The 42,759-nt window shown below is 73.0% G+C and carries 37 protein-coding genes and 4 tRNA genes; 24 read left to right on the top strand and 17 right to left on the bottom strand.

Annotation, left to right across the window (positions count from 1 at the left end):
- Positions 1-18: 18 nt before the first annotated feature.
- Positions 19-1,023 (bottom strand): DNA-3-methyladenine glycosylase family protein, encoded by a 1,005-nt coding sequence (locus tag LWC33_RS28445; protein WP_233307762.1) that lies wholly within the window; start codon positions 1,021-1,023, stop codon positions 19-21.
- Positions 1,024-1,180: 157 nt separating this feature from the next.
- On the opposite strand from LWC33_RS28445, the gene LWC33_RS28440 reads away from it, so the two are divergent.
- The 4 genes from LWC33_RS28440 (at position 1,181) to LWC33_RS36640 (ending at position 7,095) form a co-directional block, all read left to right on the top strand.
- Positions 1,181-2,896, top strand: coding sequence for an N-acyl-D-amino-acid deacylase family protein (locus LWC33_RS28440; protein WP_305080899.1), 1,716 nt, complete (start codon positions 1,181-1,183; stop codon positions 2,894-2,896).
- 109 nt (positions 2,897-3,005) lie between these two features.
- Positions 3,006-4,304, top strand: a complete 1,299-nt coding sequence (locus tag LWC33_RS28435; protein ID WP_233307761.1) for a sensor histidine kinase — start codon at positions 3,006-3,008, stop codon at positions 4,302-4,304.
- Positions 4,301-4,942 carry a response regulator transcription factor gene (locus LWC33_RS28430; RefSeq protein ID WP_233307760.1) on the top strand — a complete coding sequence of 214 codons (642 nt, stop codon included), beginning with the start codon at positions 4,301-4,303 and terminating at the stop codon, positions 4,940-4,942. Before LWC33_RS28435 ends, LWC33_RS28430 begins: the two co-directional genes overlap by 4 nt.
- A gap of 107 nt (positions 4,943-5,049) precedes the next feature.
- Positions 5,050-7,095: a C40 family peptidase gene (locus tag LWC33_RS36640; protein WP_372476711.1), complete on the top strand. Its 2,046-nt coding sequence runs from the start codon at positions 5,050-5,052 to the stop codon at positions 7,093-7,095.
- A 166-nt stretch (positions 7,096-7,261) separates the two neighbouring features.
- On the opposite strand, the gene LWC33_RS28420 is transcribed toward LWC33_RS36640, so the two are convergent.
- Complete coding sequence (locus LWC33_RS28420) at positions 7,262-9,055, bottom strand: NHL domain-containing thioredoxin family protein (RefSeq protein WP_233307767.1); 1,794 nt, start codon at positions 9,053-9,055, stop codon at positions 7,262-7,264.
- A gap of 52 nt (positions 9,056-9,107) precedes the next feature.
- Here LWC33_RS28420 and LWC33_RS28415 point away from each other — a divergent pair, with 52 nt between their 5' ends.
- Positions 9,108-9,914: an Fpg/Nei family DNA glycosylase gene (locus LWC33_RS28415; RefSeq protein WP_233307759.1), complete on the top strand. Its 807-nt coding sequence runs from the start codon at positions 9,108-9,110 to the stop codon at positions 9,912-9,914.
- Positions 9,915-9,922: 8 nt separating this feature from the next.
- Here the strand turns inward: LWC33_RS28415 and LWC33_RS28410 are convergent, their stop codons facing one another.
- Together LWC33_RS28410 and pgi are read right to left on the bottom strand one after the other, a co-directional pair.
- Positions 9,923-10,579 carry a phosphatase PAP2 family protein gene (locus tag LWC33_RS28410; protein ID WP_233307758.1) on the bottom strand — a complete coding sequence of 219 codons (657 nt, stop codon included), beginning with the start codon at positions 10,577-10,579 and terminating at the stop codon, positions 9,923-9,925.
- A 69-nt stretch (positions 10,580-10,648) separates the two neighbouring features.
- A complete protein-coding gene (pgi, locus tag LWC33_RS28405) occupies positions 10,649-12,313 on the bottom strand; it encodes a glucose-6-phosphate isomerase (protein ID WP_372476710.1) in 1,665 nt (554 codons plus the stop codon).
- 240 nt (positions 12,314-12,553) lie between these two features.
- On the opposite strand from pgi, the gene LWC33_RS28400 reads away from it, so the two are divergent.
- The 6 genes from LWC33_RS28400 to LWC33_RS28375 all read left to right on the top strand — a co-directional run bounded on the left by LWC33_RS28400 (position 12,554) and on the right by LWC33_RS28375 (position 17,477).
- On the top strand, positions 12,554-12,985 hold the full coding sequence (locus tag LWC33_RS28400) for a hypothetical protein (RefSeq protein ID WP_233307757.1): 432 nt from the start codon (positions 12,554-12,556) through the stop codon (positions 12,983-12,985).
- A 297-nt stretch (positions 12,986-13,282) separates the two neighbouring features.
- Positions 13,283-14,161, top strand: coding sequence for a DoxX family protein (locus LWC33_RS28395; RefSeq protein ID WP_233307756.1), 879 nt, complete (start codon positions 13,283-13,285; stop codon positions 14,159-14,161).
- A 239-nt stretch (positions 14,162-14,400) separates the two neighbouring features.
- Positions 14,401-15,258, top strand: a complete 858-nt coding sequence (locus LWC33_RS28390; protein ID WP_233307755.1) for a HipA family kinase — start codon at positions 14,401-14,403, stop codon at positions 15,256-15,258.
- Positions 15,255-15,692, top strand: coding sequence for a DUF3037 domain-containing protein (locus LWC33_RS28385; RefSeq protein WP_233307754.1), 438 nt, complete (start codon positions 15,255-15,257; stop codon positions 15,690-15,692). The genes LWC33_RS28390 and LWC33_RS28385 overlap by 4 nt, the downstream gene beginning before the upstream one ends.
- A 62-nt stretch (positions 15,693-15,754) precedes the next feature.
- On the top strand, positions 15,755-16,828 hold the full coding sequence (locus tag LWC33_RS28380; RefSeq protein ID WP_233307753.1) for a phosphotransferase family protein: 1,074 nt from the start codon (positions 15,755-15,757) through the stop codon (positions 16,826-16,828).
- 22 nt (positions 16,829-16,850) lie between these two features.
- Complete coding sequence (locus tag LWC33_RS28375; protein ID WP_233307752.1) at positions 16,851-17,477, top strand: LysE family translocator; 627 nt, start codon at positions 16,851-16,853, stop codon at positions 17,475-17,477.
- A 56-nt stretch (positions 17,478-17,533) separates the two neighbouring features.
- On the opposite strand, the gene gad is transcribed toward LWC33_RS28375, so the two are convergent.
- The 5 genes from gad to LWC33_RS28350 form a co-directional block, all read right to left on the bottom strand.
- Entirely contained in the window at positions 17,534-18,937 is a 1,404-nt protein-coding gene (gad, locus tag LWC33_RS28370) for a glutamate decarboxylase (RefSeq protein ID WP_233307751.1), read from the bottom strand.
- A 10-nt stretch (positions 18,938-18,947) separates the two neighbouring features.
- Entirely contained in the window at positions 18,948-19,748 is an 801-nt protein-coding gene (locus tag LWC33_RS28365; protein ID WP_233307750.1) for a polysaccharide deacetylase family protein, read from the bottom strand.
- Positions 19,749-19,878: 130 nt separating this feature from the next.
- Positions 19,879-21,432 carry a hypothetical protein gene (locus LWC33_RS28360; protein ID WP_233307749.1) on the bottom strand — a complete coding sequence of 518 codons (1,554 nt, stop codon included), beginning with the start codon at positions 21,430-21,432 and terminating at the stop codon, positions 19,879-19,881.
- Positions 21,433-21,670: 238 nt separating this feature from the next.
- Positions 21,671-22,069 carry a PPOX class F420-dependent oxidoreductase gene (locus LWC33_RS28355; protein WP_233307748.1) on the bottom strand — a complete coding sequence of 133 codons (399 nt, stop codon included), beginning with the start codon at positions 22,067-22,069 and terminating at the stop codon, positions 21,671-21,673.
- A complete protein-coding gene (locus LWC33_RS28350) occupies positions 22,066-23,388 on the bottom strand; it encodes a cytochrome P450 (protein ID WP_233307747.1) in 1,323 nt (440 codons plus the stop codon). Before LWC33_RS28350 ends, LWC33_RS28355 begins: the two co-directional genes overlap by 4 nt.
- Before the next feature lie 131 nt (positions 23,389-23,519).
- Between LWC33_RS28350 and LWC33_RS28345 the strand changes: the two genes are divergently transcribed.
- On the top strand, positions 23,520-24,392 hold the full coding sequence (locus tag LWC33_RS28345) for a metallophosphoesterase family protein (RefSeq protein WP_372476712.1): 873 nt from the start codon (positions 23,520-23,522) through the stop codon (positions 24,390-24,392).
- Positions 24,393-24,523: 131 nt separating this feature from the next.
- Here LWC33_RS28345 and LWC33_RS28340 read toward each other — a convergent pair whose 3' ends face one another.
- Positions 24,524-24,772: a type B 50S ribosomal protein L31 gene (locus LWC33_RS28340; RefSeq protein ID WP_233307745.1), complete on the bottom strand. Its 249-nt coding sequence runs from the start codon at positions 24,770-24,772 to the stop codon at positions 24,524-24,526.
- Positions 24,773-24,839: 67 nt separating this feature from the next.
- On the opposite strand from LWC33_RS28340, the gene LWC33_RS28335 reads away from it, so the two are divergent.
- From LWC33_RS28335 to LWC33_RS28320, 4 genes are all read left to right on the top strand, one after another.
- A complete protein-coding gene (locus LWC33_RS28335; RefSeq protein WP_233307744.1) occupies positions 24,840-25,049 on the top strand; it encodes a hypothetical protein in 210 nt (69 codons plus the stop codon).
- Positions 25,050-25,153: 104 nt separating this feature from the next.
- Positions 25,154-27,298 carry an ArnT family glycosyltransferase gene (locus tag LWC33_RS28330; protein ID WP_372476709.1) on the top strand — a complete coding sequence of 715 codons (2,145 nt, stop codon included), beginning with the start codon at positions 25,154-25,156 and terminating at the stop codon, positions 27,296-27,298.
- Positions 27,299-27,472: 174 nt separating this feature from the next.
- A complete protein-coding gene (locus tag LWC33_RS28325; RefSeq protein ID WP_233307743.1) occupies positions 27,473-28,993 on the top strand; it encodes a GDSL-type esterase/lipase family protein in 1,521 nt (506 codons plus the stop codon).
- Positions 28,994-29,051: 58 nt separating this feature from the next.
- Entirely contained in the window at positions 29,052-30,209 is a 1,158-nt protein-coding gene (locus tag LWC33_RS28320; RefSeq protein ID WP_233307742.1) for a cysteine--tRNA ligase, read from the top strand.
- Positions 30,210-30,221: 12 nt separating this feature from the next.
- On the opposite strand, the gene LWC33_RS28315 is transcribed toward LWC33_RS28320, so the two are convergent.
- Positions 30,222-30,686 carry an OsmC family protein gene (locus LWC33_RS28315; RefSeq protein ID WP_233307741.1) on the bottom strand — a complete coding sequence of 155 codons (465 nt, stop codon included), beginning with the start codon at positions 30,684-30,686 and terminating at the stop codon, positions 30,222-30,224.
- Between the two features lie 307 nt (positions 30,687-30,993).
- Between LWC33_RS28315 and rox the strand changes: the two genes are divergently transcribed.
- Positions 30,994-32,421, top strand: coding sequence for a rifampin monooxygenase (gene rox / locus LWC33_RS28310; RefSeq protein WP_233307740.1), 1,428 nt, complete (start codon positions 30,994-30,996; stop codon positions 32,419-32,421).
- Positions 32,422-32,461: 40 nt separating this feature from the next.
- On the opposite strand, the gene LWC33_RS28305 is transcribed toward rox, so the two are convergent.
- The 4 genes from LWC33_RS28305 to LWC33_RS28290 form a co-directional block, all read right to left on the bottom strand.
- Positions 32,462-32,536 (bottom strand) — tRNA-Val (locus tag LWC33_RS28305).
- A gap of 1 nt (position 32,537) precedes the next feature.
- A tRNA-Cys gene (locus LWC33_RS28300) sits at positions 32,538-32,609 on the bottom strand.
- Between the two features lie 70 nt (positions 32,610-32,679).
- A tRNA-Gly gene (locus tag LWC33_RS28295) sits at positions 32,680-32,752 on the bottom strand.
- Between the two features lie 168 nt (positions 32,753-32,920).
- Positions 32,921-33,361 carry an SsgA family sporulation/cell division regulator gene (locus LWC33_RS28290; protein WP_037040856.1) on the bottom strand — a complete coding sequence of 147 codons (441 nt, stop codon included), beginning with the start codon at positions 33,359-33,361 and terminating at the stop codon, positions 32,921-32,923.
- Between the two features lie 259 nt (positions 33,362-33,620).
- On the opposite strand from LWC33_RS28290, the gene LWC33_RS28285 reads away from it, so the two are divergent.
- From LWC33_RS28285 to LWC33_RS28260, 6 genes are all read left to right on the top strand, one after another.
- A complete protein-coding gene (locus LWC33_RS28285; protein ID WP_308191022.1) occupies positions 33,621-34,286 on the top strand; it encodes an RNA polymerase sigma factor in 666 nt (221 codons plus the stop codon).
- A gap of 44 nt (positions 34,287-34,330) precedes the next feature.
- Complete coding sequence (locus LWC33_RS28280) at positions 34,331-35,167, top strand: anti-sigma factor (protein WP_233307739.1); 837 nt, start codon at positions 34,331-34,333, stop codon at positions 35,165-35,167.
- Entirely contained in the window at positions 35,077-35,628 is a 552-nt protein-coding gene (locus LWC33_RS28275) for a TIGR02611 family protein (protein WP_233307763.1), read from the top strand. The genes LWC33_RS28280 and LWC33_RS28275 overlap by 91 nt, the downstream gene beginning before the upstream one ends.
- A 23-nt stretch (positions 35,629-35,651) precedes the next feature.
- A tRNA-Val gene (locus tag LWC33_RS28270) sits at positions 35,652-35,723 on the top strand.
- Positions 35,724-36,479: 756 nt separating this feature from the next.
- A complete protein-coding gene (locus LWC33_RS28265) occupies positions 36,480-37,373 on the top strand; it encodes a DUF732 domain-containing protein (RefSeq protein WP_233307738.1) in 894 nt (297 codons plus the stop codon).
- A 2,255-nt stretch (positions 37,374-39,628) separates the two neighbouring features.
- Positions 39,629-39,895, top strand: a complete 267-nt coding sequence (locus LWC33_RS28260) for a hypothetical protein (RefSeq protein WP_233307737.1) — start codon at positions 39,629-39,631, stop codon at positions 39,893-39,895.
- A 170-nt stretch (positions 39,896-40,065) separates the two neighbouring features.
- On the opposite strand, the gene LWC33_RS28255 is transcribed toward LWC33_RS28260, so the two are convergent.
- Positions 40,066-40,248, bottom strand: coding sequence for a hypothetical protein (locus LWC33_RS28255; protein ID WP_233307736.1), 183 nt, complete (start codon positions 40,246-40,248; stop codon positions 40,066-40,068).
- A 783-nt stretch (positions 40,249-41,031) separates the two neighbouring features.
- Here LWC33_RS28255 and LWC33_RS28250 point away from each other — a divergent pair.
- Positions 41,032-41,478 (top strand): hypothetical protein, encoded by a 447-nt coding sequence (locus LWC33_RS28250; RefSeq protein WP_233307735.1) that lies wholly within the window; start codon positions 41,032-41,034, stop codon positions 41,476-41,478.
- Between the two features lie 61 nt (positions 41,479-41,539).
- Here LWC33_RS28250 and LWC33_RS28245 read toward each other — a convergent pair whose 3' ends face one another.
- Positions 41,540-42,664 carry a type II restriction enzyme NmeDI-related protein gene (locus tag LWC33_RS28245; protein ID WP_233307734.1) on the bottom strand — a complete coding sequence of 375 codons (1,125 nt, stop codon included), beginning with the start codon at positions 42,662-42,664 and terminating at the stop codon, positions 41,540-41,542.
- Between the last annotated feature and the right edge of the window lie 95 nt (positions 42,665-42,759).

Genomic DNA, 42,759 nt, shown 5'->3' with positions numbered 1-42,759 from the left:
GGGGGACGCCCCACCCCCTCACCCGATCAACGCCATCGGTTCGGTCCGCGGGCGCCGCGCCTTGGGCACCCGGGCCGGAAGGACCGGCTCGGGCACCACCGCCATCTCGGGCAGCCGGCGGCCGGCGGCGCGGATCAGCACCGCGGTCCAGGTGCGGAACGGGCGCCAGGCCTCGGCGATCCGGGCCAGGTCCTCGGCGCCGGCCGGACCACCGAGCCCGTAGGCCGCGCCGACCAGGGCGGCGAGCCGGGGTTCGTCCGCGACCAGCGCGTCCTGCACCCCGGAGGCCCGCAGGTGGATCAGGCCGGCCGCGAAGGCACCGAGTCCCGGTACGGTGCGCAGCCGCGCCCGGACCTCGTCCGGATCGCCCTCGCGCAGCGCCACGGGATCGAGCAGGCCCTCCTCGGCGACCCGCGCCACCGCGCGCAGCCGCTCCTGTTTCAGCTCGGGCAGGCCGGGCAGGCGGTCGGCGGCCAGCAACTGCGCGGGCGTGGGGACCGCCGCCATCTCCTGGCCGTCCACCTCCAGCACCCGACCGAACCCGCGGGCGAGCCGCTCCCGCGCCGCGAGGGACTGGCGACGTCCCCACCGCTGGGAGAGCACGCACCACACCGCGGCCTCGTAGGGCGAGGCGAACAGCACCGGCCGCAGGCCCGGCGCGGCCGCCATGACGCGGCCGACCACCGGGTCCCGCGCACCGACCTCGGCGAACGCGGCACCGTCGCCGTCGAGCGACAGCATCCGGGCCACCTGGTCCCGCACGGGATCCAGCGGTTCCCCCGGATCCAGCCCGCCGACGACGCCGTGCACGCCCCCGGCGTCCTGGGTGAGGGCCACGCCGACCTGGCCGCGCAGGTCGTCCCGGCAGAAGGCCAGCCGCAGCACGCCGCCGGCGAAGGCGCCGCCGCCCGGCCAGTCCCCGGCGGGCTCGGCGCCCTGGCCGAAGGCGCCGGCCTCGACCAGGGAGAACGCGCCGCGGGGTCGGATCGTGAAGGTCCGTTCGGACACCGTCGAAGTGGTCATGGCCGCAGCATGCCCGCGACCACCGACAGTTCCGGGCGCCCGCGGCGACGGTCCACGGGCCCCGTTGCTCCGGTCGGTGATGATGCATCTGCATGACTTCCGTTCCGGGGGCGGCGTGGGCTATCCAGGGAGGACCGACCGCGACGGAGGGGGCGGCATGACGGAGTTCGACCTGGTGGTCCGGGGTGGATCCGTGCTCGACGGGAACGGGGGTCCGGCCCGCACGGCGGACGTCGGGATCGTCGGTGACCGGATCGCCGAGGTGGGCCGGATCGCCGGCACCGGCCGCCGCGAGATCGACGCGGACGGCGCGGTCGTCGCGCCCGGGTTCGTCGACATCCACACCCACTACGACGGGCAGGCGACCTGGGAGTCGCGCTTGCAGCCGTCGTCCTGGCACGGGGTGACCACGGTCGTCGCGGGCAACTGCGGCGTCGGGTTCGCGCCGGCCCTCCCCGAGCACCGGGACCGGCTGATCGACCTGATGGAGGGCGTCGAGGACATCCCCGGCATCGCCCTGCACGAGGGCCTGCCGTGGACCTGGCTGACCTTCCCCGAGTACCTCGACGTGCTCGGGACCCGCCCGTACGACGTCGACCTCGCCACCCAGGTCCCGCACGCGGCCCTGCGGGTGCACGCGATGGGCGAGCGAGCCGCCGCGCACGAGGAGGCCACCCCGGACGAGGTGGCGCAGATGGCCAAGCTGGCCGCCGAGGCCGTCCGTGCCGGGGCACTGGGCTTCTCCACCTCGCGAACCCTCAACCACAAGAGCGTCAACGGCGAGCTCACGCCCTCCTACGGGCTGGGTGCGGCCGAGCTCGTCGCGATCGCGACGGCGGTGGGGGAGACCGGCACCGGCGTGTTGCAGCTGGTCAGTGACTTCCCCGAGCCCGAACAGGAGTTCGCGCTCATCCGCGAGATGGCCGCGGCCTCCGGTCGCCCGCTGTCCTTCTCGCTGCTGCAGTTCCCGCAGGACCCGAGCCGGCACCGGGCCATCCTGGAGATGGTCGACCGCGCCTGGGCGGACGGGCTGGAGATCCGGGCGCAGGTGGCGGCCCGCCCGGTCGGGCTGATCCTCGGGCTGGAGAACACCCTCAACCCGTTCATGATGAACCCGGTGTGGCAGAAGCTCGCCGGCCTCTCGGCCGCCGAGCAGGCGGCGCGGATGCGCGAGCCGCAGATGCGCGAGGCGATCCTCGCCGCGCAGACGCGGGAGAAGAACCGCAGCCGGCTCGGCGGCGGCGCCATCGCGGCCTTCCACCTGATGTACGAGCTGCAGGACCCGCCGAACTACGAGCCCTCGCCCGAGGACTCGCTGGTCAACCGGGCCGCGCGCGAGGGCCGCGAGCCCGTGGAGCTGGCGTACGACATCGTGGCCGGCGGCGGGATGATCTACCTGGTCGGCGCCAACTACGCGCACGGCAACCTGGACGACGTCCACGACATGCTCCGGCACCCGCACGCCCTGCCCGGGCTGTCCGACGGCGGCGCGCACGTCGGCACGATCTGCGACGGCAGCTTCCCGACGACGCTGGTCCAGCACTGGACCCGGGACCGGGCGGGGGAGAAGCTCGACCTCGCCTACGTGGTGCAGCGGCAGGCCCGGGACACCGCGCGGGCGGTCGGGCTGCTCGACCGCGGCGTGCTCGAGCCCGGGTACCGCGCCGACCTCAACGTGATCGACGTCGCCGGGATGCGCCTGCACCGGCCTGAGATGCGCCACGACCTGCCCGCCGGCGGGAGCCGGCTGCTGCAGCGCGTGGACGGGTACCGGCACACCGTCGTCGCTGGTCAGGAGACGTACACCGACGGCGTCGAGACCGACGCCCTGCCGGGCCGCCTGATCCGCGGAGCGCGGCCCGCACCCGGGTAGCCGTCCGCGCCGCACCGAAACCCGCTCGGCGCCGGGTGGGGCATTCCCTACTGTGCACCCGGGAGTGTGCCGGGTGGGGGGCGCTGCGCGGGTGGGCTTGGGTGGAGGCATGAGCGAGGAGGGGGTCCCGGCCGCCGTCGTCGTGCCCGGGCCCGCGGTGGGGTCGGTCGGGCGCGGCCTGCGCTACCTGGTGACGGGGCTGCCGCTGGGCGTGGTGGCGTTCGTCGTCGCCGTCGCCGGGTTCGCGGCCGGGATCAGCACGGTCGTCGTGTGGGTGGGGCTGCCGATCATGGCCGGCACCTTCGCGCTGTCCCGGCGGCTGGCCGACGTCGAGCGGCGGTCCACGGAGGCGGCCACCGGCCGGCTGCTGCCGCCGCACCACTACCGCCCGCGGCGCGGCCGTGGCGTGATCGGGATGCTGGGCCGGTTCGCGGATCCGCAGTGCTGGCGGGACCTGCTGCACGCCGTCGTCGCGTTCCCCGTGCGGCTGGCCTGCTCCGTGATCGGGGTCGCCTGGGTCGTGGCCGGCGTCGGGGGCTCCCTCTTCGTGCTGTGGGAGTGGTCGCTGCCGCGCGGCGACCGCACCGGGCTGATCGACGTGATCACCGGTGCCGCCTCCCGGGCGCTCGACGTCGCCTTCACCACCCTGATCGGCCTGGTCCTGCTGATCACCACGCCGTGGGTGGTCCGCGCGCTCGTGGCCGTGCGGGCGGGGCTGGCCCGGGGGCTGCTCACCAACCGGACCGCGGCGCTGCGCGCCCGCGCCGAGCAGCTCGCCGCGGGCCGCCGGGCCGCGGTGGCGGCCGAGGCCGCGACCCTGCGTCGGCTCGAGCGGGACATCCACGACGGTCCGCAACAGCGGCTCGTCCGGCTCACCATGGACCTCGAGGCGGCCGACCGCCGGCTCGACGACGACCCCGAGCGCGCCCGGCCGCTGATCGCCGAGGCCCTCACCCAGACCCGCGAGGCGCTGGCCGAGCTCCGGGCGCTCTCCCGCGGCATCGCCCCGCCGGTCCTGGCCGACCGCGGGCTCGCCGCCGCGCTGGCCGCCGCGGCGGCGCGGTCGACGGTGCCGGTGAGCGTGGAGGTCGAGCTGCCCGCGGGGGAGCGACCGGCCGCCGCGGTGGAGAACACGGCGTACTTCGTGGTCACCGAGGCGCTCACCAACGTCGCGAAGCATTCCGGGGCGACGCACGCGACCGTCGACGTCCGGCCGCACCGGGCCGACCTCGTCGTCCGGGTGACCGACGACGGCATCGGCGGCGCCCACCCGGCGAAGGGTCACGGACTGTCGGGGCTGTCGGAGAGACTGTCGGCCGTGGAGGGGCGGCTGGAGGTCGCGAGCCCCGAGGGCGGGCCGACGGTGATCACGGCGTGGATCCCGCTGGCCGGGTTGGAGGACGCGTGAGGGTGGTGCTGGCCGAGGACTCGTTGCTGCTGCGCGAGGGCCTCGTGCGGCTGCTCGACGAGGCGGGCGCCGAGGTGGTGGCGGCGGTCGGCGACGGGGATGCGCTGGTCACCGCGGTGATGGAGCACCGGCCGGCGGTCGCCGTCGTCGACGTGCGGATGCCGCCGACCTTCACCGACGAGGGCCTCCGTGCGGCGCTGGAGATCCGCCGCGAGTGGCCGGACACCGCGATCCTGGTGCTGTCCCAGTACGTCGAGGAGTCCTACGCGGCCGACCTGCTGGCGGCCGGCGGGGGAGTGGGGTACCTCCTCAAGGACCGGGTCTCCCGGCTCGCCGAGCTGTCCGACGCGCTGGAGCGGGTCGTGGCGCGCGGCACGGTGCTCGACCCGGAGGTCGTGTCCGCCCTGCTGACCCACCGGCGGCGCCGCGACCCGGTCGAGTCGCTCACGCCGCGTGAGCGAGAGGTCCTGGGTCTCATGGCGGAGGGGCGCACCAACACGGCGATCGGGCGGGACCTCGTGATCACGCAGGGCGCCGTCGAGAAGCACATCTCGTCGATCTTCACCAAGCTGGGGCTCGCGCCGTCGGGTGACGATCACCGGCGGGTCATGGCGGTTCTCGCCTGGCTGCGGGCCTGACGCCCGCGTGAGCGCCGGATCTCGCCCGTCCGTGTGATGGCGGACGCGGCGCGTGTCCGCCACGCTCTCGCCGGTTCAGTCGGGGCGACCGGTCGGGGGAAGAGTCGATGGCGCTGCGCGAGCGTGTGCCGGCAACGGGATCACGATCCGTCACGAAGCGGGCCGGCCGGCATCGGGCCGGGTCGCACCGGCCCGCGATCGTGGTGCCGCAGCAGCGCGGGACCTCCCACCGCTGGGCCACGGCCGAGGACGACGGTCGGGAGCGTCGCCGCGAGGTGCGGCGGGTCGTGCCGCCCGGTCACGATCGAGCGGTCGACGGGCCCGGTGCCGGCGTGGAGAGCCGCTCGGTGCGGGCGGAGGCGGCGCGCAGTGCGGCCGCCGGCCTCGCCGGGGCGCGGCTGGCCACGGCGCTGGTCGGCCGCGTCGTCGCCGACTGCCGCCGGGAGGCCGCCACCCGGATCGCCGACCGGATCGCCGACCGGATCGCCACCGCGCGCACCCCGCTGCCCCGGCCGGGTGTCGTCGACCGCGAGCCGGAGCCCGGTGCCACCCGGACCCTTCCCGTCCGGTACCGGGGCGTGCCTGCGCGGCGTCGGTCCCGGTTCGCCGCGGGGGTGTGGGTGCTGCTCGGGTTGCTGCTGGTCGTGGCGGTGGCCGTGCCGTCGGCCGTGCGGCAGGCCGGGCTGACGTCGGTGGCCGGCACCGCGGCCGAGCGCTTCCCCGGCGTGTTCCCGGAGAACACCCAGCCCGGCCCGGGAGGCGGCGGTCCCGTCGCCCCGGCTCCTGCGGAGTTCACGACCGCGCTGCCCGACGGGCGCGCGCAGGTCGCCCTCGCCGCCGCCCTCTCGCAGGTGGGCGTGCCCTACCAGTGGGGCGGCAACGGCCCTGCCGCGGGCGACCAGGGCTTCGACTGCTCGGGGCTGACCGTCTTCGCCTACGGCGCCGCCGGGATCACGCTGCCGCGCACCGCCCACAGCCAGTACGTCGCGGGCCCGCACGTCCCGGCCGATGCGCCGCTGCAGCCCGGTGACCTGGTCTTCTACGGCATCCCGTCCGCCGTGCACCACGTCGGCGTCTACCTGGGCGACGGCCGGATGGTGAACGCCCCGACCTACGGGAAGCCCGTCCGGACCTCGTACTACCGGTGGCGGGGCGACGACTACCTCGGCGCCACCCGTCCGGCCGCGCCCGGCCCGCGCACCAGCGGGATGCTGCAGGTCCTGCCCGAGCCCCGCGTCACCTCGCCGAACGACTGGCCGAGGACCTTCGACGCCCCGGCCGCGCCGGCCCCCGCCGCCGCGATCGCCCCCAGCGCGAGCCTGCCGCCGGAGTCGGTGACCGCGGCTGCCGCGATGGCCGCCTCGGCCGGTCCGCTCAGCGTGGTGGACGGGGCGTCGCCGAACGGGACCGCGCCGGAGTCCGGGGGCGCGGTGTTCGGCGATCCCGCGGCGGCTCCGGCGAGTGGCCAGGCCTCGGGCGGGCAGGCGTGGCGCCCCGCCGCTGCGACATGGCGGCTGCCGTCGGCAGACGCCGCCGACCCTGCGGCCGGTGCGCCTGCGCCGGCGGCCGATCCGGCGGGCCCGGCGGGTCCGATTGCCGACGCGCCCGCGCATCGGGCGGCGCCGACGGCCGCATCGGCGGGTTCGCCACCGGCCGCGGCCCCGGCGGGCTCGGCGCCGCCTGCGAGTCCGGCGAGTTCGGCGCCGCCTGCGAGTCCGGCGGATCGGACCGCGGTCGCCGCGGGGGATCACGGGAACGATGCCGCGTCGCCCGCCCCGGCCGACACCGCCCGGCCCGGCGCCGCCCCGGCCCCGACCGTCGGCACCCTGACCCTGCCGAGCGGCGAGCTCCCGCTGACCGCGGCGCGGCTCGACGACGCCGGCGTCCCCGTGGTGCCGGCCCCGGGTACCGCCGCGCTGCTCGACGAGGGCGGTGCCCAGCTCGTCGTGCTGCGCTCGGCCGACGACCTCCCGCTCGACCAGCAGCTCACGGTCGCCGTCACCGGCGCCGAGCCCCGCTCGCGCACCGTCGTCGAGGCGAGCCCGCTCTCGCGGGAGCAGCTGGCGGAGCACATCCGCACGCTCCCGCCGGGCGAGTTCCAGGTCGTCGCCGCTGCCCCCGACGGCACCTGGACGCTGGCCGAGCTGGAGTGAGACCCGGCCGTCGCCGGCGTGGGATCAGCACCAGGGTTGTCGAAGGCCCATTCGGCAGCACTGGTGCTGACTCGTCCGGGGTGATCGCCGTTCTGGTGCGGTGGCGGTCGTGTCCCCGACCCTTCCTGCACGCGGACGCCGATCACGAGCCCGCTGCCGCGTCGCCTCAGCCCCCGTCGACCGCCCGCAGATCGAGCACGAGCTCGGCGGGGCCCCCGCCCGCCACCACCCGGACCGGGACGCCCCAGTCCTGCTGGTACCGGTGGCAGGCGGCGAAGACGGCGTCGCCCTCGTCGCACGCCGCGGCGGTGACGCTCACCGACAGCACACCCTCGCCCGGTGCGAGTCGCAGCGGCCGGACCAGGCCGGGCGCGGTGCCGGCGCCCTCGATCAGCAGCGACGAGGGCGACGCAGCGACGGTCAGCACCGTCGGATCGCCGAAGCGCGTGTCGAGGTGCTGCCCGGTCGGCGGGGTGAAGTCGACCGTGAGCGTGACCGGCCCGGCCGCGAGATCGGTGCGCGGGCGGCGGACGGCGTGGGCGCCGGCGTCGACCAGCGCGCCGGCCGGGATCGGCAGCCGCACCAGCCGGTGCGCCGCCGACTCCACGACGACCAGCGTGTCCCCGTCGACGAGGACGTCGCCGGGCTCGGCCAGGCCCTGGGCCAGCGTGGTCACCTGCCCGCCGGCGATGCGCCGGACCGCGCCGTTGTAGGTGTCCGCCACCGCGACCGAGCCGTCGGGCAGCACCCCCACGCCCAGCGGGTGCTGCAGCAGCGCCTCGTCGGCGCGGCCGTCGCGGAACCCGAAGTCGAACAGCCCGAGCCCGACGGCGGTGCTGACCTGCGGCGTCGCGTCGAGATACAGGGCACGCACGGCGGAGGTCTCGGCGTCGGCGATCCACAGCACGTCGCCGGCGACGGCCAGGCCGGACGGCTGGGCGAAGAACGCGTCGGTCACCGGCCCGTCCCGCAGCCCCTCCGTCGTCGTGCCCGCGAGCACGGTGAGCTCCCCGGAGCGCGGCGCGAAGGTCCACAGCTGGTGCCAGCCGGCCATCGCGATCACGATCCGGCCACGCCACCACACCACGTCCCACGGCGTCGACAGCTCGGCGGCCGAGCCGCCCGGCTCCACCCGCTCCCGCAGCGGCGAGCCGGTGCCCGCGACCGTCGTGACATGGCCGTCGGCGAGCCGCAGCCCCCGCAGGGCGTGGTTCACCGAATCGGCGACGACGACGTCGTACCCCACCTCGGCCGCCACGTCGTCCGGGAGCACGGCCAGGCCCTGCGGCTCGGAGAACTCCGGCTCGGCGCCGTCGCGGAACCCTCGTACGCCCGTGCCGAACCGCCTGACCTCGGCGAACTCCGCGTCGACCTGCACCACCTGGTGGTGCGCGGTGTCGGAGACGAGGAAGCCGCCCCGGGAATCGGAGGCCGGCACGGCCACGACCTTCCCGGGGAACCGCAGCGCCGTCGCCGGCGGCGGGGGAGCGACGTACGGGCCGTCGCCCCGCCGCAGCGTCCCCTTCGCCGTGTGCTCCTCGACCAGCTCGCGGATCAGCACGGCCAGCCCGTGCGCGTGGCCCTCGCCCGCCATCTGTGCGACGACGTACCCCTCCGGGTCCACCATCGTGATCGTCGGCCAGGCGCGGGCCGCGTAGGCGTCCCACATCGCGAGGTCGGGGTCGTCGAGCACCGGGTGGTGCACGCCGTGCCGCTCGACGGCCCCGTCCAGTGCCGCCGGCTGCCTTTCGTGCGCGAACTTCGGCGAGTGCACCCCGACGACCACGAGGACGTCGGCGAACTCCTCCTCCAGCGGGCGCAGCTCGTCGAGCACGTGCAGGCAGTTGACGCAGCAGAAGGTCCAGAAGTCGAGCAGGACGATCTTGCCCCGCAGGTCGGGCGCCCGCCCGCCGGTGTTCAGCCATCGTCGTCCGCGCAGCTCCGGCGCCCGCACCCGCATCACGGTCCGGATCAACGCGCGGCACGGGCACCGCTGTTCCACACTGGGCGGCGTGCCGGAACTGCCCGAGGTGGAGACCGCGCGGAAGGTGCTCGAACACGCCCTGGACCGCGAGATCCGCAGCATCGACGACAACGACGAGTGGGTGTGCCGGCCCCATCCGCCGGGCGAGATCGCGAAGGCACTGGTCGGGGGCCGGCTGACGGCGGCGCACCGGCGCGGCAAGACGATGTGGTGCGAGACCGTCAACCGGGACGGCGAGGAGGGCCCGACGCTCGGGGTGCACCTCGGCATGGGCGGTCGCGTGATCGTCACCGACGAGTACGGCGACCGCGTCGGCGGCGGCCCCGAGCGGCCGGACCGCCAGCCCCGCAAGCCCGAGTGGGACCGCTTCACCATGAACTTCGCCGACGGCGGCCGGTTCCGGCTGTTCGACAAGCGCCGCCTCGGCCGGATCCGCCTGGAGCCCGACCTCTCCGGCCTCGGGCCCGACGCCGAGGAGATCTCGGCCGCCGACTTCCGCACGCGGATCGCGCGCAGCCGCTCCGCGGTCAAGGCGCGGCTGCTGGACCAGTCGGTGATCGCGGGCGTCGGGAACCTGCTGGCCGACGAGACCCTGTGGCGGGCGAAGATCAACCCGGCCACGCCCGCGGACGAGCTGGCGCGCACGGACCTCGACCGGTTGTACCGCAACCTCGAGAAGGCGCTGAAGGCTGCGATCGCGAACGGGGGCGTGCACACCGGTGAGGTCATCGAGCACCGCCACGTCGGCGGCCACTGCCCGCGCTGCGGCGCGGAGATGCGGCACGGGACCGTCGGCGGGCGCAGCACGTGGTGGTGCACGAGGGAGCAGCAGTAGCCGTTGCCCTATGCCGGGACCGCGGGCTCGGGATGGCGGGCGCGCCACCACAGCAGAACGCCGGTGCACACCGTGAGCCAGGCGGCACCGGTGGCCCAGCCGGCCACGACGTCGCTGAACCAGTGCACACCCAGGTAGATGCGGCTGTAGCCGATGCCGCCGATCCACGCCGCGGCGACCAGCAGGGCGCCGAGCCGCAGCGGCCCGGTGAGGTACGGCCAGGCCAGCACCACGAGCGCCCCGACGACCGTCATGGACATCGTCGCGTGCCCGGAGGGCAGCGACTCGTTCGCGGCCTGGACCAGGTGTACCGGCAGCGGCGGCCGCGGCCGATCGAGCGAGCGCTTGACCAGCGTGAACACGAGGCTTGCGCCCGCCATCGTGGCGATCAGCCACACGCCGTCGACCCGGCGGCCGCGGACGATCAGCACGACGCCCGTCACCACGGCGAGCACCGCCATCGCGGCGGTGCTGCCGAGGTTGGTGAACACGACCAGGATCGCGGTGACCCCGGCCGACCGGCTGTCGATCGCCCCGGCGAGGGCCGAGCGGTCCTCGACCGCCGGGCCGACGCCGGTGAACGCGGCCCAGATCAGCCCCGCCGCCACGGCGACGAGGACGACGGCGCAGGTCGCGGTGAGAACGAGGACACGGCGGCCGGGCACCTCACCACTCTGCCCACACCGGACCGTCCGCGCCCGCCGAGCGGCAGGATCCCGGGGCCGCTCGGCCGTTCAGCCGCGGCCGCGGAGCGTGCGGTAGCGGCGGATGAGGGCGGCGGTGGACGCGTCGAGCGCCGAGAAGTCCGGGTCCGCGCCGTACAGCGCGGGGCCGAACTGGCGTGCCATCACCTTGCCCAGCTCGACGCCCCACTGGTCGAAGCTGTCGATGCCCCAGATCGTGCCCTCGACGAAGGTCTGGTGCTCGTAGAAGGCGATGATCTGGCCCAGGGTGGACGGGGTCAGCTTCGGCGCGAGGACCGTCGACGTCGGCCGGTTGCCCGGCATGACCTTGTGCGGCACGACGTCGGCGGGGGTGCCCTCCGCCTCGATCTCCTCCTTCGTCCGGCCGAAGGCGAGCGCCGCGGTCTGCGCGAAGAGGTTGGACATGAACAGGTCGTGCATGTCCGCGCCCCCCTCGCCGGGTAGGTCGTGGTTCGGCTCGGCGAAGCCGATGAAGTCGGCCGGCACGAGCCGGGTGCCCTGGTGGAGCAGCTGGTAGAAGGCGTGCTGGCCGTTCGTGCCCGGCTCGCCCCAGAAGATCTCGCCGGTGGCGGTGGTGACCGGGGTGCCGTCGGCGCGGACCGACTTGCCGTTGCTCTCCATGGTGAGCTGCTGCAGGTAGGCGGGCAGCCGGTGCAGGTACTGGGAGTACGGCAGGACCGCGTGGGTCTCGACCCCGAAGAAGTCGTCGTACCAGACGTTGAGCAGCCCGCTGATCACCGGCAGGTTCTCGGTCAGCGGGGCGGTGCGGAAGTGCTCGTCCATCGCGTGCATGCCGGCGAGGAACTCCGAGAAGCCCTCCTGGCCGATCGCGACCATGAGCGAGAGCCCGATCGCGGAGTCGACGGAGTAGCGGCCGCCCACCCAGTCCCAGAAGCCGAACATGTTGGCCTCGTCGATGCCGAACTCGCGGACCTTCTCCGCGTTCGTCGACACGGCGACGAAGTGCAGCGGGATCGCCTTCTCGGCGGAGACGTCTCCCGGCAGGCCGTCGACCAGCCAGGTCCGGGCGTTGCGGGCGTTGGTCAGCGTCTCCAGCGTGGTGAAGGTCTTGGACGAGACGATGAACAGGGTGGTCGCCGGGTCGAGGTCGCGGGTGGTCTCGGCGAGGTCGGTCGGGTCGATGTTCGAGACGAACCGGCACTCGATGTCGCGGTCCGAGTAGTCCTTGAGCGCCTCGTAGGCCATGACCGGGCCGAGGTCCGAGCCGCCGATCCCGATGTTCACCACGGTGCGGATGGGCTCGCCGGTGGCCCCGGTCCACTCGCCGTCGCGGACCCGGGTGCTGAACTCGCCCATCCGGCGGAGCACGGCGTGCACGTCGGCGACGACGTCCTGGCCGTCGACGGTCAGCGAGGCGTCCGCGGGCAGGCGCAGCGCCGTGTGCAGCACCGCCCGGTCCTCGCTGGTGTTGATGTGCTCGCCGGAGAACATCGCGGCGATCCGGTCCGGCAGGCCGGCGGCCTCGGCCAGCGCGACCAGCTTCGGCAGCGTCTCGGCGGTGATCCGGTGCTTCGAGTAGTCGAGGACGAGGTCGGCGCCCTGGACGGTCATCGCCTCCGCCCGGCCGGGGTCGGCGTCGAACAGCTCGCGGAGGTGCGCCGGCTCGACGGCCGCGTGGTGCTCGGTCAGGGCCGCCCACTCCGCGGTCGCGGTGATGTCTCGGGGGATGTCCACGCCGGACATCATGCCCGCGACCGGCGTGCCTGACACGTTCCGCGGACGGCGGGGCGGCGGGCGGGTGTGGCTACCACGAAGCCGGGTGTGGTGGCGGCGTGCTGTCCGGCGCCGGGGCGCCCGCGATCTCCTGGGATCCGACAGAGACGACGCCCGACGACGCCGAACGACGCCGAACGACGCCGCACGGCGACAGCGCCGGAGACGGCGTCGGACCGAGCATCCCCGAAGGAGCACCCCGTGAGCGAGCAGCCCGCCCCCGCCACCGGCCACACCGGTTCCGCCGTCCTCGCCAGCCCCGCCTGGGTCATCGGCGGCCTGCGCAACCGGCCCGGGTACCTCGTGACCGCCGCTGGTCGGATCGCCTTCACCGACGGCGAGGAGACGCTGTTCGACGTCCCGCTCGCGGAGGTCTCCGGCGTCACCTACCCCTGGTACTGGTTCGGCGGTGGCTTCAAGGCCCGGATCGAGGGGAAGACCGTGAAGATCACCTTCGTGAAGCCGAACGGCATGCCGAGCCCCGACCCCTCGGCGCTCGAGCTCGGCCTCTCGGCACTCGGCGTCGCGGCCGCGTTCGGCGGCGTCGGGCACGTCGGCGACCTGGCCGGGCTCGCCTGGATCGCGCCCGGGCGCAAGGCCACCGCGCAGTGGCGGGAGGTGCTGCCGAGCTGACGCCGACGGGCCCGACCGGGCCCTCCCGTCCACGGGCGTTCCCCCGCTCGCCGACGCCGATCCACCCGGGTGGGTGCACGCGGCGTGCCGACCAGCGGGGGAGCAGCGGAGACGAACGGTCCGTAACCACGTGCGCCGGGTTTCGTTACACGGATGAGTGGTTCGCACGCGCTGTTCATCGCGTGCGGACGACGGACCACCGCAGAAACGGCTGTTCGGCCTACACCCCGCCGCACACCGGTCTAACTTCGTCACTCAGCGCGGCTTGCCGACGACCCGTAGTCAGGAGAGGTCCCGATGTTGACCCGTTCGCTCCCCGAACCCGCGAAGCACGTGCTCATCCTGGTCGCACGGCTGACCGTGTCGTTCATCATGCTGGCGCACGTCTGGCAGAGCTTCTTCCAGGCGGGGTTCGGGACGGCCACCGACCAGTTCACGAACTTCGGCATTCCGCTGGCCATCGTCGCGACGGCGTTCACCCTGGTCGTCGAGCTCATCGGCTCGATCCTCATCGCGGTCGGCATCTTCGTGCCCTGGGCCGCCGCGGGCATGGCGTTCGTGATGTACGGCGCCATCTGGTTCGTGCACGGGGCCAACGGCGTGTTCGTGAAGAACAACGGGTTCGAGCTCGTCGCCCTGATCGCCGGGATCGTGCTGGCCATCGCCGCGTTCGGCCCCGGCCGCTACAGCCTCGACCACCTGCTCTTCGACCGGAAGCGCCAGGAGGACGTGCCCGCGCCGGTCGACGTGAGCTCCGACCCCACCGGCGTGCCGATCGCCCCGGCCCCCGCCGCGTTCGCCGCCCGCCCCGCCGCGGGCCCGCGGTGGGACGCGCCGCACTGGGCGGACGAGCACCCGCAGGCCGCGCCCGCCCCGCGGTGGGACGCCGACGCGCCCGCCGAGCGCGCCCCGCAGCAGCAGGCGCGGCTCTCGGCCGCCCGCCCCTTCTCCCTGTGGGACGACGGCCAGGCCGGCCACGCCGCCGACGCCCCGGCGCCGCGCCGGATGCCCAGCGCGTACGCCAACTCGTCCGTCCAGCCCGGCGCCCGGCACGCGGTGCACCCCGCGGCGCCGGCGGTCGACTACGTCGACTACGCCGACTACGCCGACTACGCGGACCCGCACACCGGCCCGCAGGCCCACCTCGACGCCTCGCCGCGCGAGCAGCAGCACTGATCCGGCGCTGATCCGGCGCTGATCCGGACCGGCCCGGCAGCGCGGCCGGCGCTGCTCCGGAACCACTCCCCAGTACCGCGAGACCTCCCGACGAGGACCCCGCGGCCCGTTCCGCCCCGCCGCCCGCGACCGCGGCGGGACGGCCGGCCGCGGGGTCCTCGTCTCCGGCCGACCGCCCCCGGACCGCGAAACCCCTGGCGCCGCGCGGGATCATGGGCGGCGGAACGAGGAGGGATCGCGTGCTGCGCCACGTCACGGCGACCCGCTACGTCACGCCGTTGCGTGAGGGCGGGTCGCTGCCAGGCCTGATGGAGGCCGACGACCTCGGCACCTACGTCGTGAAGTACCACGGCGCGGGGCAGGGCCGGAAGGTCCTGGTCGCCGAGATCGTCGCCGGTGAGCTGGCCCGGGAGCTGGGCCTGCCGGTGCCCGAGCTGGTCACCGTGGACCTGGACCCCGAGCTCGGGCTCGCCGAGCCGGACCAGGAGGTGCAGGACCTGCTGCACCGTTCCGCCGGGCTCAACCTGGGCCTGGACTACCTGCCCGGCGCGCTGGACTTCGACCCGCTCGCCTTCGACCCGGGCCCGGAGTTCGCCGGCCGGGTGCTGTGGTTCGACGCGCTGGTCGGCAACGTCGACCGCTCCTGGCGCAACGCCAACATGCTGCTGTGGCACCGGGCCCCGTACCTGATCGACCACGGGGCCACGCTGACCTTCCACCACGGCTGGGCGCGGACGCTGGCGGACCCGGCCGCAGTCGCCACCCGCCCGTTCGACGCCGGCGACCACGTCCTGCTCGGCTCCTCGCCGGACCTCGACGCGGCCGACGCCGCCCTCGCGCCGCTGGTCACCGCGTCGGCGCTCGAGCGCGCCACCGCGGCGGTGCCGGACGAGTGGCTGACGGACGAGCCCGGGTTCGCGGATCCGGCCGAGGTGCGCGCCGCCTACGCCGAGATCCTCACCGCGCGCGTCGCGGCCCGGGAGGCCTGGCTGCCGGCCGTGCGGGCGGCCGCTGCGACCCGTCGTCCGCGCCCGATCACCCGCAGCGGCCGTCCGCCGGCGTGGCTCGCCGCCCGGCTGCCGAAGGTGGACCGATGAGCCGCGCGAACGGTCTCGAGGTCTACGAGTACGCGGTGCTGCAGGTCGTGCCGCGGCCCGAGCGCGGCGAGACGATGAACGCCGGCGTGCTCGTCTACTGCCGGGCGAAGGACTTCCTCGGCGGCCGGGTGCACCTGGACCGGGAGCGGCTGCGCGCACTCGACCCGCACGCCGACGCCGACGCGATCGCCGACGCCCTCGAGGTCGCCGCCGCTGTCTGCGCCGTGCCCACCCCGCCGCGGGCCGACCGGCGGACGGAGGGCGCGCTGGCCGCGTCGGGCCCCGGGGCGGGGGAGGACCTCGGCCGCCGCTTCCGCCGGCTCACCGCGCCGCGCAGCACGGTCGTGCGGCCCGGCCCCGTGCACAGCGGGCTCACCGCGGACCCGGCCGCCGAGCCGGACCGGCTGCTGGCCGCGCTGGTCCTTCCCGTATGACGCACGGGAGTGGCGATCGTCGCAATGGCGTTGATCGCCCGTCACGGGGCAAGGTGACGGGCATGAGCGGATCGACGCAGATCGCCACCGACCCCGTCCCCGCCGCGGCGCTCACCGAGTGGCTGCGCGCGGAGGTCCCCGAGATCGCGACCGGCCCGGAGCCCGTCGACGTCCGACGGATCTCCGGCGGGCACTCGAACCTGACCTACCGGGTCGTCGACGCCTCCGGCACCCCGTGGGCCCTGCGCCGTCCGCCCACCGGCGGGGTGCTCGCCACCGCGCACGACATGAGCCGGGAGTGGCGGTTCATCGCCGCGCTGGCCGAGACCCCCGTCCCGGTCCCGCGGGCCGTCGCGTTCTGCTCGGACCACGCCGTGATCGGCGCCGACTTCTACCTCATGGGCTTCGTCGACGGCGTCGTCCCCGGCGACGTCGAGGCCGGGGCCGCCATGCCCGTCGAGAGCCGCCGCGCCGCGGGGCTGGCGGTCGCCGACGTGCTCGCCGAGCTGCACGCGGTGGATCCCGACGCCGTCGGTCTGGGGGAGCTGCGCCGCCCCGGCAGCTACCTGGAGCGGCAGCTGCGCCGCTGGCACCGGCAGGCACACGACTCGGCCGTCGAGGACCTGTCGGTGGTCGACGAGGGGCACCGGCGGCTCGTGGAGCGCCGACCGGTCGACGAGGAGCTGACCATCGCGCACGGCGACTACCGGCCGGGGAACCTGTCCTTCGGCCCGGACGGGCGCATCGGTGCGATCTTCGACTGGGAGCTGGCGACGCTCGGCGAGCCGCTCGCCGACCTCGGCTACCTGCTGGCGTCCTGGGGGCGCCCGGGCGACACCGTCCGGGAGATCACCTCCGGCCCGACCACCCTCGACGGCTGGCCGGAGCGCGAGGAGATCCTGGCGCGCTACGCCGAGCGCTCCGGGCGCGGCGACCGGATCGCCGGGCAGGCGGACTACTTCGAGGCGTTCGCCCGGTGGCGCTCGGCGTGCATCGGCGCGGGCGTCTACACCCGTTACGCGGCCGGGCACATGGGCGACGCCGTGGAGGACGCCGACACGGCCCGGTCCCGGCTGGCGAACCTGCAGGAGCAGGCCACCGCGGCGGTGGAGATCCTGCGCCGCGCTCCTCGGTGACGGCGCAGGTTAGGGTCGCCCGGTGACCTGGGGTTCCTACGGCGCCTACCTGGGCATCGCCGTCCTGCTCGTGCTCGCCCCGGGGCCGGACACGCTGGTCCTGCTCCGCAACGCCCTGGCCGGTGGCCGCCGCGGCGGGCTGCTCGCGTGCGCGGGCATCCTCGCGGGCAACCTGCTGCAGGGCAGCGCAGCGGCGTTCGGGCTCGGCGTGCTCGTGGCGAGCTCTCGCCCGCTGTTCGAGACGCTGCGCTGGGCGGGCGTCGCGTACCTGCTGTTCCTCGCCGTGCAGGCGCTGCGCGGGGCGTGGCGCGGGGACTACGCGGCGCTCACCGAGTTCGTCGAGAAGCGCCGCGGGCAGGGTTTCCGCCGCTTCCGCGAGGGCTTCCTGTCCAACGTGACCAACCCGAAGGTGCTGGTCATGTACCTGTCCGTGCTGCCGCAGTTCCTGGTCCCGGGCGTCACGACCACGGCCGACGCGCTGCTGCTCGCCTACACCGTCGGCGTGCTGGGCGCGGTGTGGCTCCTCGCGCTGGTGTTCGTGGTGCACCGGGTGCGGGGGTGGTTGAGCCGGCGGCGGGTGCGCCGCACGATCGACGCGGTGACCGGGACGGCGCTCGTCGGGTTCGGCCTCGCCCTGGCCGCCGAGTAGCGCACCGCTGCCGAGGCCCGGGCCGCCGAGCAGGGCCCGGACCACCCCCTGGCGCCCTACCGGACCGGAGGCTTCTCCGTGCCGTGCGCGAAGGTCGCCGACTCCGGCCCGCGCTGCGGGGCGCCCTGCTTGCCCAGCTGCTCCAGGGCGCGGCGCAGGTCGTCGAGCAGCAGACTCGCCAGGTCGTGGCTGAAGCCGTTGCGCACCACGATCCGCAACGCCGCGATGTCCTCACGTTTCGCCGGGAACGTGTAGGCGGGCACCAGCCAGCCGCGCTCGCGCAGGGCCGCGGACACGTCGAACGCGGAGAAGGGCTGTCCCTCGGCCACGGTGAACGCGAACACCGGCAGCTGCGACCCGTCGGTGAGCAGGCGGAACGGGCCCAGCCCGGCGATCGCCGAGGACAGCGTGGTCGCGACGTCCCGGCAGGTCTGCTGCACGCGCGCGAACCCGGCCCGGCCCAGCCGCAGGAACTGGAAGTACTGCGCGATCACCTGGCCCCCGGGCCGGGAGAAGTTCAGCGCGAAGGTCGGCATGTCGCCGCCCAGGTAGTTGACCCGGAACACGAGGTCCTCGGGCAGCGCGTCCTCGTCGCGCCACAGCGCCCAGCCGACGCCCGGGTAGACCAGGCCGTACTTGTGCCCCGAGGTGTTGATCGACGCCACCCGCGGCTGCCGGAAGTCCCACGGCAGGTCGGGGTCGCAGAAGGGGGCGATCATCGCGCCGGAGGCGCCGTCGACGTGCACCGGGATGTCCAGCCCGGTGCGGGACTGCAGGTCGTCGAGCGCGGCGCAGACCTCCTCGACCGGCTCGTAGCTGCCGTCGAAGGTGGAGCCCAGCACCACGACCACGCCGATCGTGTTCTCGTCGCAGAGCGCCACGGCCTCGGCCGCTCCCAGGTGCAGCCGGTCGCCCTCCATCGGCACCAGCCGCGGCTCGACCTCGAAGTAGTTGGCGAACTTCTCCCAGCAGATCTGGACGTTGATCCCCATCACGATGTTGGGGCGCGCGACGTCCTTGCCCTCCGCCCGCCGGCGGGCCTGCCAGCGCCGCTTGAGCGCCAGGCCGCCGAGCATGCAGGCCTCGCTGGATCCCGTCGTCGAGCAGCCGACGGCCCGGGCGGGGTCCGGCGCGTTCCACAGGTCCGCGAGCATCCGCACGCAGCGCTGCTCGAGGTCGGCGGTCCGCGGGTACTCGTCCTTGTCGATCATGTTCTTGTCGAACGACTCGGACATCAGCCGCTGGGCGGCCTCCTCCTCCCACGTGGTGACGAACGTGGCCAGGTTGAGCCGTGCGTTGCCGTCGAGCATCAGCTCGTCGTGCACGATCTGGTACGCGACCTGGGGATCGAGCCCGGACTCCGGCAGCTCGTAGCGCGGCACGGTGATGGGCTCGGCACCGAAGACCGGATTCGCGACGACCGGCTTGTCGCCGCGCTCGGACCGCTGATGTGTGGGCATTCTCACGACCCTAGGGGAAGTCGGTGACATAGCCCTGGGACCGGAGCCACGGAAGCAGCCGGTCCAGGGCCTCCACCGTGCGGGCGCGGGTCCCGCCGCCGTCGTGCAGGAGGACGACGGCGCCGGGGTGCAGGTGTTTCTCGACGTTCACCACGATCTCGTCGGCCGAGGGCCGGGTCCAGTCCCGCGGGTCGATCGCCCAGCCCAACGGCTGCATCCCCTGCGCGACGGCGGAGTCGAGGATCTCCTTGTCCCAGTTGCCGCCGGGCGCCCGGAAGTAGGTGACCGGCGTGCCGGGGACGCGCGCGGCGACGTCGGCGATCTCCGCGGTGATCGTCCCGGCGTCCCGGGAGGCCAGGCCCTCGTCGTGGGTGTGCGAGTGGGAGCAGATCCGCATCCCGGCGTTCACGACCTTCGCCACCACCTCGGGATGCCGCTCCATCTGCGTCCCGACCATGCAGAAGGTCGCCTTGGCGCCGTGACGGATCAGCACGTCGAGGATCTGCGGGGTCCACTGCGGGTCCGGCCCGTCGTCGAAGGTGAGGGCGATCCGGCGGTCCTGCGGCCCCGCCACGGGCAGGTCGGTGAGCACCACCGGCCGGACGGTCGGCGCAGGGGGAGCGACGACGACCGGCGCCGGCTCGGGCGGCGACGCCGCCAGCTGCGAGCCCAGCGGTGCGACCAGGCCGAGCGCCAGGGCCCCGAGCAACGCCGGGACCCGGTCCGCCGCCCTGCCGCGGAACAGCCCCTCGGTCGTGCGGGGATCGGGGTGTGCGGGCCGCGTGAGGAGGCCCGGCCCGAAACGTCTCATCGGTGGCACGCCCATGGACGCCTCATCCGCCTCTCCAGGCTCGCCCGTCACGGCCGTTCGTACCCGAAGGAGCGACGGCAGGGCGGCGGACACGCCGGACGAGGGCCGGGAACGACCTCGTCGGCCCAGGTCAGGTCGGGGCGAGGTCGGGGTCCGGGTCGGTCCGGGGCCGGGGAACGCCGGTGCCGTCGGGGTCGGGGTCGTCCTCGTCGCCCGACCGGGACGTGTCGGCCCGGAGCGTGGCCAGGAGGCCGGTTCCCGCGTAGAGGGCGACCCAGACCTCCTTGCCCGGGCCGGGCTCCCTGTCCGTTGCTGCCGCGTAGGTCCACTCCGTCGGACCGCGGGTCAGCTCGATCTCGCGGAGCACCGGATCGATCACGACACCGGCGCGGTCGACGACGATCTCGAGCCGGGTCGCTCCTTCGGTCAGCCGGAACGGCACGGCGCGGCGATCGGGTCCCGCCGCGAGCCAGGCGTCCCGGCCGATCAGGACCTTGACCTCGATCCGCCTCGGCCCGTAGGCACACCGGAGCGCGCCCAGGACCGTCCCGGGTGCACCGCCCGCACCTCCCGACGACGTCGTCGGGAGTGTGGTGGGCGCGTCCGGAGGAAGCGTCGGGGGAGCGGTCCGGGGCGGAGGTTCCGACGGACGGCGGCGGGGGGCGCGGGTCACGGCGTCCGCGACCTCGCGCGCCGCGGCCCGGGTCGCGGTGACCACGTCGAAGACGTCCGGCGCCGTCGGCGCGCGGTGGTCCCGGAGGACGGCGGAGAACACGGGGAGGAAGCTCGCGATGTCGGTCGGCGTCCGCAGCTCGGCGGGCCGGGGCTGCGAGATCTCGTTGGTCATCGCGAGGACGGCCCCGTCCGTGGCGGTGATCTCCAGCTCGAGTGTCGTGAACGAGGCCTTCTTCGCGAACGAGAAGCCGGGGACCTCGGAGGCGGTCAGGTCCTTCGCGGGCCGCGTCGCCGTACGGATCGCCGAGATGTGCTCGAAGCGGATCTCGTGCGCGTCGACGTCCGACCTCCCGCCGGTGTCCAGGGCGAGCCGGAAGGTCAGCACGGCGATGTGCGTGCGCGTCACGCACAGCACCGCGCCCGAGTACGCGGTGAACCGCCGGATGCGATCGGCGAAGTCCGACCGGTGCCGTGCGTCGGGAGCCGGCCCGACGACCACGATCGGATCGTGCGGGCCTCGGCCTGCGCCGTCGGGTCCCTGCACCAGGTCGGAGCGGGAGAGGCCGAAGCGCCGGAGCGCCTCGTGGACCGCACGCCGGAGGTCGGCGTCGAGCGTGCGGTCGAGCAGTTCGCCGGACGACTTCTCGTCGGCATAGGCCCGCGCGAAGTGCCATGTCCGCCAGGACACGAACCCCATCGCCGCGAACAGGGCCGCGATGATGCCGTCTCCCGCCGCCCACGTCCAGGGCGCGGCGAGCAGGAGACACAGGGCGAGGACGGCGAACGCCCCGCCGAGGCGCATCTGCCGGACGGCGCGCATCCACTCCCAGAGCGGGGGCGAGGGCCTGAAGTAGCGGCGCACCCACTCCTTGCGGCGGTTATCACCCGGCGGACCGAGGTTCGGCGCGTTCGGGTCGGGCGCCGCCATCGGCGGCGGCGCCAAGGTGGTCATCACGCGGGCCCACCACGCCCGCGACCAGTCCACGACGACTCGCCAGAAGTTCCCCATCGTTCCCCCCGTGCCCGGCCTCCGTGCACCGGGCGTGGGAAGGACTCGCTCCACGGTGCGGGGACGTTGCGGGGGAGCGGGAATGATCACCCCGGTGGAGCAGACCCCAGCTCCAGGGGTGGCCCTGCGACGAACGGGTGTACGGACATCGCGCCGTCCGCCCTTGTGGAGGCAGCGCCGGGCGGCCCACGACGTCCGGTCGGGTGGTTCAGGCCGACGACCGGCGGACGGCCGGGGATCAGGAGCCGTCGACGGCGACCGCCAGTCCGACGGATCCGCGGTCGCCCCGGAAGAGCCGGCTGGATCCGACGGCGATCCGGCCCACCAGCCCGTACTTCCGGGCGACGGCGCGGCGGACCCGGCGGGTGCCCTCGCCGTCGAGCAGCTCGGCGGTACCGGGGACGGCCGGGCCGAGGGGCTTGCCGCGGCGGTCGCACTCGGCGACCTCGACGGCCCCGGAGCGCCGGATCCGCTTCACCTTGCCCGAGTTCGTGACGGTCCAGACGCCGAGCCGCCCGTCGTCCAGCGCGGCGGCCCAGACCGGGGTCGGGACCGGTGTGCCGTCCTTGCGGAACGTCGTGAGCAGCAGGTACTGCGCCTCGGCGAGGCGTTGTGCCGAGGGCGGGCCCGCGCTCACGCGGGCACGCTCGCCCGGTTCAGCTCCACCGGCACGCTCTCCCAGCCGCGCAGCAGCTTGGTGCGGCGGCGGACCGGGGTGCCGGCGGCGCGCATGTCCGGGAACCGGTCGACCAGCGCGCGCAGCGCGACCTCGCCCTCCATCCGGGCCAGGGCGGCGCCGAGGCAGAAGTGGATGCCCTGCGAGAAGGCGAGGTGCTTGTGGGCCTCCTCCCGCGTGACGTCGAAGCGGTGCGGGTCGGGGAACACCGCGGGGTCGCGGTTCGCCCCGCCGAGGTGCGTGATCACGAACGTGCCACGCTTCACCGGCACGCCGGCGACCTCCGTGTCCCGCACGGCGACCCGGCCGGTCCGCTGCACCGGCGACTCGAAGCGCAGCATCTCGTCGATCGCGGCCGGCCAGCGCTCCGGCTCGGCGTGCAGGAGCATCAGCTGGTCGGGGTGGTCGAGAAGCAGCGCCGCGCCGCTGCCGATGAGGTTCACGGTGGTCTCGAACCCCGCGGCGAGCAGCAGCATCGCGATGCTGGACAGCTCGTCCTCGGTGAGCGCGCCGTCCTCGTCGTGCGCGGTGACCAGCGCGGAGAGGATGTCCTCGCCCGGCTCGCGGCGGATCCGCTCGAAGTGGCCGAGCATCCAGGTGTGCAGGGCGTCGATGTCGCGCTCGGAGCGGCGGAAGTCGGCGTAGGAGAGCCCGGCGTCGAGCGACAGCGCGGCCCCCTCGCCCCACTCCAGGAACTGCCCGCGCATCGAGAGGGGCGCCCCGAGCATCTCCGCGATCACCGTGGCGGGCAGGAGCGCGGCGAAGTCCTTCACCAGGTCCGCGCGCTCACCCTTCGCGGCCATCGCGTCGAGCAGCTCGGCGGCGATCTCCTCGGCGCGCGAGCGCAGGGCGGCGACCTTCTTGGCGCTGAACGCCCTGGTCACGAGCTTGCGGTAGCGGGTGTGGTCCGGCGGGTCCGAGGCGAGCATCGAGGGCGGCTGGGCCGGGCCGAGCGCCCACGAGCCGCCGATCGCCAGTGCCGCCTTCACCACACCGGGCAGGTTCTCGGGCATCCGGCCGCCGACGCCGAAGTCCGTGCTCCGCAGCACCTGCGTGCAGACCTCGTGGTCGACGGTCGCGTGCAGCAGGCCGGTGTCCACGAGTTTCCCGCGCGAGCGCAGCTCGTCGTAGAACGGGTACGGGTTCGCGACGACCTCGGGATCCGTCATCAGCCGCGCGCCCAGCTCCCCGGCCCGCACCTGGCGGCGGACCATGCGTCGCATCATCCCGTGCCGGAGTCCCCATCGGACCACCCGGCGCAGGCCCCGTGTACCCGCCATGCCGACCTCCTCGACGTCCGGCCCCCAACTTACCGCCGGTAACTTGCGCTGCCCAGGGTCGTTGCTCAGGGGATCCTCAGCGCCGACGTCCGTTCCGTGAGCTCCGCGCGGTCCGCGGGCCCATCTGCTAGATCTGTGGGGTGTCCCGCCTGCTCGCCGTCAGCGACCTGCACGTCCGCTACCCCGAGAACCGGGCGGTCGTCGAGGGGCTGGCCGGGGATCCGGGGGACTGGCTCATCGTCGCCGGCGACGTCGCGGAGCAGGTCGGCGACACGGTCGCGACCCTCGCCGAGCTGGCCGCGCGGTTCGCGACGGTGATCTGGGTGCCCGGCAACCACGAGCTGTGGACGCGCACGAAGGATCCCGTCGACCTGCGCGGCGAGCACCGCTACCGGCATCTGGTCGAGCGGTGCCGGGAGCTCGGCGTGCTGACGCCCGAGGACCCGTTCCCGGTGTGGGAGGGCGCGGGCGGCCCGATCGTCGTCGCCCCGCTGTTCCTGCTCTACGACTACTCGTTCCTGCCCACGGGCACGACGACGAGCGAGGAGGGCCTGGCCGCGGCGTACGACGCCGGGGTCGTCTGCACGGACGAGCACCTGCTGTACCCCGAGCCGCACCCGTCGCGGGAGGCGTGGTGCGCCGCCCGGGTGGCCGAGACCCGCCGCCGGCTCGACGCCCTCGACCCGGACCTGCCGACGATCCTGGTCAACCACTGGCCGCTCACCCGTCGGCCCACCGAGATCCTGCGCTACCCGGAGTTCGCGCTGTGGTGCGGCACCACCGCCACGGCCGACTGGCACGTGCGCTACCGCGCGCAGGCCGTCGTCTACGGGCACCTGCACATCCCGCGCGTGATCTACGAGGACGGCGTCCGCTTCGTGGAGGCCTCGCTCGGCTACCCGCGCGAGTGGCGGCCGCGGGAGGCGCGCTTCGGCCATCCCGTCGACGTCCTGCCCCGCCAGGTCCTGCCCGTCCCGGTCGAGGACTTCGGGGTCCGCCGCTGAGCTTGATCTTCAACCTTGGCGCGCTGTCGTGGTCGGGTCGCTGCTGGTGTGCGGCGTGTCGACTGGGTATGGGTGCGGCCGAGAACGCGCACGGCACCCCCGCTCCCGCGGGGGTGCCGTGACGTGGGTGGTCAGCGCCGGCGACCGTAGCGCCGGTTGAACTTCTCGACCTGTCCCGCCGAGTCGAGGACCCGGGTCGCGCCCGTCCAGAACGGGTGCGAGTAGGCGCTCATGTCGACGCGCACCAGCGGGTAGGTCCGCCCGTCGCTCCACTCGATCGTCTCCCGCGAGGTGGCGGTCGAGCGGGTGAGGAACGCGTCGCCCGTGCTCCGGTCCTGGTACACGACGGGCTCGTACGTGGGGTGGATGTTCGGTCGCACGGTGTCCTCCTCGGCATGTCCTGCTACGTTCACTGACGATAACGGTTGTCGTTTGCAGGAGATTCCCATGGATCGCTCCGGGTTCGTCGCCGTCCGCTGCACCGCCTGCGCCGCCCACCCGGTGCTCGACGAGACGCTCCGCGAAGCCGTCCGGGGCAGTCCGGTGCACACCACCGCCGACCTCGCCGCCGTCGCGAACTGGCTGCGCGGCGGCCGACTCGATCCCCGGGTCCTGCCCGCGCACCTGATCGGCCTGCCCGCCGCGTCGGTCAACTGAGCATCGGGGAACGGATCACAGACGGCGCACAGGCGACGGACAGGGACGCGACAGAGCGCCGACCGATGCTCGTGGGGACAGATCGACGACCACGAGGAGACCCCGTGACCACCGCGACCCCGGTCCGCCCGCCGCGCGTGACCGACCCCGGGCGGCACCGCGCCGACCGGACCCGCGCGGCCGCTCCGCCCGGCGCCTCCGACCGGCTCCGCCGGCTGGTGCGCGGCCCGGAGGGCGATCCCCGCTGGTCCCGGCCCGCGCTGCTCGTCCTGCTGGCCGGCACCGCAGTGCTGTACCTGTGGAACCTGTCCGCCTCCGGCTGGGCCAACGACTTCTACGCGGCCGCGGTCCAGGCGGGAACGCAGTCGTGGAAGGCCTGGCTGTTCGGCTCGCTGGACTCGGGCAACGCGATCACGGTCGACAAGCCGCCCGCGGCGCTGTGGGTCATGGTGGCCTCGGCGCGGATCTTCGGCTTCTCCTCGTGGAGCCTGCTGGTGCCGCAGGCGCTGATGGGCGTCGCGTCCGTCGGGCTGCTGCACGCTGCGGTGAAGCGCTGGGCCGGGCCGGTCGCCGGACTGCTCGCGGGTGCGGCACTGGCCCTCACCCCGGCCGCGGTGCTGATGTTCCGCTTCGACAACCCCGACGCGCTGCTGGTCCTGCTCCTGGTCGCGGCGGCGTGGGCGGTCACGCGGGCGGTCGACGCGGCGTCGGTGACGGCGTCGAGCTGGTGGCTGGTGGCCGCCGGATCGGCGATCGGGTTCGCCTTCCTCACGAAGATGGGCCAGGCGCTGCTGGTCGTGCCGGCCCTCGCCCTGGTGTACCTGGTCGCCGGCGCCCCGCGGCTGTGGACCCGGATCGCGCAGCTGCTCGGCGCGGTCGCGGCCATGGTGGTGTCGGCGGGATGGTTCATCGCGCTGGTCGAGCTGTGGCCGGCGGACAGCCGCCCGTACATCGGCGGTTCCACCACGAACTCGCTGCTCGAGCTCGCCCTGGGCTACAACGGCTTCGGCCGCCTGCTCGGCGGGAGCGGCAACGGCGGCGGGGGCGGCGGTGGCGGTGGCGGCAACACCGGGTTCGGCGGGTCGGCCGGGATCACCCGGCTGTTCACTGGCGAGATCGCCTACGAGGTCTCCTGGCTGCTGCCCGCCGCGCTGGTCCTGCTGGTCGCGGGCCTGTGGGCGACCCGGCGGGCGCCGCGGACCGACCGCACCCGCGCCGGCCTGCTGCTCTGGGGCGGCTGGACGGTGGTCACCGGCCTGGTGTTCAGCTACATGAGCGGCACGATGCACCCCTACTACACGGTGGCCTTGGCGCCGGGGATCGCCGGTGTGCTGGCGGTCGGCGCGCGGGCGCTGTGGCAGCGGCGGGCCTCGGTGTGGGCACGGGCAACGCTCGCCGTGGCGACGGCCGGCACCGGCGCCTGGGCGTTCGCACTGCTCGCAGCGAGCTCGGAGAGCTTCACCTGGCTGCGCTGGCCGGTGGTGGCGCTGGCGCTGGTCGGTGCGGTCGCCCTGGTCGCGGGCGGAACGGGGCGGCGGGTCCTGCTCGTCGGCGTCACGGCGGCCGTGCTCTCGGGCCTCGTCGGCACGAGCGCGTACGCCGTCGCGACGGCCTCGGTCGCCCACACGGGCAGCATCCCGTCGGTCGGGACGACGTCCAGCGCGTTCGGGTCGTCGGGCAGCGGCGGACCGGGTGGGTTCGCCGGGCCGGGCGGCGACGGTCGGGGCACGCCCCCGGGGATGACCGGCACCGGCCCCGGCGGCACGGCACCGGACGGCACGGCACCCGAGGGCACGGCACCCGGTGCGACGCAGGGCGGGTCGGCCGCCGCGGGTGACGCGACCGACGCCGCGCAGGGCGCCCCGACCGGCGGTATGCGCGGGATGGGGGCGGGTATGGGCGGCGAGACGAGCGCCGAGCTCACCGCGCTGCTCGGGGCGACCGACTCGACCTGGTCGGCGGCGGTCTCGACGTCCCAGACCGCGGCCTCCCTGGAGCTGGCCTCCGGCACCGCGGTGATCTCGACCGGCGGCTGGGGCGGCTCCGACTCGGCGGTCACGCTGGCGCAGTTCCAGCAGTACGTGGCCGAGGGGGAGGTCCACTACTACGTCGGTGGCGGTCAGGGCGGCGGGCCCGGCGGGCCCGGTGGGGACTCGGACTCCACCAGCAGCCAGATCGCGGAGTGGGTGGCGGCGAACTTCACCGCCACCACGGTCGGTGGCCAGACGGTCTACGACCTCACCACCTGATCGGCTCCCGCCCCGGCCGCCCTCCCGCGAGCGCGCGGGAAGGCCGGTGGCGTCAAGCCCCCGTCGGCGTGCGTCTCCCCACCGCACGTCCCCTGTTCGCAGGATGGGCACCCACGGTGTCGCGCCCGCATCATCTTGATCGGTCCACGGCACCGGACGAGGGGGAGCCCGCGCATGGTGGTCACCACCGCACGGACGGGACGTCCGTCCGGCGGGCGCGGCGGCCGGTTCCGCGCCCTGGTCCGCGAGGCCCGCTCCTGGCCGACGGTCCTGATGATCGGGCTGTGCCTGCTCGCCGGCATCCCGTTGTCGATCGCACTGACCCCGGACCAGGACCTGACGATCCTCGGCCAGCACATCGCCGTCGGTGCCCGCACCCCCGACCTGTCGCTCGAGGGCCCGGCGCGGCTCGTCCAGATCGGCAACACCGAGCTCGACATCCCGCGGCTCCAGGTCGTCGGGCCGCTGCGCCCCCAGCTCGAGATGGGGCCGGTGCAGCGCAACGAGGACGCGGCCAAGGTGTTCAACCCCGACACCACCGCCGAGGTGACCGCCCAGGCCGTCGACCAGCTGCGGACCGGGTTCGTCAACTGGTACCTGCTCGCGACGCTCGGGGTGGTGGGCACGGCGCTCGCCGCGGCCGCCCTGGTCGGCTGCGCGCGGGTGCTCGGGATCCTGCGGCGGGAGAAGGCGAGCGAGCACGTCACGGTGGCCGACGTGTGGCACCGCTGCGCCGGCACGATCGGCCGGATGTCGCTGCTCGCGGTGACCGTGTCCCTGGTGGCCTGGGGCGCCTGCGGCGCGCTCGCGTACACCGGCACGATGCGCGGGCTCGCGCAGGTGAGCTCGCTGTCCGACCTCGTCGGCAGCGCCCGGGTCACACCCGCGCCGGTCGGCCCGCCGGTGTTCGGCTACGCGGGCGCGGTGATCGGCGACTCCCGCGCCGCACGGGTCGGCGGGCCGCCCGTCGCCGAACCCGAGGGCGACGACGTCGCGTGCGAGCGCAGCGCCGACTCCCTCGCCGCCGAGCTGGGCACCATGGTGCCCGGCCGCGTCCGCAACCTCGCCTGCCCCAGCGCGACCGTGGCCCAGGGTCTGCGCGGCCCGCAGCAGCGCGGGAACGTCCAGGTCCCGGCCCAGGTCGCGCTGCTCAAGCAGATGCAGGACCTGAGGTTCGTGGCGGTCGCGATCGGGCCCAACGACGTGGGCTGGTCCGACCTGATCAAGTACTGCTACGGCGTCGAGACCTGCGACGACAACCTCACCCGCGGCGAGTTCGACTACCGGATGGCCGCCTTCGACCGCGACTACGCGGCCCTGCTCGAGGACCTCGCGGCGCTGCCGAGCAAGCCCGAGGTCGTCGTCATGACCTCCTACGACGCCTTCCCCCGCGACACCGACCCGGCCTGCCCGGACGCGCGCGGCCCGTCGTACGCGGTCGGCCTCACCCAGGACAAGATCGACCTGCTCACGGGCCGCAACGACCAGCTCAACGCCGTGCTCCGCGCCGGCGCCGAGAAGTACGGGTTCGCCGTGGCCGATCCCGACCTGACCCTGCTGTGCAGCACCGGGACCGACGGTCTCGGCCCGGACCTGCAGGGGCTCGCCACGCCGTTCGCCTTCCACCCGACGGCCGTCGGCTCGCTGCGGCTTGCCGCGACCGTGGCCCGGGCCGTGGGCCCGCTCGCCGACTGACCCGGACCGACACCCCGGACCCCCGACGCGGACACCGGGACCTGGAACGATGGGCCGCATGGCCTCGCCGATCGACTTGTCCCCGGAGGACCACGCGCGCCCCGGCGCCGTCACCGACCCGCGCGAGGTGCTGCGCCTCGGCGGGGCGCCGCTGCCGCTGACCGTCCCCGCGCGGCTCTACGTCTGCGGGATCACCCCGTACGACGTCACGCACCTCGGGCACGCCGCCGCGTTCGTCTGGGCGGACACGGCCGCACGGGTGATCCGGATGACCGGGGTGGAGACCGTGGTGTCCCGCAACGTCACCGACGTCGACGACGTCCTCACCCGGGTCGCGGCCGAACGGGGCCGGGCGTTCGACGAGTTCGGGCTGACCCAGGAGTACTACGTCGAGCGGGACATGGCGGCCCTGCACGTGCGCCCGCCGACGCACTCGCCGCACGCGCGCCACCACGTCGCGCACGTGGTCCGGCTGGCGATCGCGCTGCTCGCGGCCGGCGCGGCGTACGAGCGCGACGGGTTCGTCTACTTCCGCGGCGCCGCTGTGGCCGCGGGCCGCGACCGCGAGGAGGCCCTGGACCTGCTGGCCGAGAACGGCGACGACCCGGCCGACCCGCGCCGCGACGACCCGTTCGACGTCCCGGTCTGGCGGCCCTCGGGCGAGGGCGACCCGGCCTGGCCGAGCCCCTGGGGCCCCGGCCGTCCGGCCTGGCACGCCGAGTGCGCGGCGATGGCGCTGGCCACCCTCGGCGGGGTGGTCGACGTCCTGGCCGGCGGGGCCGACCTGGCCTTCCCGCACCACGCCTACCAGGTCGCGATGGCCTCGGCCGCCACCGGCAGCGCCCCCTTCGCCCGCCGTGCGCTGCGGGCCGGGACGGTCGGGGTCGACGGCGCGAAGATGGCCAAGTCGACCGGGAACCTGGTGCTGGTCCACGACCTCCTGCGCGAGGCGCCCGGGCCGGCGGTGCGGCTGATGCTGCTCGACCGGGCGTGGGCGCAGCCGTGGGACTACCGGCCGGAGGCGCTCGACGACGCGGCCGCGCTGCTGGAGCGGCTGTACGTGGCGGCGGGCCGGCGGGGCGACTCGCCGGCGGCGGTCGGCGAGGTCCGGGCGGCGCTGCTCGCGGACCTCGACGTCCCACGTGCCCTGCGGACCGCGGTCGAGGCCGGCGGCGACGCCGCCCGCCAGGTCCTGCGCACGCTCGCGCTCCAGTAGCAGCCGGTCCCGTCAGCCCACCTCGACGACGGGGTGGTGGTGGACCGGGAAGTCGACCGAGTTGGCGATGTAGCAGGTCTCCGCAGCCTCGTGGTGGAGGGCCTGGGCCTTGTGCCGCATCGCCTCCTCGGCGACCCGCACCCGAGGGCGCAGCACGACCTCGGTGAAGTGGCCGCCGTGCGTCGCCGACTCCTCCATCGTCCCCTCGGCGGCGTCGGTGTAGGCGGTGACCACGACGCCCTGACGCGCGCACAGCGCCAGGTAGCTGAGCATGTGGCACTGCGCGAGCGCGACCACGAGCAGCTCCTCGGGGTTCCAGCGCGTCGGGTCGCCGCGGAAGGCGGCGTCGGCGCTGCCCGCCAGCACCGGCTTGCCCTCGGCGAGCACGTCGTGGTTGCGCGAGTAGGACCGGTAGTCGGAGGTCCCGGGGCTTCCGGTCCACTGCACCGTCACCCCGTAGCCGTGCGTGCGTCCCATGGCGTCTCCTCCCGTCGGCAGGGACCAGACGGTAGGGCGCGGTCGCTCCTGCCGGGACCGAATTCCGGTCCTGACCCCGCGGGGCAGGGGCTGGAGGTGGTCACGGCGCCGTACGGCACCCCCGCCCGAGAACGACGGAGGCCCCCGGTTCCCGGGGGCTTCTGGAGAGGCGGCGTCTCCCGCCACCACCAAGCTATAGCGCACCGGGGGGCTTGCGACAAGACCCGGGGAATGCCACAGAATCGCCGTCCGACGCCGCGACCTGCGGAAACAGGACGGCGCGGCGGGTGACGACCTCGGGGGGTCCATGTTCGACGTGATCACCGTGGGCGGCGGACCGACCGGCCTGATGCTGGCGGCGGAGCTGCGGCTGCACGGCGTGCGCGTGCTCGTGCTGGAGAGGGAGGAGGCGCCGCCGCCGTTCGTCCGGTCGCTCGGGCTGCACGTACGCAGCATCGAGGTGATGGACCAGCGCGGGGTGTTGGAGCGGTTCCTCGCGCACGGGCGGAAGCACGAGGTCGGCGGCTTCTTCGCCGGGATCCCGGCGCCGTGGCCGCGGCTCGACAGCGCGCACGGCTACGTCCTCGGTATCCCGCAGACCGTCACCGACCGGTTGCTGGCGGAGCGCGCCGCCGAGCTCGGCGCGGAGATCCGCCGCGGCGCCGAGGTCATCGGGCTGTCGCAGGACGCGGACGGGGTCACCGCCGAGCTGGCCGACGGCACGACCGTGCGCGCCCGGTACCTCGTCGGTTGCGACGGCGGTCGCAGCACCGTGCGCACGCTGCTCGGCATCGGCTTCCACGGCGAGCCCACCACCGTCGAGACACTGCTGGGTGAGATGGAGGTGACCGCCCCGCCCGAGACGGTGACCGCCGTGGTGACCGAGGTCCGCAGGACGGAGCAGCGGTTCGGCCTCGGGCCGGTCGGGGGCGGGGCGTACCGGGTCGTGGTGCCCGCCGCGGGGGTGTTCGAGGAGCGCACGGTCCCGCCGACCCTCGAGGACTTCCGGCGGCAGCTGCGGGCGGTCGCGGGCACCGACTTCGGCGTGCACTCGCCGCGCTGGCTGTCCCGCTTCGGCGACGCCACCCGGCAGGCCGAGCGGTATCGGGAGGGCCGCGCGTTCCTGGCCGGCGACGCCGCGCACGTCCACCCGCCGACCGGGGGGCAGGGGCTCAACCTCGGCATCCAGGACGCGTTCAACCTCGGCTGGAAGCTCGCCGCCGCGATCGTGGGCTGGGCTCCCGAGGGGCTGCTGGACAGCTACGGGTCCGAGCGGCACCCGGTGGCGGCGGCCGTACTCGACACCACCCGCGCGCAGATGGAGCTGATGTCGACGGCTCCCGGGGCGCGGGCCGTCCGGCGGCTGGTGGCGGAGCTGATGGACTTCGAGGAGGTGAACCGCCACCTGATGGAGAAGATCACCGCGATCGGCATCCGGTACGACCTCGGCGACGGGCCCGAGCTCGTCGGCCGCCGGATGCGGGACCTGCCGCTCGAGCGGGGCCGCCTCTACGAGCTGATGCGCGGCGGCCGCGGCCTGCTGCTCGACCAGACCGGCCGGCTGTCGGTGGCGGGCTGGGCGGACCGCGTCGACCACGTCGTGGACGTCAGCGAGGAACTCGACGCGCCGGCCGTCCTGCTGCGCCCGGACGGACACGTGGCGTGGGCGGGGGAGGACCAGTCGGAACTGCTCGCCCGGCTGCCCCGGTGGTTCGGCCCGCCCCGGGAATCCTGAAAACGCCGAAGGCCCCCTGTTACCAGGGGGCCTTCTCGGGTGGTGGGCGATACTGGGATTGAACCAGTGACCTCTTCCGTGTCAAGGAAGCGCTCTCCCACTGAGCTAATCGCCCGAGGCGGAGGCGGGAATCGAACCCGCGTACAGGGCTTTGCAGGCCCTTGCCTAAGCCACTCGGCCACTCCGCCCGACGCCCCCCGGATGGTTTCGCGGGGATCGGACCTGGAGGCCCAGGCAGTGACTACGTGGTTTCCTCCGAGCGGACGACGGGACTCGAACCCGCGACCCTCACCTTGGCAAGGTGATGCGCTACCAGCTGCGCTACGTCCGCATGCACTCGGTTTCCCGGTGCTTGTCGGGGCTGCTCGCTCCGACGTGAAGAACATTAGCGCAGGGTCCCCGGGGGCTCCAAACCGACCCCCCTGTTTCCCTGCGTCGAGCCTTCGACCTGCACGAACGGGCCGCAGGGAGTGCTGCGGCCCGACGGGCACGCCTCGGCTCAGTCGCGGGCGCCGTCGCTGGAGTTGGGGGCGAGGAGCTGGTCCAGCGCGGCGTCGAAGTCGAGCCACGAGTACTCGGTCGCCGGGGGCACGCACTCGAAGGTGCGGTCGAGGAAGGCGGCGAGCGTCGCGGCGCACGTGGTGAACACCGCGTGACCGGACGGGGAGGCGAGCTCGACCTCGATCCGGGTGGGCTCGTGCGGGACCGGCTGCACCCGGACGTCGCCGGTGCCGGCGGGGCCGAGCAGGCCGTCGGCCAGCAGGTCACGGGCGAACACCCAGTCCACCGGGCTGCCCTGGCCGGTCCGGAACGACGCCTGGACCGCGTACGGGTCCCGGCTGGAGTACGAGAGCTCGACCCGCACCGGGACCGGCGCCGAGTCCGGGGTGATGAGCTCGAACGTGGCCGGTTCGCGGATGATCGTGGGCTCGTCGCGCATCCTTGGTCCTCTTCCTCGTGCCGCGTGGTCCGTCGTGCGGAAGAACGAGCGGATCGCCAAGATGTGACGGGTCGGGGGACGTTCTCCCAGGACCGGATCGGTCGCTTTCACACGGACGGGTTAGTGGTGTTCCCGTGTCGGGTGTGCCCGACCTGCGAGGACGGGTGATCGCCCGGTCGGCTGTGATCCACGTTGCAGCACCCTGTCGGTGAACCGGCCGTGCGCCGGGACCGAACACGAGGTTGTGAGGGACGCACTGGTGGCGGATGTCGCCGACGGAGCAGGGCTGCCGCGGAGCCGTCCACACGGCCATACACAGGGCCCGCGCCCACCCGGAGGGCGGTCCGGGGCCGACGCGGCCCTCGTCGCCCGGCTGGCCGAGGGGGACGAGCGCGCCCTCGCCGAGGTCTACGACCGCTACGGCCGCCCGGCCTGGTCGCTGGCGCGGCGCATCTGCGCCGACGACGGGCTGGCCGAGGACGTCGTCCAGGAGGTGTTCCTCACGCTGTGGCGTGACCCCGCGCGCTTCGACGCCGGGCGCGGTGCCTTCGTGACCTGGCTGCTGACGCTCGTGCACCACAAGGCGGTCGACGCCGTCCGGCGCGAGGCCACGGCCCGCCGCCGGACGGTGCCGGTCGAGGACGTCGAGGACGCTCCGATGCCGGCCGGGCCGGGCGCGGACCACGAGGCGCTGGGCGCCGTCGTCGCCGGGCAGGTGCGCGACGCCCTCGGCGGGCTGCCGGCCGAGCAGCGACAGGCCCTGGCGCTCGCCTACTACGGCGGCTACACCCAGCGGGAGGTCGCGGCGCTGACCGGCGTCCCGCTCGGGACGGTGAAGTCGCGGATGTTCACCGGGCTGGCGCGGCTGCGGGCGGTACTGGGCCCCGCGGCCGGCGAGGCCCGCTCTACGGACGGGGGTGCGTGATGACCGGGTCGCACTCGCGGGGCTGCCGCTCGGAGGAACAGGTGGTGGCCTGGGTGCTGCGGGCGGCCGAGCCCGGGGACGAGGCGGAGGTCGAACGGCACCTGCCGACCTGCGCCTCGTGCCGCGCGCTCGTCCGGGAGACCGAGGAGACGCTCGCCGCGCTCGGCGGTGCGGTCGACGGGGACGAGCCGCCACCGCAGCTGCGCGACCGCATCCTCGAGGCCGTCGCGCAGACCCCGCAGGAGCAACCGGCTCCCCGCCCGTCGGCCCCGGCGCCGCGCGACGCGGGGGAGACCGGGCTCTCCGGGCGTCCGGCGACCACCGGCCCGTCGGGCTGCGCCGGCTCCGGCCCGGGCCGGACCGGACGCCCCCGGCAGGGCCGCGGGGTCCGTGGTCTCCGTGGCCGGGTCGTGGCCGTCGCGACGGCCGCGGTGGTAGCCGTGGCCGCGATCGCGGGTCTCGGTGTGTACAGCGCACGGATGAAGGCGGAGCGCGACGCCGAGGCTGCCCGCGCCCAGAGCGTCGTCGCGATGCTCCAGCAGATGGCGCGCCCGGGCACCACGTACGCCTTCCTCGCGCCCGCGCAGGGCGAACCGGTGGTCGCCGCGGTCACGGCCGACGAGTCCGGGCTGAAGGTCCTGCCCGTCGACCTGCCCGCCAACGGCGCGGACCGGGTGTACGTCCTCTGGGGACTCCCGGCGCAGGGAACCCCCGCCCCTCTCGGCACGTTCGACGTCCGTGGAGGCGCCCCCGGCATGGAGTCGGTAGGGTCGGTCGCCGGCGGAGCCGGATATGCGCAGTTCGCGATCTCGATCGAACCGGGTCGGGTCGCCCCGGCCTCGCCGACCCAGGTCGTGGCGAGCGGGCGGGCGGAGATCTGAGCAGCACGGAGCAGACCTCACGGGGCGGGCCGGAACACGAGCGCGGCCGGTTCGACGGCGTCAAGGACCGGCTGCGGAAGTTCCGCGCGCGCATCGACGAACGCCCGACGGCCCGCCGCACGTACCGGGTCGGCATCGGCGTGCTGGGCACCCTCGTGCTGGCGGGCGGGATCGTCGCGATCCCGTACCCGGGGCCGGGCTGGGCGATCGTGTTCGTCGGGCTCGCCATCCTCGCGTCCGAGTTCACCTGGGCGAAGCGCGTACTGACCTTCGCGAAGGGCAAGTACGACGCGTGGACAGCCTGGCTCGGCCGGCAGAACCTGTTCGTCAAGCTCCTCGTCCTCGCCGCGACCGGCCTCGTCGTCGTCGCCACGCTGTGGCTGCTGAACGCGTTCTGGCTGGTCGCCGGGTGGGTGGGGCTGCAGGAGTGGACCTGGTTGCAGAGCCCGATCCTCGGGTGATGTAGGGTTCCACCCGTGACGGCGGGCGATTAGCTCAGGGGGAGAGCGCTTCGTTCACACCGAAGAGGTCACTGGTTCGATCCCAGTATCGCCCACTCGCGTTGTCGCAGGTCAGCCCCGGTTTCGGCCGGGGCTTTCCTGTGTCCGTGCCAGATGTGTGCCAGACCCCTGGCCGGGCGGCCGGTGCATGGCAGTGCGTCTGGCACGGGCGCCGAGGCGTGCCAGACGAGACTGCCAGCTCGGCGAGGTAGGCAGGACGCGCGGTGCTAACACGGCATAAGTAGCTCTGCGGCTGAACGCCGAACCGCCCCGGGCTGGTGTCATCCGAAGGATGCCCGGGGCGGTCGGAGGTCGTGATGACTCCGGCTCCCTGTTTCGCTCGCGCTTGGCGAGGGGCATACGGGGTGGCGGGGAAGCCATCGAGGCGGACCCTCGCGCGTGGCTGTCAAGCCACCCCGGGCTCAGAACCGGGAAGGGTCCGACCTGCGAGATTGATGCGCTCAGCCTGCACGTGCGGCGCGCGGTGTCCCGGTTCGCGACCAGCACCCCGCCGGATGAGACGGCCGGCTCGCCCGTGAGGCCTCGGTGCCTGCACCGCGCCCAGGGAGAACCAGCACCGGCGTCAGTCCGCAACTCGCCCTGTGGACGATCGTGGTGATGTCGACCTCGAGGGCGTCGGCCATGACGCGGATGTTGTCGGGGTCGGGGAACCGCTTCTGGCGGACGCCGGATCCGCCTCACGCTGGCGGGGTCAGATACGGCGAGGCGGTTGAGTGCGGCAATCAGCACGTAACACGCGACTAGGACCTTGCGACATGAGGTTTGTATCGGGGAACGATCTTCGTAGGGGAGTGAAGTTGACGACGTCACAGGGGCAGCAGCCCAGGGAGCCGGAGCCATCGACGGAGCGGTTCCCGGTGTCGGCCCCGGGCCAGACTCCGCCGCCTGCCCAGCTTCAGCGCAAGCGTCGGCCGCTGCTCCTTGGTATCGGCATCGGTGGCGCAGCTCTGGCGGCACTCCTGGTGGCCTGGGTCGTCGTCGCTTCGCTCGCTGACGACAGTGTGGCGTCCGGAGAGGCTGCATTCGTTGAGGTCGCCCGGACGGCATCACCTGGACTGTTGGGCCGACTCACCAACGACCAGATCGTCACCGCCGGGCGAGGCATCTGCACGGAGCCGTCGACGATCAGTCGCGGCGACGCCGTCACGCGTTTCGCCTCGTCGCGCGAGCTTCCGCCCGGTGCGGCCACGACGATCGTCGATGCGGCCGTAACAAACATGTGCCCGCAGAAGCAGTGGCCCGCCGTCAGCCAGACGGCTCCCACTCACGTGTATACGTACACGCCCGCGACGACCACACCCCCGACCCCGCCAGCGCCGCCGCGAGCCATCACAGCCCGGGATTGGCAGCTGATCGCGAAGAACCCGGACGCGCACATCGGCGAGCGGATCATCGTGTACGGGGAGGTCACACAGTTCGACGCAGCCACCGGCACATCCGCATTCCGCGCGAACGTCGACGGTGTCGTGCACAAAATCAAGTACGGCTACGCCGACTACAAGACCAACACGGTCTTGACCACCGGGTCGTCGTCGCTGTTCACAGATGTCGTGACTGGTGACCTCTTCCGCGCTGAGGCGACCGTCCTCGGGTCCTTCTCCTACGGCACCCAGATTGGCGGGTCGACAACCGTTCCTCAGCTAATGGTCACCGCCATCAAGGTCACGGGTTCGACGGACCGATAACCACGCACAACACTTCAACTTCGCCATGAAACCGACGCGGCTCCATGAGGGCGCCGCGGCGCCGCGCTCACAGGACGGGTTCGCCAGTCTCACCCGCCGGGAGGTTCCGCCTCCGGCCGGTCCCCGCGACGCCGCCTAAGGCATTACTGAAAAGCCTCGTCGAGCGAGGCTCTCGGAAGAGGCTCCCTATCATCCTAGAATCGTGAACGACTAAGGTAAGGCAGTGGCCACAGCAAAACCGTCGTTGCTGGATCTACTTGGCGAACACCTCCGAACCGGAGAGCTGCTAGACCTGCAGTCGAACCAAGATATCGGAGACAGGGAGCGATCCGTCGCGGCCAAGGACTTGCGCGAAGTACTTATGGAACATCGCCGAGACGGCGTATCAGATCCTCGCGGAATCCGAGTGCGAGGGCTAAATGTCGCTGGTCGGCTAGACCTGAATCTGGCGTCACTGGAATTCGGGATCCGCATGGTGAGTTGCCGCCTTCAAGGCGGTCTTGAGGCGAATCAGGCGTCCTTTCCAGAACTCGTGCTCATTGACTGCCTTTTGACAAGCGAGGCAACTCCGGCGCTATTGATGGACCGAGTAAGCGTGACTGGACAACTGGCAGTCTGCAACTCGCAGGTCTACTCAAACTCCGCTGAGGGAGCCCCGCGCCTGCAGGACGCGCAGGTCGGCTCACTTGACCTACGCGGCTCTCGGTTGCGCAACTCGGTTGCTACGGCTTTGTACGCCGAGCGAATGCAGTCACGAGGCCAAGTCATGCTGAGCGATAGATTCGCGGTGCAAGCTGGCGGGAAGGAAGGTGCGGTTCGACTACTCGGCGCTCGAATAGGCGACGACTTACTTCTTCACGACGCCGCTATCGAAGCTATGGCAGGACCGGCACTACTCGCGGATCGAGTTAATGTGTCTGGGAACTTCTTTATGGATGGACGTTTCCAAGCGATCAGCCGAGATCGCGAAGCAACAATACGACTGGTAAATGCGCGGATTGGCAGTCAGCTTGGCATGCGGGCTGCATCGATATCAAACGCTAGCGGCCCGGCTATCGACGCTAGCGGGGCTCAGGTTGACAACAACGTGTATTTGGATCTCGGGTTCGAAGCGTTCGTCGCCGCCGAAGAATACGCAGTGAAGTTCCTCGGTGCAAAGGTCGGTGGTCAGATATCGATGAAGCGCAGCTTCATCAGGAATACTCGTGGACCTGCGATAGGGCTCAGCTTTGTTACCACCGGCGGTGATTTGATGCTAGACGATAGATTGCGCGCAGAGGCGGCGAGTAGCGAAGCAGTTGTCGATCTTACCGAGGCGAAGGTGGGCGGACAAGTCTCGGTCGCGGTTGCAGGCGTCCGAAATACAAAGCGCGAGAACTCTTGCTGGGATCTTAATGGGCTGACGTACCGTGGTATTCCACAGGTGGCGTTGGAGGAAGGCGGAATCTCCAGCTGGCTTGATCTGATCAGATTGAAGACGCCGTGCTATGTCGCGCAACCGTATCAGCAACTAGCAGCTTCTTACCGGGCTGAAGGGCATGACAGTGACGTTCGAACAGTGCAGATCGCTCAACGTGGTGATCAGGTTGGACGAGGTGCACTTACTCGACGGACCGATCGCTTCTGGGTTCGGCTCACTGGACTACTTCTAGGCTACGGCTACCAGCCCTGGCGCGCTCTGATATGTCTTCTTTTCGTACTTCTGGTATCAGTAGCTAGCACTCTCTTTTTCGGCACTCATGGAGCCTTAGTGCAGAAGGCTCAGGAGCCGCCCAGGCAAGTAATATCGACAAGCGAGCCGGCCTCGTTGGATTCAATACGACCTTGTTCGATCGTCGACCAGATCGCTCGTGGCCTAGATCTCGGTGCACCATTTCTTCCTAGAGTCTCACAGGCAAGATGCGAGGCTGCGTCAAATGCCACAGGGGCGGCCGCGTCGATTGCGTCTTGGGTCCTGCAGGCATGCGCTTGGGGCTTAGCAGCCCTGTTCGTGGCGGGCTTTACGGGAATCGTAAGAAAACCGTGAATCTAACCGAGAAGCTGCATGGACTCGGGTATTGAAATTGTTCTATGTCGCGGCGGCCATCGGCGCCGTCTTCATGGGCATCGCGCTGCACCTGCGCGACCTGCCCCGGCAGATCGTCTCTGACGCGCTCTGCGCGGCAAAGCGGCACCTTCACGGGGCCGCCGGGCAGTCCGACGGAAGCTGCCGTCACTCTCGGACGGTCCGGGGGCATTGAGCGATCATGTCGATCGTGAGCGCAGCCCAGGAACAGCCCGAAGCTCCGACCGTCCGCAACCGCCTGCTGGGCATCGGTGTCAGTTCCGTGCGGCTGGCGCTGCACCACGAAGCCCGGCGGGTCCTGCTCGACGGCGCGATCGTCGGCGACTCTGACGCTCCGGCCCCGCCCGGGGACGCGGCTGACGTTCGCCGGATCCTGACCGAATTGGACCATTCGGGCGCCAACCACCTCGATGCGTGGGCCGTCCCCACTCGTAGATCGACGATCACGAGGGGGTAGCTGGTGGCGAGGTGGAAGTCCCGCAAGGTGCTGGCCGTGGCCGCATCGCTTGTGGTGGGAGCGGCCGTGGCGACGGCGTTGACGGTGACGACGGCGAGCGCGTCGCCGGGGCGGCACGATGACGACGGCTTCTACTTGTACTGCACGCCGATCGACCGGACGCCGGGCTACTACTGCACCCCGACCGACGAGGACGAGGCGACCTCGGGCGGCTGGTGGGGCGGTTCCAGCGGGCGCGGCGACTTCGGGCCGAGGCAGCCGACACCGCCGGTGAGCCCTGCGCCGCCTGCTCCCACCGCGCAGCCGACCGTGCAGCCGACCACGCCGAAACCGACCACCACGACTCCACCCATGACCACGACCACGATGCCGCCGCCGTCATCATCCGCGCCGCCGCCGGGGAGTGGTGGGTGCGAGAACGGCTGTGACGTCGACAGCGACGGCGGAGTGCGGCCGGTTGAGCCGGGGTCTTCTGGGGTGATCGGCACCGTAGGTCCGGTGATGGGTCCGGCCGCACCTTAGGTCCATCGCCACGGCGGCGTCCGCCGAGTCCGTCGACCGCCCCAGGCGCTTGCGGCCACGGTAGGCTGCGTCGCGCTGCGCTTCCCCCGCAGCACCCAGTAGAGGTGCATTCGAGAGGGGAAGCCATTCCAGCGCTGCCGAGCAGCGTGCCGCCGCGAAGCGGGCCACCCAACGCGAGCTGATCGAGACGTTCGCCAGGATCTGGGCCATAAGGCCCGGCAGGGCCACTACGCGGGTATCGACCAGGGCGACTACGTCGCGGCGGCCGTCGGTGCCGTCTTCATGGGCATCGCGCTGCACCTGCGCGACTGCCCCGCAGATCGTCTCTGACGCGCTCTGCGCGGCACAGCGGCAACCTCCACGGGCCCGCTGGGCAATCCAACCCTCGGGGGACGCTGCCGTCGCTCTCAGATGGTCCGGGGCATTGAGCGCATCATTGTCGATCGTGAGCGCCGAAACCGGCCCGGGACCCCCGCCCCGGCGACGCATGCGCGGCGCCCGTTTCCAACTCCTCGTCGCTGCACCCGAACAGGAAGACGTCACCTCCGCGTAGCACCTCGGCGGCCAAGATCGAAGAACCCGATGTGCAAGCTCCCCAACCCACGCCAGTCGTCGTGGTCGACCCAGGCGCATGGCCGAACTGGCTCGTCGACGGATCCCAAGTCGCAGGCGCAGGCATCGGCACCGTCGCCCTGATCGTCGCTCTCGTGGCTCTCTCCCGGGCCGACACCACAGCGGCCCGCGAGCGCCGCATCGCCTACGAACTCGACCTGCTCCGCGAGATGAGAGCACTCCTCCGCCGGGACAGGCTCAAGGACATGGCCGAGCTCCATGCCATGCTCCTCATGCTCCAGGACCCCGCCGACCTACCGCTCACCCGCGCTGCTGTCGGCGCACGACCTCGGCAGTCCGACCTCAAGACCTTCGCCGAGAACTACCCGCGAGTACCGCCCATCGATGACGACGGCACCGTCGACTGGACCCGCTTCAAGATGGTCCACTCCGACGGCACCTTCCATCGCGAGTGGCTCGAAGCGCTGACTCGCCGATTGAGTGACTAGCACCCGCCGAGTACCGCTCGTCCTCGATCACCTCCCGGGCGAGTTGCCGCGTGAGCCCGACCTAATCAACCATGTCGTCAAGTTCGCACGACTCACTGACTTCCTGCAGCCAGTCTGGCTTGAGATACCGCACCAGCCCCCGAGCCCTGTCGAGGGACTCCCTGAGGCCTTCGAAGGAGATGTAGCGGCAGATCTGGTGGAGCGGAGGCTGCATCCGCGCGAACGTGGGCCGGTTGACCTGCTCGATCACCTTCTCCCGGCGCTTCTCCCCTGCGACCAGGAACAGCGGTATGGAGATGTTGGGCTGCATGGACACCAAGTCACTCATCCTGAGCAGGCCCGAGTAGATGGACGTCGTGCTCTCGACTTCAAAGGCCGCGACGATGGCGCCGCCGTCCAGCCACAGGACGTCGATCAGCTCGATGATGCGGTTGGTCGCCGGGTCGAACTGCTTGGGCAGCGCCTCTCTGGTGCGCGGCACGTCTGCCAACCGGCGGCCGTTCCACTCCTGTGAGATGTCGTTGCGTGCCACGTGGACGTCGAAACCCATGTCGCTGCCGAGCTTCAGCAGGGCGTACTGGATCTCGGTGTGAGTACGTGGCTGAGCCTCGGAGTCCGATTGGACGTCGTTCGTCTCAGGCTGCTCGTCCAGCGGGACGGAGACAGAGCCCTCGGCCGTCTCGACGGTCTCGGCGTCGATGCTGAGTTGACCAGTCCGCGCGTGTCGTCCGAGCGGCCGCTCGACGGGATCGGCTTGGGCGTCCTGCAGAGCTCGCACGATGGCTTCTCCATCGCTTTGCTTCCATCGCGCGGGCGAGCCACGGAAGGGGCCCGACCACAGGTTCGGGTTCGACAAGCCCTCGAAGACCGTCAGCTCATCACGCATATCGAGGACCGGGACGCCGAACTCCGGCTGAAGCGCGATCCTGACCTTGACAGAGATCCGGCTGGGGAAGACCTGCGACTGCCAGATGAGGGATTCGTCGTAGAAGGCGTCGCCGGTGACCTCAAGTACTCCGACCCACCGCGACACCCGCGTCATGTAGCAAAGCAGCAGGTCACCAGGCTTCATCCGCTGGACGGTCTTGAAGCGGCGCGGGCTGAAACCACTGACCTCGCCGCCGTTGTCGAGGAACTCCTTCCAGGTCTCCGCCGTGAACAGATCAAGCCAGTACGTCGGCGCCATTAGTTGATTATGGGCCTTTGCCGAGTCCTAGAGAGCCTAGTACTCCAGCCGTAGATCGTGATCTTGCCGGCGTGGCGGTCCCGGACGTGGCACGG

The sequence above is a fragment of the Pseudonocardia terrae genome (genome assembly GCF_021343995.1).
GTDB lineage: Bacteria > Actinomycetota > Actinomycetes > Mycobacteriales > Pseudonocardiaceae > Pseudonocardia > Pseudonocardia terrae.
This window is presented reverse-complemented; position numbering and strand designations above follow the sequence as displayed.

Coding starts and splice junctions, on each gene's coding strand:
- LWC33_RS36640 (WP_372476711.1), top strand. CDS start 5,050: ATGGCGCTGCGCGAGCGTGTGCCGGCAACGGGATCACGATCCGTCACG.
- LWC33_RS28350 (WP_233307747.1), bottom strand. CDS start 23,388: ATGGCGGGTACACGGGGCCTGCGCCGGGTGGTCCGATGGGGACTCCGG.
- LWC33_RS28245 (WP_233307734.1), bottom strand. CDS start 42,664: ATGGCGCCGACGTACTGGCTTGATCTGTTCACGGCGGAGACCTGGAAG.
- LWC33_RS28435 (WP_233307761.1), top strand. CDS start 3,006: ATGAGCGAGGAGGGGGTCCCGGCCGCCGTCGTCGTGCCCGGGCCCGCG.
- LWC33_RS28365 (WP_233307750.1), bottom strand. CDS start 19,748: ATGAGACGTTTCGGGCCGGGCCTCCTCACGCGGCCCGCACACCCCGAT.
- LWC33_RS28380 (WP_233307753.1), top strand. CDS start 15,755: ATGAGCGGATCGACGCAGATCGCCACCGACCCCGTCCCCGCCGCGGCG.
- LWC33_RS28325 (WP_233307743.1), top strand. CDS start 27,473: ATGGTGGTCACCACCGCACGGACGGGACGTCCGTCCGGCGGGCGCGGC.
- LWC33_RS28445 (WP_233307762.1), bottom strand. CDS start 1,023: ATGACCACTTCGACGGTGTCCGAACGGACCTTCACGATCCGACCCCGC.
- LWC33_RS28420 (WP_233307767.1), bottom strand. CDS start 9,055: ATGCGGGTGCGGGCGCCGGAGCTGCGCGGACGACGATGGCTGAACACC.
- LWC33_RS28440 (WP_305080899.1), top strand. CDS start 1,181: ATGACGGAGTTCGACCTGGTGGTCCGGGGTGGATCCGTGCTCGACGGG.
- LWC33_RS28335 (WP_233307744.1), top strand. CDS start 24,840: ATGGATCGCTCCGGGTTCGTCGCCGTCCGCTGCACCGCCTGCGCCGCC.
- rox (WP_233307740.1), top strand. CDS start 30,994: ATGTTCGACGTGATCACCGTGGGCGGCGGACCGACCGGCCTGATGCTG.
- LWC33_RS28360 (WP_233307749.1), bottom strand. CDS start 21,432: ATGGGGAACTTCTGGCGAGTCGTCGTGGACTGGTCGCGGGCGTGGTGG.
- gad (WP_233307751.1), bottom strand. CDS start 18,937: ATGCCCACACATCAGCGGTCCGAGCGCGGCGACAAGCCGGTCGTCGCG.
- LWC33_RS28255 (WP_233307736.1), bottom strand. CDS start 40,248: ATGGGTGGAGTCGTGGTGGTCGGTTTCGGCGTGGTCGGCTGCACGGTC.
- LWC33_RS28385 (WP_233307754.1), top strand. CDS start 15,255: ATGAGCCGCGCGAACGGTCTCGAGGTCTACGAGTACGCGGTGCTGCAG.
- LWC33_RS28320 (WP_233307742.1), top strand. CDS start 29,052: ATGGCCTCGCCGATCGACTTGTCCCCGGAGGACCACGCGCGCCCCGGC.
- LWC33_RS28315 (WP_233307741.1), bottom strand. CDS start 30,686: ATGGGACGCACGCACGGCTACGGGGTGACGGTGCAGTGGACCGGAAGC.
- LWC33_RS28290 (WP_037040856.1), bottom strand. CDS start 33,361: ATGCGCGACGAGCCCACGATCATCCGCGAACCGGCCACGTTCGAGCTC.
- LWC33_RS28395 (WP_233307756.1), top strand. CDS start 13,283: ATGTTGACCCGTTCGCTCCCCGAACCCGCGAAGCACGTGCTCATCCTG.